The sequence below is a fragment of the Streptomyces sp. NPDC054794 genome, from assembly GCF_053611585.1.
In genome coordinates, this window is sequence record NZ_JBSHAQ010000017.1 from 54,403 (window position 1) to 110,805 (window position 56,403).

At 69.8% G+C, this 56,403-nt stretch carries 49 protein-coding genes and 8 pseudogenes (1 of these 57 only partly in view); 25 read left to right on the forward strand and 32 right to left on the reverse strand.

Annotated features, from left to right (window positions below):
- Positions 1–531, reverse strand: the start of a protein-coding gene (gene acsA / locus ACWGKT_RS19640; RefSeq protein WP_453274664.1) for an acetate--CoA ligase. The gene continues 1,293 nt to the left of window position 1, outside the view; only the first 531 of its 1,824 coding nucleotides appear in the window; it begins with the start codon at positions 529–531; its stop codon lies beyond the left edge, outside the window.
- Positions 532–812: 281 nt separating this feature from the next.
- Between acsA and ACWGKT_RS19645 the strand changes: the two genes are divergently transcribed.
- The 7 genes from ACWGKT_RS19645 (at position 813) to ACWGKT_RS19675 (ending at position 7,028) form a co-directional block, all read left to right on the forward strand.
- Complete coding sequence (locus ACWGKT_RS19645; protein WP_453274665.1) at positions 813–1,988, forward strand: 4Fe-4S dicluster domain-containing protein; 1,176 nt, start codon at positions 813–815, stop codon at positions 1,986–1,988.
- A 2-nt stretch (positions 1,989–1,990) separates the two neighbouring features.
- Positions 1,991–2,443, forward strand: a complete 453-nt coding sequence (locus ACWGKT_RS19650) for a Crp/Fnr family transcriptional regulator (protein ID WP_453274761.1) — start codon at positions 1,991–1,993, stop codon at positions 2,441–2,443.
- Positions 2,440–3,258, forward strand: a complete 819-nt coding sequence (locus tag ACWGKT_RS19655) for an FAD/NAD(P)-binding protein (protein WP_453274666.1) — start codon at positions 2,440–2,442, stop codon at positions 3,256–3,258. Before ACWGKT_RS19650 ends, ACWGKT_RS19655 begins: the two co-directional genes overlap by 4 nt.
- A gap of 1 nt (position 3,259) precedes the next feature.
- Positions 3,260–4,177: an NADH-quinone oxidoreductase subunit B family protein gene (locus ACWGKT_RS19660; protein ID WP_453274667.1), complete on the forward strand. Its 918-nt coding sequence runs from the start codon at positions 3,260–3,262 to the stop codon at positions 4,175–4,177.
- Positions 4,174–5,520, forward strand: coding sequence for a Ni/Fe hydrogenase subunit alpha (locus tag ACWGKT_RS19665; protein ID WP_453274668.1), 1,347 nt, complete (start codon positions 4,174–4,176; stop codon positions 5,518–5,520). The genes ACWGKT_RS19660 and ACWGKT_RS19665 overlap by 4 nt, the downstream gene beginning before the upstream one ends.
- Complete coding sequence (locus tag ACWGKT_RS19670; RefSeq protein ID WP_453274669.1) at positions 5,517–6,023, forward strand: hydrogenase maturation protease; 507 nt, start codon at positions 5,517–5,519, stop codon at positions 6,021–6,023. The genes ACWGKT_RS19665 and ACWGKT_RS19670 overlap by 4 nt, the downstream gene beginning before the upstream one ends.
- Before the next feature lie 141 nt (positions 6,024–6,164).
- Positions 6,165–7,028, forward strand: a complete 864-nt coding sequence (locus tag ACWGKT_RS19675; protein ID WP_453274762.1) for a universal stress protein — start codon at positions 6,165–6,167, stop codon at positions 7,026–7,028.
- Between the two features lie 85 nt (positions 7,029–7,113).
- Here the strand turns inward: ACWGKT_RS19675 and ACWGKT_RS19680 are convergent.
- The 8 genes and pseudogenes from ACWGKT_RS19680 to ACWGKT_RS19715 form a co-directional block, all read right to left on the reverse strand.
- A pseudogene (locus ACWGKT_RS19680) lies at positions 7,114–7,509 on the reverse strand (ATP-binding protein); the annotation flags it as partial.
- 104 nt (positions 7,510–7,613) lie between these two features.
- Positions 7,614–8,270 (reverse strand): potassium channel family protein, encoded by a 657-nt coding sequence (locus ACWGKT_RS19685; protein ID WP_453274670.1) that lies wholly within the window; start codon positions 8,268–8,270, stop codon positions 7,614–7,616.
- Positions 8,267–8,926: a potassium channel family protein gene (locus ACWGKT_RS19690; protein WP_453274671.1), complete on the reverse strand. Its 660-nt coding sequence runs from the start codon at positions 8,924–8,926 to the stop codon at positions 8,267–8,269. Before ACWGKT_RS19690 ends, ACWGKT_RS19685 begins: the two co-directional genes overlap by 4 nt.
- Positions 8,923–11,802 carry a cation-translocating P-type ATPase gene (locus ACWGKT_RS19695; RefSeq protein WP_453274672.1) on the reverse strand — a complete coding sequence of 960 codons (2,880 nt, stop codon included), beginning with the start codon at positions 11,800–11,802 and terminating at the stop codon, positions 8,923–8,925. The genes ACWGKT_RS19690 and ACWGKT_RS19695 overlap by 4 nt, the downstream gene beginning before the upstream one ends.
- Entirely contained in the window at positions 11,792–12,232 is a 441-nt protein-coding gene (locus ACWGKT_RS19700) for a CBS domain-containing protein (protein ID WP_453274673.1), read from the reverse strand. The genes ACWGKT_RS19695 and ACWGKT_RS19700 overlap by 11 nt, the downstream gene beginning before the upstream one ends.
- Positions 12,233–12,246: 14 nt before the next feature.
- On the reverse strand, positions 12,247–13,140 hold the full coding sequence (locus ACWGKT_RS19705) for an Acg family FMN-binding oxidoreductase (RefSeq protein ID WP_453274674.1): 894 nt from the start codon (positions 13,138–13,140) through the stop codon (positions 12,247–12,249).
- A 39-nt stretch (positions 13,141–13,179) separates the two neighbouring features.
- Entirely contained in the window at positions 13,180–14,055 is an 876-nt protein-coding gene (locus tag ACWGKT_RS19710; protein WP_453274675.1) for a universal stress protein, read from the reverse strand.
- Between the two features lie 265 nt (positions 14,056–14,320).
- On the reverse strand, positions 14,321–15,700 hold the full coding sequence (locus ACWGKT_RS19715; RefSeq protein ID WP_453274676.1) for a nicotinate phosphoribosyltransferase: 1,380 nt from the start codon (positions 15,698–15,700) through the stop codon (positions 14,321–14,323).
- Between the two features lie 187 nt (positions 15,701–15,887).
- Between ACWGKT_RS19715 and ACWGKT_RS19720 the strand changes: the two genes are divergently transcribed.
- Entirely contained in the window at positions 15,888–16,310 is a 423-nt protein-coding gene (locus ACWGKT_RS19720) for an Hsp20/alpha crystallin family protein (RefSeq protein WP_453274677.1), read from the forward strand.
- Between the two features lie 68 nt (positions 16,311–16,378).
- Here ACWGKT_RS19720 and ACWGKT_RS19725 read toward each other — a convergent pair whose 3' ends face one another.
- The 9 genes from ACWGKT_RS19725 to ACWGKT_RS19765 are packed head-to-tail and all read right to left on the reverse strand — an operon-like array spanning position 16,379 to position 24,082.
- The gene (locus ACWGKT_RS19725; RefSeq protein ID WP_453274678.1) at positions 16,379–16,999 is read right to left on the reverse strand and encodes a V-type ATP synthase subunit D; all 621 of its coding nucleotides are present in this window, start codon (positions 16,997–16,999) and stop codon (positions 16,379–16,381) included.
- Positions 16,996–18,390 (reverse strand): V-type ATP synthase subunit B, encoded by a 1,395-nt coding sequence (locus tag ACWGKT_RS19730; RefSeq protein WP_453274679.1) that lies wholly within the window; start codon positions 18,388–18,390, stop codon positions 16,996–16,998. The genes ACWGKT_RS19725 and ACWGKT_RS19730 overlap by 4 nt, the downstream gene beginning before the upstream one ends.
- Complete coding sequence (locus tag ACWGKT_RS19735) at positions 18,387–20,159, reverse strand: V-type ATP synthase subunit A (protein WP_453274680.1); 1,773 nt, start codon at positions 20,157–20,159, stop codon at positions 18,387–18,389. The genes ACWGKT_RS19730 and ACWGKT_RS19735 overlap by 4 nt, the downstream gene beginning before the upstream one ends.
- Positions 20,156–20,665 (reverse strand): hypothetical protein, encoded by a 510-nt coding sequence (locus ACWGKT_RS19740; protein ID WP_453274681.1) that lies wholly within the window; start codon positions 20,663–20,665, stop codon positions 20,156–20,158. Before ACWGKT_RS19740 ends, ACWGKT_RS19735 begins: the two co-directional genes overlap by 4 nt.
- Positions 20,665–20,889, reverse strand: coding sequence for a V-type ATP synthase subunit F (locus ACWGKT_RS19745; protein WP_453274763.1), 225 nt, complete (start codon positions 20,887–20,889; stop codon positions 20,665–20,667). The genes ACWGKT_RS19740 and ACWGKT_RS19745 overlap by 1 nt, the downstream gene beginning before the upstream one ends.
- A 2-nt stretch (positions 20,890–20,891) precedes the next feature.
- The gene (locus ACWGKT_RS19750) at positions 20,892–21,305 is read right to left on the reverse strand and encodes an ATP synthase subunit C (protein ID WP_453274682.1); all 414 of its coding nucleotides are present in this window, start codon (positions 21,303–21,305) and stop codon (positions 20,892–20,894) included.
- Positions 21,290–22,732, reverse strand: coding sequence for a V-type ATPase 116kDa subunit family protein (locus tag ACWGKT_RS19755; RefSeq protein ID WP_453274683.1), 1,443 nt, complete (start codon positions 22,730–22,732; stop codon positions 21,290–21,292). The genes ACWGKT_RS19750 and ACWGKT_RS19755 overlap by 16 nt, the downstream gene beginning before the upstream one ends.
- A complete protein-coding gene (locus ACWGKT_RS19760) occupies positions 22,719–23,648 on the reverse strand; it encodes a hypothetical protein (RefSeq protein WP_453274684.1) in 930 nt (309 codons plus the stop codon). Before ACWGKT_RS19760 ends, ACWGKT_RS19755 begins: the two co-directional genes overlap by 14 nt.
- Positions 23,645–24,082 carry a hypothetical protein gene (locus ACWGKT_RS19765; protein WP_453274685.1) on the reverse strand — a complete coding sequence of 146 codons (438 nt, stop codon included), beginning with the start codon at positions 24,080–24,082 and terminating at the stop codon, positions 23,645–23,647. The genes ACWGKT_RS19760 and ACWGKT_RS19765 overlap by 4 nt, the downstream gene beginning before the upstream one ends.
- 167 nt (positions 24,083–24,249) lie before the next feature.
- On the opposite strand from ACWGKT_RS19765, the gene ACWGKT_RS19770 reads away from it, so the two are divergent.
- Entirely contained in the window at positions 24,250–25,122 is an 873-nt protein-coding gene (locus ACWGKT_RS19770; protein ID WP_453274686.1) for a CBS domain-containing protein, read from the forward strand.
- A 586-nt stretch (positions 25,123–25,708) separates the two neighbouring features.
- Here ACWGKT_RS19770 and ACWGKT_RS19775 read toward each other — a convergent pair.
- Positions 25,709–26,365, reverse strand: coding sequence for a CBS domain-containing protein (locus tag ACWGKT_RS19775; RefSeq protein ID WP_453274687.1), 657 nt, complete (start codon positions 26,363–26,365; stop codon positions 25,709–25,711).
- Positions 26,366–26,799: 434 nt separating this feature from the next.
- Between ACWGKT_RS19775 and ACWGKT_RS19780 the strand changes: the two genes are divergently transcribed.
- Positions 26,800–27,705, forward strand: a complete 906-nt coding sequence (locus tag ACWGKT_RS19780; RefSeq protein WP_453274688.1) for a universal stress protein — start codon at positions 26,800–26,802, stop codon at positions 27,703–27,705.
- An 865-nt stretch (positions 27,706–28,570) separates the two neighbouring features.
- Here the strand turns inward: ACWGKT_RS19780 and ACWGKT_RS19785 are convergent.
- Positions 28,571–29,213 (reverse strand): annotated as a pseudogene (locus ACWGKT_RS19785) (CBS domain-containing protein).
- 25 nt (positions 29,214–29,238) lie between these two features.
- Positions 29,239–29,697, reverse strand: a complete 459-nt coding sequence (locus tag ACWGKT_RS19790; RefSeq protein WP_453274689.1) for a cyclic nucleotide-binding domain-containing protein — start codon at positions 29,695–29,697, stop codon at positions 29,239–29,241.
- Positions 29,698–31,002: 1,305 nt separating this feature from the next.
- Here ACWGKT_RS19790 and ACWGKT_RS19795 point away from each other — a divergent pair.
- A pseudogene (locus ACWGKT_RS19795) lies at positions 31,003–31,681 on the forward strand (hypothetical protein).
- Between the two features lie 33 nt (positions 31,682–31,714).
- Here the strand turns inward: ACWGKT_RS19795 and ACWGKT_RS19800 are convergent.
- Complete coding sequence (locus tag ACWGKT_RS19800) at positions 31,715–31,885, reverse strand: hypothetical protein (protein WP_453274690.1); 171 nt, start codon at positions 31,883–31,885, stop codon at positions 31,715–31,717.
- A 584-nt stretch (positions 31,886–32,469) separates the two neighbouring features.
- Positions 32,470–34,080, reverse strand: a complete 1,611-nt coding sequence (locus tag ACWGKT_RS19805) for an MFS transporter (RefSeq protein ID WP_453274691.1) — start codon at positions 34,078–34,080, stop codon at positions 32,470–32,472.
- 757 nt (positions 34,081–34,837) lie between these two features.
- Between ACWGKT_RS19805 and ACWGKT_RS19810 the strand changes: the two genes are divergently transcribed.
- On the forward strand, positions 34,838–36,184 hold the full coding sequence (locus ACWGKT_RS19810; protein WP_453274692.1) for a DUF1254 domain-containing protein: 1,347 nt from the start codon (positions 34,838–34,840) through the stop codon (positions 36,182–36,184).
- 117 nt (positions 36,185–36,301) lie between these two features.
- Positions 36,302–36,484 (forward strand): annotated as a pseudogene (locus ACWGKT_RS19815) (IS481 family transposase); the annotation flags it as partial.
- 39 nt (positions 36,485–36,523) lie between these two features.
- Here ACWGKT_RS19815 and ACWGKT_RS19820 read toward each other — a convergent pair.
- From ACWGKT_RS19820 to ACWGKT_RS19830, 3 genes and pseudogenes are all read right to left on the reverse strand, one after another.
- Positions 36,524–36,688: pseudogene (locus tag ACWGKT_RS19820) on the reverse strand (RtcB family protein); the annotation flags it as partial.
- The gene (locus ACWGKT_RS19825; RefSeq protein ID WP_453274693.1) at positions 36,613–37,014 is read right to left on the reverse strand and encodes an RtcB family protein; all 402 of its coding nucleotides are present in this window, start codon (positions 37,012–37,014) and stop codon (positions 36,613–36,615) included. The gene ACWGKT_RS19825 and the pseudogene ACWGKT_RS19820, both read right to left, overlap by 76 nt.
- 61 nt (positions 37,015–37,075) lie before the next feature.
- Positions 37,076–37,561, reverse strand: coding sequence for an archease (locus ACWGKT_RS19830; protein WP_453274694.1), 486 nt, complete (start codon positions 37,559–37,561; stop codon positions 37,076–37,078).
- Between the two features lie 315 nt (positions 37,562–37,876).
- Between ACWGKT_RS19830 and rtcA the strand changes: the two genes are divergently transcribed.
- A complete protein-coding gene (gene rtcA, locus ACWGKT_RS19835; RefSeq protein WP_453274695.1) occupies positions 37,877–38,935 on the forward strand; it encodes an RNA 3'-terminal phosphate cyclase in 1,059 nt (352 codons plus the stop codon).
- A 273-nt stretch (positions 38,936–39,208) separates the two neighbouring features.
- Positions 39,209–40,237, forward strand: coding sequence for a 6-phosphofructokinase (locus ACWGKT_RS19840; protein WP_453274696.1), 1,029 nt, complete (start codon positions 39,209–39,211; stop codon positions 40,235–40,237).
- A gap of 17 nt (positions 40,238–40,254) precedes the next feature.
- On the opposite strand, the gene ACWGKT_RS19845 is transcribed toward ACWGKT_RS19840, so the two are convergent.
- Positions 40,255–41,115, reverse strand: coding sequence for a universal stress protein (locus ACWGKT_RS19845; RefSeq protein WP_453274697.1), 861 nt, complete (start codon positions 41,113–41,115; stop codon positions 40,255–40,257).
- Between the two features lie 723 nt (positions 41,116–41,838).
- Here ACWGKT_RS19845 and ACWGKT_RS19850 point away from each other — a divergent pair.
- The gene (locus tag ACWGKT_RS19850; RefSeq protein ID WP_453274698.1) at positions 41,839–42,891 is read left to right on the forward strand and encodes a class I fructose-bisphosphate aldolase; all 1,053 of its coding nucleotides are present in this window, start codon (positions 41,839–41,841) and stop codon (positions 42,889–42,891) included.
- Between the two features lie 643 nt (positions 42,892–43,534).
- Here the strand turns inward: ACWGKT_RS19850 and ACWGKT_RS19855 are convergent.
- The 3 genes and pseudogenes from ACWGKT_RS19855 to ACWGKT_RS19865 all read right to left on the reverse strand — a co-directional run.
- Positions 43,535–43,699, reverse strand: a pseudogene (locus ACWGKT_RS19855) (IS256 family transposase); the annotation flags it as partial.
- Between the two features lie 18 nt (positions 43,700–43,717).
- A pseudogene (locus tag ACWGKT_RS19860) lies at positions 43,718–43,828 on the reverse strand (DUF1349 domain-containing protein); the annotation flags it as partial.
- 150 nt (positions 43,829–43,978) lie between these two features.
- Positions 43,979–45,046: a LacI family DNA-binding transcriptional regulator gene (locus tag ACWGKT_RS19865; RefSeq protein WP_453274699.1), complete on the reverse strand. Its 1,068-nt coding sequence runs from the start codon at positions 45,044–45,046 to the stop codon at positions 43,979–43,981.
- A 467-nt stretch (positions 45,047–45,513) separates the two neighbouring features.
- On the opposite strand from ACWGKT_RS19865, the gene ACWGKT_RS19870 reads away from it, so the two are divergent.
- The 5 genes and pseudogenes from ACWGKT_RS19870 to ACWGKT_RS19890 form a co-directional block, all read left to right on the forward strand.
- Positions 45,514–46,662 carry an ABC transporter substrate-binding protein gene (locus tag ACWGKT_RS19870; protein ID WP_453274700.1) on the forward strand — a complete coding sequence of 383 codons (1,149 nt, stop codon included), beginning with the start codon at positions 45,514–45,516 and terminating at the stop codon, positions 46,660–46,662.
- An 11-nt stretch (positions 46,663–46,673) separates the two neighbouring features.
- Positions 46,674–47,738 carry a carbohydrate ABC transporter permease gene (locus ACWGKT_RS19875; protein ID WP_453274701.1) on the forward strand — a complete coding sequence of 355 codons (1,065 nt, stop codon included), beginning with the start codon at positions 46,674–46,676 and terminating at the stop codon, positions 47,736–47,738.
- A complete protein-coding gene (locus ACWGKT_RS19880) occupies positions 47,735–48,568 on the forward strand; it encodes a carbohydrate ABC transporter permease (RefSeq protein WP_453274702.1) in 834 nt (277 codons plus the stop codon). Before ACWGKT_RS19875 ends, ACWGKT_RS19880 begins: the two co-directional genes overlap by 4 nt.
- Before the next feature lie 54 nt (positions 48,569–48,622).
- Entirely contained in the window at positions 48,623–50,296 is a 1,674-nt protein-coding gene (locus tag ACWGKT_RS19885) for a glycoside hydrolase family 13 protein (protein WP_453274703.1), read from the forward strand.
- 77 nt (positions 50,297–50,373) lie between these two features.
- Positions 50,374–50,535 (forward strand): annotated as a pseudogene (locus ACWGKT_RS19890) (type II toxin-antitoxin system VapB family antitoxin); the annotation flags it as partial.
- On the opposite strand, the gene ACWGKT_RS19895 reads toward ACWGKT_RS19890, so the two are convergent.
- Positions 50,478–50,960, reverse strand: a complete 483-nt coding sequence (locus ACWGKT_RS19895) for a GNAT family N-acetyltransferase (protein WP_453274704.1) — start codon at positions 50,958–50,960, stop codon at positions 50,478–50,480. The pseudogene ACWGKT_RS19890 and the gene ACWGKT_RS19895 overlap by 58 nt on opposite strands.
- 161 nt (positions 50,961–51,121) lie before the next feature.
- Positions 51,122–53,452 (reverse strand): heavy metal translocating P-type ATPase, encoded by a 2,331-nt coding sequence (locus ACWGKT_RS19900; RefSeq protein WP_453274705.1) that lies wholly within the window; start codon positions 53,450–53,452, stop codon positions 51,122–51,124.
- Between the two features lie 404 nt (positions 53,453–53,856).
- On the opposite strand from ACWGKT_RS19900, the gene ACWGKT_RS19905 reads away from it, so the two are divergent.
- The 4 genes from ACWGKT_RS19905 (at position 53,857) to ACWGKT_RS19920 (ending at position 56,322) form a co-directional block, all read left to right on the forward strand.
- Positions 53,857–54,144: an SHOCT domain-containing protein gene (locus ACWGKT_RS19905; RefSeq protein WP_453274706.1), complete on the forward strand. Its 288-nt coding sequence runs from the start codon at positions 53,857–53,859 to the stop codon at positions 54,142–54,144.
- Positions 54,145–54,161: 17 nt separating this feature from the next.
- Positions 54,162–54,656 (forward strand): CBS domain-containing protein, encoded by a 495-nt coding sequence (locus ACWGKT_RS19910; protein ID WP_453274707.1) that lies wholly within the window; start codon positions 54,162–54,164, stop codon positions 54,654–54,656.
- 274 nt (positions 54,657–54,930) lie between these two features.
- Positions 54,931–55,131 (forward strand): hypothetical protein, encoded by a 201-nt coding sequence (locus tag ACWGKT_RS19915; protein ID WP_453274708.1) that lies wholly within the window; start codon positions 54,931–54,933, stop codon positions 55,129–55,131.
- Between the two features lie 93 nt (positions 55,132–55,224).
- Entirely contained in the window at positions 55,225–56,322 is a 1,098-nt protein-coding gene (locus tag ACWGKT_RS19920) for a baeRF2 domain-containing protein (RefSeq protein ID WP_453274709.1), read from the forward strand.
- Positions 56,323–56,403 lie beyond the last annotated feature (81 nt).

Consider the following 56,403-nt stretch of genomic DNA (forward strand, 5'->3'; position numbering starts at 1 on the left):
GTGGCGCAGGGCGGCAAGTCTCTCGCGCTGCCCGGCGATCTTCCTGCGGTACAGCTCCGCCGTGGTGACCAGTACCTGCGCGTCGCTCAGCGTCAGTCGCTGGGCGACCGGGTCCGGTCCGAAAGCGGAGAACAGGGGGCACAGCACACTGGTGTTCTTGAGCGTGCCGAGGACCACGGTGTACAGCTCGGGGCAACGGCCCAGCAGCGTCACCACCCGGTCGCCGTGGCCGATGCCGAGGGCACGGAGCACGTTGGCGAACCGTGCCGTGGAACGGGCCAGCTCCCCGTACGTCACACAGGTCACGGAGTCGTCCCGCCCGACGCAGCGCAGCGCGACGGCTGTGGCGTGGTCCGAAGCCGCATGCCGGTCCACGGCCTCGTGTGCGATGTTCAGTCCCCGTCCATCGGGCAGTCCCTGCAGGGCGGCGCGAGCTTCCGGCCAGGTGAAGCTGGCCCGTACCTTCTCGTAGTCGCCCAGATTCGGCTCGACGCGTGGCGGTGCGGTTTTCCGGATCGTCTCCCATCGCATGGCAGCCACCTTCCTGCGGCCCCTCTTCGACCATCTGTCCGGGGCCGCCCCGCACGCACTGGGCCGAACGGCCCCTGCCTGTGGCTGTCAAGCCCTATGCGGCTTTGGACGGCCGAGGCGGGGGCGCCGGCCTTTCCGAGTGGGCGCAGACGGAAGGCCCAGGACCTGTGGCCCGCATGGCCCTACCCGTGTGGTGCCGGACGGGAAATCCTGCGTTCGTGGACTGCGTGAGGCAGCGGCGATGGTCGACCTGCCCGGCGCAGTGCTGAAGGAGAACGGCCATGACTGCATGCCCCGACCTGAACGACGCGTCGCCGCCCGCGTCCGGCGGGTCGGTGATGGACAAGGACGGCATGGTCGCGCTGGTCGAGGTGTTGGCCGGACGCGGTTTCACCGTGGTCGGCCCCACCGTGCGGGACGGTGCGATCGTGCTGGCGGAGCTGGCGTCGGCCGACGAACTGCCGTACGGGTGGGGTGTGGAACTCGAAGCCGGCCGGTACCGGCTGCGGGAGCGGGCCGACGGTGCCGCCTTCGCGAACGCGGCGGGCCCCCAGTCGTGGAAGCAGTTCCTGCACCCGGCGAAAGTGCGGCAGTGGCGCGCCGACCGGGTGGACGAGGAGACGGTGTTCACGGCCGAGGAGAACTCACCTCCGCGGTACGCCTTCCTCGGGGTGCGCCCCTGCGACGCGCGGGCCATTGCCATCCAGGATGGGGTGCTCACCGGTGGGACCCACCGCGACCCCGTGTACGAGGGGCGGCGGGCCGGAGCGCTGCTCATCGCGGTCGAGTGCACGGAGCCCGGCGGCACCTGCTTCTGCGTCTCGATGGGCACGGGACCCGCCGCTCCTCCCGGCTGTGACCTGGTGATCACCGAGGTGGTCGATGACGACGGTCACCGCTTCTGGATCCGCGGCGGAAGCCAGGAAGGCGACGCGATCCTGGCCGAACTGCCCGTGCGTCCGGCCGACCCCGCCACCTGTGCGGCGGCTCGCGCCGGCGTCGCCGCCGCCGGGGACCGGATGGGAAGGACCATGCCCGAGGCCGACCTGCGGGAGCTGATGGCCGGCACGCTCGACGCCCCCCGCTGGGACGACGTTGCCGGGCGCTGTCTGACGTGCGGCAATTGCACCATGGTGTGTCCCACCTGTTTCTGCACCACGACCGAGGACGTCACCGACCTCACCGGCGACCACGCGGAGCGGTGGCGGCTGTGGGACTCGTGCTTCGACCTGGACTTCTCCCAGCTGCACGGTGGCCCCGTTCGTACATCCCCGCGCAGTCGCTACCGGCAATGGATGACCCACAAGCTCGGCACCTGGTACGACCAGTTCGGCTCGTCCGGCTGTGTGGGCTGCGGCCGGTGCATCGTGTGGTGCCCGGTGGGCATCGACATCACCGAGGAGGCCGCCGCCCTGCACGACTGCACGCGGTCCGGAGCAGAGGGGGAGTCGGCGTGACCATGCCACCGTCGCCTTTGGACTTCCTCCCGCTCGTACAGCGCGAGCGGTTGCGGGCGGTCGGGTTCGACGTGTCGTTCCCGGCGGGCGCACGCCTGTTCGACGAGGGTGCGGAGGCCGATCGCTTCTGGCTGCTGCGCCGTGGCGAGGTCGCTCTCGACATCTGCGTTCCCGGCAGGCAGCCGGAGGCACTGATAGAAACTCTTGGTGCGGGTCAGCTGCTGGGCTGGTCGTGGATCTGTCCGCCGCACCGCTGGCACCTCGGTGCCCGGGCGGTGACCGCGGTGGAGGCCACGGAGTTTCCCGCCACCGCCGTCCTCGACCTCTGCGCGGCCGACCCGGAACTCGGATACGCCCTCATGCGCCGCTTCACCGGAGTGGTCGCCGAACGCCTCCAGGCCACGCGCATCAGGCTGCTCGACCTCTACGCTCCGCACGCCAGCGGCCCGCCATGAGCACCGTGACGCCACCGCTGCCGTACCGGGTTGCCGAGACCCGGGCGGAGACCGTCGACACCCGTTCGCTGGAACTGGTTCCTGCCGGCAGTGAACTTCCGCCCTTCTCGCCGGGCCAGTTCGCGATGCTCTACGCCTTCGGGATCGGTGAGGTGCCGATGTCGGTCAGTGCTCTGCGCGGCCCGCACGGAGGCCTCGTGCACACCGTACGTGCGGTGGGCCCGGTCTCCGCCGCCCTCTACGACCTGCGCCCGGGGGAGACGGTCGGGCTCCGAGGGCCGTTCGGCACCGGCTGGGACCTGGACGCGGCAGCCGACCAGGACGTGCTGGTGATCGCCGGCGGCATCGGGCTGGCGCCACTGCGGCCGGTGGTGCACGCGGTCCTCGACCGGCCGGACCTCTACGGTCGGCTGGGGATCCTGGTGGGTACCCGTACCCCTGGCGACCTGATCTACCAAGGGGACATCGAGCGCTGGCGCGACAGAGCCGAGGTGGGGGTGACCGTCGACCGCCCCTGCCAGGGCTGGGACGGCTCGGTGGGGGTTGTCACCGCCCTGCTCGACGGCTTCGCATTGCGGCCGGAGCGGACCCACGCGCTGGTGTGCGGGCCCGAGGTGATGCTGCGCCACACCGCACGCGCGCTGACGGGCCGAGGCCTTGCGGCGCACCGCGTTCAGGTGTCGCTGGAACGCAACATGCGCTGCGCCACCGGCCACTGCGGTCACTGTCAGCTCGGCCCGCTGCTGCTGTGCCGTGACGGGCCTGTCGTCGGCTACGACCGTGTGGAACGCCTGCTGGCCGTACGGGAGCTGTGAGATGGAAACCGACCGTGGACCGGGCGGCGGCTTGGGACGGTCCACCGACCGTGGAGGGGCGAACATCCAGCCCCTGCCCACGCTCGCCGTATGGAAGTTCGCCTCCTGCGACGGCTGCCAGCTGACCCTGCTCGACTGCGAGGACGAGCTGCTCGGCCTCACCGAGCGAGTGCGCGTCGAGCACTTCTTGGAGATGTCCGGCTCCGAAGGCCCCGGCGGGGGGCGCGCGGAGCTGGCCGGCCGGGGACCGTACGACCTCTCCCTGGTCGAGGGCTCGATCACCACGGCCGAGGACGCCGAGCGCATTCAGCACATCCGACGCATCTCCCGGCGCCTGGTGACCATCGGCGCCTGTGCCACCGCGGGCGGCATCCAGGCACTGCGCAACTTCGGGGACGCCGACGAGTTCCGCGCCGCGGTCTACGCCCGCCCGGACTACATCGCCACCCTGGAGACCTCGACCCCGATCTCGGCACACGTACCGGTCGACTTCGAACTCCGGGGCTGCCCCATCGACCGCCGTCAGCTCCTCGAAGTCATCACCGCCCACCTGGCCGGACGCAAACCCCAGATTCCCGGCCACAGCGTCTGCTTCGAGTGCAAGAGGCGCGGCACCACCTGTATCACGGTCGCCCACGGCACCCCGTGCCTGGGCCCCGTCACCCACGCCGGATGCGGTGCCATCTGCCCCGCCTACGGACGCGGCTGCTACGGCTGCTTCGGACCGACCACCCGGCCCAACCTGCGGTCCATGATCGCGCAGCTGCGGCGCGACGGCATGAGCGAGGCGGACATCCTGCGTGTCTTCCGCACCTTCAACGCCGCATCGCCGGAGTATGCCCCTGTAGCCGATCTCACGGCCGAGGAGCAGGACACGCCTCAGGCAGAACCAGAAACCAACCCGGAAAGGCCCGCATGAGCCATCGCGGAACCCGCGTCCTGCGGCTGGACGCACTGGCCCGGGTGGAAGGCGAAGCCGCTCTGTACCTGCATGTACAGCAGAAGGCTGTCACCGAGGCGCGGCTGCACATCTACGAACCACCCCGCTTCTTCGAAGCCTTCCTGATCGGCCGCGCCCACACCGAGCCGCCCGACATCACGGCCCGCATCTGCGGTATCTGCCCGGTCGCCTACCAGATGAGCGCCTGCCAGGCGATCGAGAACGCCTGTGGCGTCACCGTGGACGGGCCTCTCGCTCAGCTGCGCCGCCTGCTGTACTGCGGCGAATGGATCGAGAGCCATGCCCTGCACATTTACCTCCTGCACGCCCCGGACTTCCTGGGCCGGGCCGATGCCGTCGAACTCGCTCGCGACCAGCGGGCGGCCGTCGAGCGCGGCCTGCGGATCAAACAGACCGGCAACGCGATCCTCGAACAGCTGGGCGGACGCCCCATCCACCCGGTCAACGTCCGAGTCGGCGGCTTCTACCGCACGCCGGCGCCCGAAGAACTGCGTCCGCTGGCCGAACGGCTGCGACAGGCCCGCGACGACGCGCTGGAGACCGTCCGCTGGGTGGCGGCGTTCGACTTCCCCGACGCGGTAAGCGACCATGACCTGCTCGCGCTGTGCGAGCCGGGCCGCTACGCCATCGACTCCGGCACACCAACGGCCATCGCCCCCCGTGACCGAACGCCGACGCCCCGCGCGTTTCCCGTACCCGACCTCGAACAGCACGTTCACGAAGAGCAGGTACCGCACAGCACAGCTCTGGCCGCCACGCTCGACGGGCGCCGCTACCTGACCGGCCCACTGGCCCGCTACGCGATCAACGGCCGGTGGCTCCACCCGGTGGCGGCCGCTGCCGCCCGGGACGCTGGGCTCGGCGATCCCGTGGCCGGGGACGTCTGCGACAACCCCTACCGAAGCATCGTCGTACGCGCCGTGGAGGTGGTGCATGCCGTCGAGGAAGCCCTGAGGATCGTCCAGGAGTACGAACAACCGCCGCGTCCGGCCCTCGACGTCCTCCCCCGCCAGGCAGTGGGAGCCGGAGCGACCGAGGCACCCCGCGGACTGCTGTACCACCGCTACGCCCTCGCCGAGGACGGCACGCTCACCTCGGCCCGCATCATTCCGCCCACAGCCCAGAACCAGGCAGCCATCGAGGCAGACGTCCGCCGGGCCGTCCAGGCGCGCTTGGACCGGATCGGACCCCCAGCCGACGACGAGGAGCTCATCCGCCTGTGCGAGCAGGCCATCCGCAACCACGACCCCTGCATTTCCTGCGCCGCCCACTTCCTCGACCTGACCGTGGAACGCGCATGACCGGACGGGTCGTGGTGATCGGTGTCGGCAACCCCCTTCGCGGCGACGACGGGGTGGGTCCGGCGGTGGTGGAGGCCTTGCGCGGCCGTGTTCCCGACGACATCGTGCTGGCGGTCAGTGACGGCGAACCCGGGCGGATGCTCGAACTGTGGCGCGGCGCCGACACCGCGGTCGTGGTGGAAGCCCTGCGTCTGCATCCGGCCAGGCCGGGTGAACTGCACACCCTGACAGCCGCGGAGGCGGCCGGGCGGGCGCGAGGCACGGCAAGTACGCACGCCCTGGGCCTGGGGGAGTGTCTCGCCCTGGCGGAAGCCCTCGGTCTGCTGCCGCCGAAGGTCGTCGTGCACGCCGTGGAGGTGGCCGGCGTCGAACTCGGCGCGGGGTTGAGCGACCCGGTGCGGTCGGCCCTCCCTGAATTGATCGAGCGTGCCTGCGCCTCCGTACGGCGGGCCCGTGAAGGTAGTCACCGACCGTGGACATCCGGCGGTCCGCCGCTACCGTGACTCGCTGCGGCGGGGAGGGATGAAGTAAGGGCCCATGGCCCCCTGGAAGGGGCCGAAGGGCCTCTCGTGCCCCGGTGAGAGAGCGTGCGACGGTGAACTCGGTCCCACGCGCTGCAGGCCCCGTGAAAGGCGGTGGGGGCGATGACATTCCCTGTGGTCGTAGGCATCGACGGATCGGACCTGAGTCTGCTTGCCCTCGACTGGGCAGTGGACGAAGCAGTCCGCCATGGCGTTCCCCTCAGGCTCGTCTACGCCTCCCTCTGGGAGCGGTACGAGGGCGCGCTGCCGTCCATCGGACCGGGGCGCCCCTCCGAGCAGGTGCTGGCGCAACACATCGTGGCTTCCGCGGCGGAGCGCGCCGAGCGGCGCAACCCCGATGTGAAGGTCACCATCGACGTCGTCCCCGAGGAAGCCGCAGCAGCCCTCGTGCGCGAGGGAGATGGTGCGTCCGCACTGGTGACGGGGTCGCGCGGTCGCGGTCGGCTCAAAGGCACGCTGCTCGGATCGGTAGGTCTGGCCGTGGCGGGCCGGGCCCGTTGCCCGGTAGTCGTGGTCCGGGGCGACGCGGCGGGCATCGCCGGTACGCATGAGCGGATCGTGCTCGGTCTGGGGGCCAGCGGTATGTCCGCCGAGGCCGTTCGGTTCGCCTTCCGCGAGGCCGAGGTGCGCGGTTGCGTCCTGGATGTGGTCCGGGCCTGGCGCAGCGCTTCCCACCTGTGCCGTCCCGCCGAGGAAGTGGCGAACACTCCCGAGAAGGAGGCTTCCGCACTCCTTGGCGCGGTGCTCGAAGAAGCGATCGTCGAGCATCCGGGGGTAAGAGTGCACTGTACGACGCTCGAGGGGGCGGCCGGCAAGATCCTCGTGCACCGGTCGGCAGCTGCTGACCTCGTGGTCATAGGGGCCCGGCCCAGGACGAGCCCTGTGGGGTTCCAGCTCGGCTGCGTCAGCCACGCAGTTCTGCACCATGCCCGGTGCCCGGTCGCGGTTGTGCCGGAGAGGCCGTAACGGCCCGCCGGTCGAAACCCGGTGATCAGATGTCCGGGGCGTCAGCCACGGCGTCGCGCGGGGGCGCGGGCAGTTGCTGTTCGGTTCAGATGCTCTTGCCGCGGCTGGTGTGGCGGGTGCCCCAGCGGTCGGTGAGCTGGGCGATGAGCAGGAGTCCGCGGCCGCCTTCGTCAGTGGTCCGCGGGTGGCGCAGATGGGGGGCGGCGCTGCTGCCGTCGGTGACCTCGCAGATCAGTGCGCGGTCCCGAATGAGCCGTACCTGGATGGTGCCGGGGGCGTACCGAATGGCGTTGGTGACCAGCTCGCTGACAATCAACTCCGTGGTGAACGCGAGCTCGGACAGCCCCCAGCTGGTGAGCTGGTGGTCGGCCAGGATGCGGGCGGTGGCCACGATCGCGGGATCGCTGGGGAAGGTCCAAGAGGCGACCTGGTCGTCCTGCAGGACGCAGGTGCGGGCGAGGAGGAGCACGACGTCCTGCGCGCCTCGTCCGGACAGCACGTGTCGCAGCATGCGAGTTGCCCGGTCGTGATCGTGCGCTCCGAGCCGTCGTGACCTGAGTCGGGGCCCAGGGCGGCTCTGCCCGGTCACTGGAAGACCGCATGGATCTCCTGCTCGGTGGCCGCGTGCGAGACGAGCAGGAGTTCGTCCCCCGGTAGGAGCCGCACCTCAGGGCTCGGCACCGTGGGATGTCCGCCGCGGACGACCGTGGCGACGACGGTGCCGGCAGGCAACGTGATCTCACCCAGCAGGTGCCCCGAGGCCCGGGACTCCTCGGTGATCGCTGTCTCGATTACTGCGACGCCCGCCTTGCTCAGCCGTAGCAGCGCCACCGTGTCCGTGGCACCGGTGGCCTCCTCGATGAGTGAGATCAGCGGGGTGGCTGCGGGTACGGCCACGTCCACGCCCCACTGCGGGTCGAAGAGCCAGGCGTTCTCCTCGTCGTTGACACGCGCCGCGACGCGTCCCACGCCGAACTGGCGCTTGGCAAGCAGGCTGATGACGAGGTTGTCCTCGTCCTGGCCGGTGGCGGCGACGACGAGGTCGCAGCTCGGCGCACCCGCACCCGCCAGGAGTGCGGGCTCGCAGGCGTCCCCGGCCACCAGGCGCACGGACGGCATGCCTTCGAGTTCCGCGAAGCGGTTCTCGTCGTGCTCTATGAGGGTGACGTCGTTGCGTGCGGCGCAGAGCACCTGAGCGATCTGAGTGCCGAGGCGGCCCGCGCCCGCGATCAGGACCTTCACGTTCCCAGCTCCTTGTCGAGGAAGCCGCGCAGACGTCCCAGGGCGGTCGCCGCCACGGCGAAGGTGACCAGGTCGCCGGGCTCGACGAGGACACCGTGCGCCGGCAGCAGCGAGCGTCCGGCGCGGGTGATTTCCACGACGCGGATCTCTCCGTCGACGTCGAACGCGGTCAGCTGCCGTCCGGTGAGATAGGCCGGCAGCTGTGAGCGGACCAGGAGGGTCTCCCCGTTGCCGAAGGAGAGTTCCGGGGTGAGGTGGCGGTGCAGCAGCATCTGGTGGATGCGGCTGACGGCCCAGCGGACGCTGGAGATCGTCGGGATGCCCAGGTCTCGGTAGATGTCGGCGCGGCTCGGGTCGTGGATACGGGCGAGGACGACCGGAACCCGGTACGTCTCCTTGGCGGTACGGGCGCTCACGATGTTGCTGTTGTCCCCCGAGGTGACCGCGACGCACGCGTCCGCGTGTTCGATCCCGGCCGCTTCCAGCACGGAGCGGCTGAATCCGTTGCCCACGTGAAAGGTGCCCGGGAAGCCAGGTGGCAGCATTCTGCGCGCCCTGGGTTCCCGGTCGACGAGACGTATGTCGTGGCCGTCGGCCACAAGCTGCGCCGCGAGGGTGGAACCGACCCGTCCGCAGCCCACGATGACCACTCTCACGATGTCCCTCCCTCCGGGGACCTCCACCGGTGCCGCAGCACCCACTTACGGGCTTCCTCGGCGGCCAGCAGCACTGCCCCGAACCCGGTGAGAACCGCCCAGTCGGCGGGGGCCAACGGAGCGGTGTTGAAGATCGCCTGCAGTGACGGCGCGTAACTGATGGCGGCCATCAGCGCGATGCCGACGCAACCGGCGCCGATCAACCAGGGGTTGGACAGCAGACCTGCCCGGAACACGCTCCGCCGGTCGGTGCGCACCGCGAGGGCGTTGAAGAACTGACTGACGACGATGCCTGCCTGGACCATGGTGATCGCCTCCCGGTAGACCGGATCGTCCCTGGTGAAGTCCGTGTAAGGGATGCCGGAGCCGTGGATGTGCCAGAAGAACACGGCACAGACGCCAAGGGCCTGGATGCCGCCGAGGAAGAGGATCCGGCCCATCACGGCGGTGGAGAAGAGCCGTTCCCGGCGTGGTCGCGGCGGGCTGTCCATGACGTCGGCTTCCATCGGCTCGGCACCCAGCGCGAGCGCGGGCAGTACGTCGGAGCCCAGGTCGATGGCGAGAATCTGCACTGCCGTGATCGGCACCAGAGGGAACCCGGCGAAGGTCGCCGCCAGGATCGGCACCAGTTCCGCGATGTTGTGGCTGAACAGGTAGATCAGGAACTTGCGGATGTTTCGGTAGACGGAACGGCCCAGCCCCACCGCGGTGGTGATGGAGGCGAAGGAGTCGTCGAGCAGCACCATCACAGCCGCCTCACGAGCGACGTCCGTGCCCGAGGCGCCCATGGCGATGCCGATGTCCGCGTGTTTCAGGGCGGGCGCGTCGTTGGCGCCGTCCCCGGTGACGGCGACGACCTCACCGCGCCGCTGAAACACCGTGACCACCCGCATCTTGTGCTCGGGACTGACCCGGCACAGCAGCAGTTCGTCGGAGCCCGCCAGCAGCGCGTCCACGCCGTCGTCGTCCAGTGCGTCCAGTTGTGCGCCCGTCACCACGGACGGCGCCGGTCCCCGCACGATGCCGACGCGGCGGGCGACGGCTTCCGCGGTCAGCGGATGGTCGCCGGTGACCATGACGATGCGGATCCCGGCCCGTCGGCACGCGTCCACCGCGTCCCGCACCTCAGGGCGTGGCGGGTCGTACATGCCGGCGAGTCCCAGCAGGGTCAGCTCCGATTCGACGTCTTCGAGCGCCGGGTGCGGACCCGTCACCCTCCGCTTGGCGACTGCGAGCACGCGCAGGCCCTGCCCGGCCATACCGTCCGCCGCCGCGACCACCTCGGCGCGGGAGGCCTCCGTGAGCGGCGTCCGGGTGCCCGCCCGGTCGATGGAGTCGCAGCGGGCGAGCAGCTCCGTGGGCGCGCCCTTCACGCACGCGTGGTACGTGCCGTCCCCGTCGCGGTGGACGGTGCTCATCAGCTTGCGGACGGAGTCGAAGGGATACTCCGCCACCCGTGGCGTACGGGCCTCCTCCGCCGCCGGATCCAGGCCGGCCTTCATGGCGGCCACCAGAAGTGCGCCCTCAGTGGTGTCGCCGAGCACCCGCCAACCGTCATGTCCGGTGGGCGGCACCAGCCGGGCGTTGCTGCACAGAGCCGCCGTCCGCAGCAGCTCCCGCACGGATCCCGCCTCGGCGACCTCACCGACGGGCGCATATCCCACCCCCGCCACGGCGTGCGACACGCCGTTCGCCCACACGCGTACGACGGTCATCTCGGCCTGCGTGAGTGTCCCCGTCTTGTCGGTGCACACCACGCTGGTGGAGCCGAGCGCCTCCACCGCCAGCAACTGCTTGACCAGCGCGTGCCGACGGGCCATACGGCGCACACCGATCGCCAGCGACACCGAGAGCGTTGCCGGCAGACCCTCCGGAACGAGGGCGACCATCACCCCGAGCGAGAAGACGAACGTGTCGACGAACGGCTGCCCGGTGGGCACGCGCACCGCGAACAGGACGGCCCCGGTCGCCAGCGCGACGCCCGCTACACGGCGGGCCATGGCCGCGACCTGGCGCTGCAGGGGGGTCTTCTGCCTGGGTGCCGCAGCGGTGAGTCGGAAGATTCTGCCGAACTCGGTGGCCGTCCCGGTGGCGAACACAACCGCCCTGCCCGTGCCCGCGACCACGTCGGTGCCCATGAACACGGAGTTGCGCGCCTCCAGCGTCGGCCCTGTCGGGACCGGTTCGGCGATCCGCGCGACGGCATCGCTCTCGCCGGTGAGTGCCGCGTTGTTGACGGCGGCTTCGTGCGCCTCGACCAGCCGGCAGTCGGCGGACACCGCGTCCCCGGCCTCCACAAGCACGACATCGCCGGGAACCAGATCCCGAGCGGGCAGTTCCCGTGATTCCCCGTCCCGCAGCACCCGGCAGGTGTGCGGGACCATCGCCTGCAGCGACTCCGCCGTGCGCTCGGCGGAGTACTCCTGAGCGAAGCCGATGCCGGCGTTCAGGAGGACGACGCCGAGGATCGCCAGGGCGAGCTGAAGCGTTGCCGGATCCCGGGGCTGCTCCAAGGCGTACGCGAGGAAGGTGATCGCCGAGGAGACGAGCAGCACCACCGCGAAGAGGTCGGTGAACTGTGCGACCAGCTGTCTCCACACTGGCTCGCGGCCCACGCCGGGCAACTCGTTGGGGCCGTAACGGGACTGACGTGCGGCGGCCTCGGCCGACGTGAGACCGCGCGGGGAGCTGCCCAGGGCGGCGAAGACGTCCGAGAGGGGCAGGGAAGGGATGGACGGGCAGGGGGCGTCGGGCCGGTCCGGGGGCGGGCCGGGGGCTCGGGCCATGAGGCCCGTCGGTGTGCCGCCGTTGCACAACGCGGTCGTCCCGTGCGCGCGATGAGAGATCGCTCCCCGCTCGGCCGGTTCAGGGGTCATGCCGGGCTCCAACCGCCGAAGGCGGCCCGGGTGGCTCCTGGAGCACGCTCCAGGCAACCGGTCCGAGCAGGTCGGCAAGCTGCCGGAAGACGTCCAGGAGCAGGTCGTCGATAGTCAGCACTCCCACCACCCGACCCCCGTCGACGACCGGAAGGCGGCGCACACCCGTGCGGCGGAACACCCCGTAGGCCACCTGGAGGTCGTCGTCCGCGTCGACCGTGACGGCCTTGGCCGACATCACCGCGTCCACCGGCGCCTCCGGGCCCAGGCCACCGCCCAAGCCGCGTACGGCGACGTCGCGATCGGTGACGATGCCGCGCAGCACTCCGTCGTCGACGACGAGGACGGAGCCGACGGCGGACTCGGTCATCAGCCGGGTCACCTCCAGCAGGGAGACATCAGGTGCGACGGACACCGGCGGAGCGGTCATGACCGCGGAGACCTTCATGCGACGAGCCCTGCCTCACTCGATGTCGAGCAGGTCGGCCACCGGTCGCCGCGGGCTCGCGTGGCCTTCGGGGCCGTAGCCGAGCCGGAGCACCATCTGCACGTGGGCCATGGCCGAGATGAGGTCGCGAACTCCGGCCATTCCAGCGGCTGGGACGTCTTCGAGGCGACCAGCCCGTCCGTGGTGGCCTGGAGCAGGACCCGCTCCAGCGCCTGCCCTGCACGCAGCCAGTCCGCGGGCCCGTCGCGGGCCGTGCCCAGCAGGGTGAGGTGCGGGTTCTTCTCGAAGGACCAGCCGCGCCCCGGCATCGGACGGTCGGCCGTGAAGTCACGCACGGGGACCGTGGTGCCGCGTTGGCGGGGGCCGAACGCCTCGGCGGGGATGCCATGGGGCGCCCCCACGGTGCCCGACGGCTCCGTCCGCGTCCACTGCGCCGTTTCGCCGAGCAGGTCTGGGTCCGGCGCCTCCCTGCCCTCGGTATCGACCGGGATTTCCTCGTCGGGGAAGGGGAGACGGCTGGAGCGACGGGGGGAAATCGCCGGGTGCAGTCGGGCGAGCGCCTCGTCGGGCGGCTCGGAGCCGTACAGACCCGCCTCGGCGGTCAGCTCGGCGTCATCCGGGTCAGGCAACAGCCGGACGACCGGTGCCGGGGCCGTCGCAGCGGCGGCCACGGGACGGTTGAGTATGGCGGCGCCGCAGCCGAGGCGCGGGCCTCGCTCGTCCGGGTCGGTTGGCGGGATGGTTCGCTCCAGGTCGGCGTACAGGCGCAGGGCGGCGCTGTCGCGCGGAAAGCGGAACGTCCAAGGCTGTGCGTCGTGCAGCGAGGGTGTCGCCCCGGCATCCGCCACGAGTGCGGACACGGAGTTCACATCCAAGGGTTGTGCGGTCACGGTGGCTTCCCCTCTCCGCGGGGTGCGCGGACCTCGGCCTCACGCCGGTCTCGATGGGACGGCGATGACGGGGCAGCGAGCGTGGTGCAGCACGCCCTGGCTGACCGACCCCAGCAGCATGCCGGTGAAGCCTCCGTGGCCCCGGGTCCCCACCACGAGGCCCAGCGCGTGGGCGGAGGCGTCGGTGAGCACCTGCACGGGATGCCCGACGACCAGTTCATGGCGCAGGTCCACCTCCGGGTACCGGGCGTGGCGGCCGGCCACGGACTCGGAGAGAAGGCGGCGGGCTTCCTGCTGCGGGGCGTACTCGTCGAAGATCCTGAGCGGACCCTGCTCCCAGACGTACAGGGCCCGCAGCTCGGCTCCACGCAGGGCCGCCTCCTCGAATGCCAGGTCGACCGCGGCGGCCGAGTGTTCGCTGCCGTCGACGCCGACGACGTAGTACCCAGGCTCCTGAGTGATGTGCTCCGGCTCGGGCATGACGACCACGGGGCAGTGCGCGTGGGCCATGACCGGAATGGCGATCGAGGCGGAGCCGAACACCTCCTGGGCCCGGCTCAGATGTCGCGAGCCCAGCACGACGGCCCTGGCGTCGTGACTCTGCTCGCGCAGCACCCACACGGGGTCGCCCTGCGCGAGTACAGCGTCCACCTCGACCTGCGGGTGACGTGCCGTGACGAAGTCCACGGCTCCTTCGAGCACCTGCGTTCCGGCCTTGTGTAGTGCCTCGTTCCGTTCCTCCCAGGTGGGCATTTCTCGCACCCGATAGCCCCGCGGCACGCCCTCGGCGTGGACCGCCCGCAACGGCAGCCGACGGCGGGCGGCCTCGTCCACAGCCCAGGCCAGTGCCATCCGGCGGCTGGGGTCGGGATCGACTCCCACCACGATCGGCCGGCGATCACCGGGCCGTGACATGACGGCCTCCAGTCATGGCCACGACCCCGGCCGTAGTGCCGCCTACGACGATCCCGTCACCCGGACGGGCGCACATCGGCATGCCGGTCGCCTCTGGTCCGGCCTTGTCGCTCTTCCTGGTCGGTGCGGGTGCTGACATCTCGCTCGCCTCCTGCAGGCGGTGGCGCGGAGCGGCGCCGCTGATCTCATGGAAGACCTGGCGCGGTCGGGGTTCCAAGGGCCATTGGTCCTCGCCTTGTCCCTGTCGGCCCCACCGCCGCATCCTTCACGGTTCGCCGGCGGACGGCGCCGAGGAGCGGGAGGCAGCGGCGCGGCGGTGCGGGCGGAACCGTGCCTCGATGTCCGCGCGTACCGTTGCCGTCAGTTCCTCCAGAGCGCGGGACCGGACCGGTCGGACCGGTACGGGGTCCTCGATTCGCAGCGCCGGGCCGGGCAGGCCGGCGGTGTCCCCGCGGAACCGGTCGCGGGCGTCCTGCCAGCGGTCCGGTGGTCCCGTCCGACGGCCCTCGCGCATCACCGTGCGCAGCAGTGGCCGTGACGAGCCTGGCGGTTCCTCCCGCCACAGGGCGATGACGTCGGGATGTCCGGCTCGGCGGAAGACCTGCTTGCGGCCCGGGGCCGTGACCTTCGCCGACGACAGCTTCATCACTGGGTGGCCGTCGTACTCGACGAGTTTGTACGCGGCATCCAGGTACGGGGCGTCCGCAGCCACGCCGACGCGCGTTCCCACGGCGTACACGTCGATCGGGGCTCCGGCGCGCACCAGCCGGGCGACGCCGTACTCGTCGAGTCCGCCGCTGGCTACGATCCGTACGTCGGCCGGCCCTGCGGCGTCCAGAATGGCGCGTGCCCGGCGCGACAGCGCGTCGAGGTCTCCGCTGTCCAGCCGGATCGCGCAGCCGGGGCCCCGCCCCAGGTCTCTCAGCACCCGCGCCGCGATCCGCACGCCCTCCTCGGTGTCGTAGGTGTCGACGAGGAGGGTGACCGGGCCGGGATGACTGCGAGCGAAGGCCCGGAACGCCTCCTCCTCGCCGGGGAATGCCTCGATGTACGAATGGGCCATGGTGCCAGAGGCCGGGATGCCCAGGGCGGTGGAGGCGGCCACGTTGCTGGTGCCGGCGAAGCCGACCATGGCGCCCAGCCGGGCTGCCCGTCTGCCCGCCCACGGGCCGTGGGTGCGGCGCAGCGAGAAGTCCACCACGGGCCGCCCGGCGGCGGCCAGGACGCATCGGGCCGCCTTGGACGCCACCACAGTCTGGTGGCAGAGCTGGTTCAGCAGGTATGTCTCGACGAGCTGGGCCTGCGGCAGCGGGGCGGTCACCTCCAACAGTGGCTCGCCGGAGAACACCGCATGGCCCTCCGGGACGGCGCGCACCTCCCCTTCGAAGGCGAGGCCGAGGAGCGGTTCGAGGTCCCGTACCGGGCGGTGCAGCGCGGCCGCGAAGTCCTCGGCGTCCTCCCGCTCCACGCGGTAGTCGGCCAGGAAGTCCAGAGCGGGCTCCAGGCCCGCGGCGACCAGGAAGCCCCGGCCGGGCGGGAGGTCACGGACGAAGAGGCTGAAGGTGGCCGGGGCCCACATGCCCTCGCGCAGGTAGGACATGGCCATGGTCACTTCGTAGAGATCGGTGATGGTGACGTCGGACATGATGATCGCCGCCGAGCGTGGTTGTCCCTTCCCTACCAGTCTGATATCTCCCTTTCCTCCCGCGCACGCGCGGGAGGAAAGGGACTTCAGGGACCCCGGGATGGGCTGTTCGGCCTCAGCTGTGCGGGCCCGCGCGCGGTGTACTGGAAGCGTCGGCAGGCCAGGCAACAGCCGAGGAGGTACGGCGATGGCCACACTGGCGCGCAGGCAGAGGTTCGCGTTCCCCGAGATCCCGGACTGGTTCGAGACCCTTCCGGCCAGGTTCGCGATGCCCACGATGGGCGACCTGTACACGGTCCGCATCGAGGACTACACGGAGGAGGGCCGCTACCTGATGCGGGCGGAGCTTCCGGGCATGTCCCCCGAGGACATCGACGTCTTCATCAGTGACGGGGTGCTGACCGTGCAGGCCCAACGTACGGAGAAGGACGTCACGAAGACCCACAGTGAGATCCGGTACGGCGCGTTGAGCCGCAGCGTGACGCTGCCGCCCGGCGCCGACGAGGACGACGTCAAGGCCGACTACACCGACGGCATGCTCACCGTCAGCGTCGGTCTGGGCGCCGAGAAGGCGGAGGCCAAGCACGTCGAGATCAAGCACGGCAATTGACGACGGTTGACGGTATGTGGCGGGCTCCGGCGTGGGCCCGCCATCGTCGTGTGCTTCTCGCTGCGCCATCACCGGGCCCCGCGGGAGGCGGCCCAGCGGCGACGTACCGCTTCCTCGTGCTCGGCCTCCTCCAACGCCAGCTCCACCGCCGTCAGTTCGTGCTGCAGCCGGGGGATCCAGTGTCGGCGCAGGGTGCGAACCCGCTGCCGGGTCCGCTCGGCTTCGGCGGCGAGCAGTTCGGCGGCTGTCTGATGAGCGGCGTACTCCGCGGCGGCGCGAACCGCGGCGCGGTAGGCCGTCTCGGCGTGCGCGAGCGCGGTGTTGGGCGGTGTCGGCTCCGCCGGGGAACGGACGGGGGCAGTCCAGGCCACGGCCGCGGGATGGCGTACACCCATCAGTGCGGCCCACTCGACGTCGACGCGCGCTCGGTCCCCGGGCACCGCCTGGGCCAACGCCTGTTCGCCGCCGAGCAACACCCCGCGCACCAGCCAGGTTCCGGCGTCGGCCAGCTTTGCCCGCCATGCCGAGCCCGCTTCCTCGGCCGCACGTCGTTGCGCGCGCTCCCGGTCCAGCAGCAGCCGGAGTTTGCGTTCCAGCAGGTCTGCTCCGCGCACCGCGGTCGCGAGGTTGCGACGAAGCCGCAACCGCCCGGCCCGTCCCGCAGGCACGGGGCGTCCGTGCGGGCTCACGTCGGCTCCCCGTGCTGTGGCGGGGCGTGGGTGTCGAGCAAGTCAACCGGAATCATGCCGAGTTGGCTGCGCGGCAGGGTGAACAAGACGTCCCAGGCCCGGCCCAGGGACTCTTCCAATGACCGGTCCTCGTCCGTGCCTTGAGCGAGGAACCGGTTCCGGAAGGAGGCCTCCAGGTCGAGGTGGCGCAGGTCGGTCGGGCTGAGTGCCGACCGCCCGATCAGGTCGGCGAGTTCCCGTACCTGCCGGGACCGGGCCAGCGCCGCGATCAACTGCGCCGCGACGGCCGGATGGTCCTCCCGGGTCCGGCCCGGTCCGGCTCCTTTGCGCATCAGACGCGACAGCGAGGCCAACGGGTCCACGGGCGGATACGTGCCGGCCGCGTGCACCTCGGCGGACAGCACGATCTGTCCCTCCGTGATGTACCCGGTGAGGTCCGGAACCGGGTGGGTGATGTCGCCCGCCGGCATGGTGAGCACCGGCAGCACGGTCACCGACCCCGGGCGACCCCTGATCCTGCCGCAGCGTTCGTAAAGGGACGCGAGGTCGCTGTAGAGGTAGCCCGGGTATGCCCGGCGGGCCGGGATCTCGCCCCGCGCGGCCGACACTTCGCGCAGCGCCTCCGCATAGGCCGTCATGTCCGTCATCACCGCCAGGACGTGACGGCCCTCGGTGAACGCCAGGTGTTCGGCGACGGTGAGCGCGAGACGGGGGGTGAGCAATCGTTCGATCACCGGGTCGTCGGCCGTGTTGATGAGAAGGGCCAGCTCCCGTGCGGCAGAGCGGGCGGCCAGCCCGTCACGGACGAAAGCCGCGTCGGCGTGTGTGAGTCCCATGCCGGCGAACACGACGGCGAACGCCTCGCCGCCGCACGTCGCCTGGGCCGCGATCTGCACCGCCAGTTCCAGATGCGGCAGCCCGGCCGCCGAGAACACCGGCAGTTTCTGGCCCCGCACCAGCGTGGTGAGTACGTCCACGGCACTCACGCCGGTGAGTACCGGCTCGTTCGGCGGTTCGCGGCGCACCGGGTTGATCGGCGCGCCGCCGACCGCCGCGTAGGACCCGCCCAGCACCGGCGGCCCTCCGTCCGTCGGTTCGCCTCGCCCGTTGCACACCCGCCCCAGCCACCCCGTGCCGACCGGGATCCGCAGCGGCGTGCCCGAGAAGGCGACGCGGGTGCCGCTCCGGTCCATGCCCGCCGTGTCCTCCAGGACCTGCACCACCGCGAGATCCCGGTCCACCTCCAGAACCAGCCCGTGCCGCCGTTCACCGGAGTCGAGGACGATCGCGGCGAACTCGTCCCAGCCGACCCCGCTCACCCCTTCGACGACCACGAGAGGGCCGCGCAGTTCCCGTACGGCCGTGTACTCGATGTCGGCGAGGCCGCTCATGCGGCCTCCTTGAGCCGCGCCAGCACAGTGTCCCGGGCCGCCGTCACGGGAGCGGTCTCCGCTGGGCCCGCCGCTTCGCGCGCCCGCACCAGCGGGGTGTAGTCGACCGCTTCGACGGCGTCTGCCTGAGCGCCGGTGTCCACCAGTTCCAGACAGCGGTCGATCACCGTCAGCACGCCCTCCACGAGGGCCGCGGTCTTCTCGGGGGCGCTGTAGGCATCGGCCGGCGACAGAGCGCTCTGCTGGATCAGGGCCTCGCGCAGCAGTCTTCCCGCCAGTACGCTGATCCGCTCCCGGGACGGCAGAGCCGTGATACCGACCAGCTCGACGAGGTCGGCAAGCCTGTCCGCCTCGGCGAGCAGCAGGGCCACCCGCCCCCGTTGCCCGGCCCACTCGGGGTCACCGGCCCGGGCGTGCGCTGCGGCCAGCGCGCCGGCGTCCCGCGAGAAGGAGTCCGCCCAGGAGACGGCCGGATAGTGTCGTGCGTAGGCGAGATCGCGGTCCAGGCTCCACAGACACCGTACGAAGCGTTCGGTGTGGGCGGTGACCGGCTCCGTGCGGTCGCCGCCCGGCGGGGACACGGCGCCGATCACCGTGACGGAGCCGGTGGTGCCGCCGAGGGTGCGCACCGCGGCGGCCCGCTCGTAGAACGCGGCCAGTTGGGAGGCGAGCCCTGCCGGATAGCCCTCCTCGGCGGGGAGTTCGCCCATGCGCGAGGCGAACTCGCGCAGCGCTTCGGCCCAGCGGGAGGTCGAGTCGGCGATCAGGACGACGTCCAGGCCCATGTCGCGGAAGTACTCGGCGACCGTGGCACCCGTGTGCACGCTCGCCTCGCGGGCCATCATCGGCATGTTGGAGGTGTTCGCGATCGTCACGGTCCGATCCGCCAGGCGGCCCCCGCTACGCGGATCGGTCAGTTCGGCCAGTTCTTCGATGACGTCCGCCATTTCGTTGCCGCGCTCGCCGCAGCCGACGTAGACGATCACGTCGGCGTCGCACCACTTGGCGATCTGTTGCAACAGCATGGTCTTGCCGGTGCCGAAGCCGCCCGGCACGGCGACCGTGCTGCCGCGAGCCACCGGAAAGAGCAGGTCGACGGCCCGCTGCCCGGTGTTCAGCGGCAGGTCGGCCGGCAACCGCTCCGCGACCGGCCGCGGCCTGCGCACGGGCCAGGACTGCGCCATCCGCACCTCCTGCCCGCCCACCACGGCGAGCACGACATCGGCGCAGTACTCGCCCGCCGGGGCGACCCGGGTCACTTCGCCCGAGCGGTCCGGAGGCGCCAGGAGCCGCAGCGGCACGCTCGCGCCGATCTCCCCGAGGACGTCCCCGGCCGCGACTCGCGCTCCCGCGGCCACCCGTGGCGTGAACGACCAACTGCGCTGCTCCGGTGTTTCGCTCGGCCCGCTCGTCATGAGAGGGTCGCCGGCGCCGGCCAGGGGGCGAAGCAGGCCGTCGTACACGCCGCCGAGCAGATCCGGTGCCAGGCGCACCGACAGCGGGTGGCCTTGGAGCTCCGCAGAATGCCCAGGGGCCAGCCCACCCGTGTACTCGTACGCCTGGACGGTGGCCGTGTCGCCGTGGATGGCGACCACCTCGCCCGGCAGCCGGGCGGCGCCGAGCACGACCAGGTCGCGCATGGCGACCGAAGCGGGGCAGGCGATCTCCACCAGGGGGCCCGCGACCCGGAGGATCCGTGGGCGCGGCGTGTCGTCCCTCTGCCGGGGCGACGGGGCGGTACGGGTCCGCGGGTTGCCGGGTGGGATCACGACGGCCTCCACAGCGTTTCGGCCTGCACACCCAGCCGTTCCAGGGCGCGGTCGGCAAGAGTGTCCGCCGACAGGTCGACCCGTCGGCCGGTCACCTCGGCCGTCACTCCACCCTCTGCGGCAGCCGTGACCCGCGCCTGCGTTCCCAGCAGCGTTCGCGCCGCGGCGGCTATTCGGGCCTGCGGTGCGGCACCCTCCGCCAGCGCTTGGCGCACCCCTGCGCGCACCGCGGCCCTGAGCTCGGCGTAGACCTCGGCGCGAGCCACGAGTTCCTTCACCCAGGCGTCCTGTACCGCTCGCACCCGTTCCCGGGCCGCATCGGCCGCGCCATCCGCCTCGCCGAGTTCCCGGGCCCGCGCGAGCAGGTCATCAGCCGTACTGCGTGCTGCGCACAGCGTTTCCTCCGCGTCGGCCCGCGCTCGTTCCCGGACCGCGTCGGCCGAGGCCCGCGCCGCGCGCAGCAACTCGGCGCGCACGGGGTCCAGGGCGTCCACGAACGCGGTCATCAAGGCATCACCACGGTCAGCGGTCGGGAAGGGGCGGGCGCGATCGCTTCGGCCCCCAGCGCTTCGGCGGCCTCGGTCGTGAGGATCACGAGGTCGACCGTGCCCGGGAGCTTCTGCCACGTACGGAGGATGGTGTCCGGATCTTCAGCGACCAGCACGTCGACCCCTGCCAGGGCCAGACCGCACACGCTGGTCCGGGCGCCGATGGCGGCCACGGTACCCATCGTCATGCCTTCCCGATCAGCAGGATCGCGACCACCAGTCCGTACACGGCGATGCCCTCGGCCAGACCGACGATCACCATCGCCCGGCCGAACATCTCCGGTCGCTCGCTCAGCGCTGCCAGGGCCGCGGCGCCCGTGTAGGCGACCGCGATCGCCGCCCCGATCGAGGCTCCCGCCACCGCGATGGCGGCTCCGATCAGGGCAGATCCGTTGACTCCGCCGGACGCGGCGGCCTGTGCCGACGCGTGCGCGGGGCCCGCGAGCGCCGTGCCGAGGACCGCACATGCGCCGCCCAACAGGGCCAGGTCGGTGGCCAGCAGCCAGCGGAAGGCGTGTCTGGCCCGGCGCCGCCGCAGCAGCCGAACGGCGCCGAGCACCGCGGCCAGGACCGGCAGGACGATCAGCCAGGTGAGCATGGGATCACCTTCGTAGCGCTGTCGGCAGGTTCCGCCGGGGGAACGTGCCACGGACGGAACGGGCGGCCCTCCGCCTCGAAGAGCCGGGAGAAGAGTTCGTAGAACTCCAGCCGCAGGGCCTGCACACCGGCCACCAGGGCTTCCAGGCCGAACGAGAGGGCCGTGCCCACGGCGAACAGCAGCACCGCCCCCGCGACCCCGCCGACACCGTGCCGGGCCAGGCCCGTGGTGCCGCGCCACACCAGGTCGGCGAGCGCGGCGTGAGTCAGGCCGAAGGCCGCGAGCCGGGCGAACGACAGGGTGTTGGTGCCTGTACGCACCACAACGTCGAAGAGCCGTACAGCCGTCTCGGCACATCCGGCGCAGCCGCCCGCTGTGGCCCGGAACAGGCCGAGGGCCACCAGCGCCAGCCCGACGACGGCGAGCGTGGCCCCGATGACGGCCACGGGCGGTCGATGCAGGAACAGGCCCGCCGCGGCCAGCGCGAGCCCCAAGTAGAACAGCAGCCCGGCACAGCCGGACCCCGCGTACAACGCTGTGCCCCAGCCGCTTTCACGCATGCGATTGACCGCACCGGCGGCATGCGCGACGGCAAGCAGCCCCGCCCCGAAGACCACGGCGGCCCCCAGCAGGCGAGCAGGGCTCTCCAACGGGCTCAGCCACAGCACCGGCAGCAGCCCCGTCGGACCGAAGAACTCTCCGTAAGCGGCGCCCGCGAGCATGGCGGCGACTCCGGCGCCCGCCAGGAACGGCCAGAGACGGCTCAGCCGGGCGAGCCGACGGGGCCGCCCGACGCGGAGCGCGAGCGCGCCGAACAACAGCAGCGCCCCGTGCCCCACGTCACCGAACATGATCCCGAACATCACGACGTAGGACAGGCCCGCCGGCCACGACGGATCCAGGTCCGCGTAGGCCGGTGTCCCGTAAGTCGTCACCAGTGGCGTGAAGGAGACGGGTCGGCCCGGTCGAAGCAGCGTCGGCGGATCGGTGCCACGAGGGGACGGCAACGGCACCAGTGCGCCGCCTGCGGCGGCCAGTCGGCCCGCTACCCGGGGCACCTCGGCGGCAGGGCACCATCCGGCCAGCGCGGCCACCTCCCCGCGTCGTACGGCGCCTTCCGCGCGCTCCTCCAACTGGGCTTCGCCCGCCAGCAATTCGATGCTGCGCCGCGCTTCGAGACGGTCGAGATCCGGTAGGTCGGCGGCCAGGACGGCCGAAGCGGCACCCTCGGGCTCGACCGTCGTAGCACGTCCCCGCAGCCGCCGCAGCCGCACCGCCGCCGCTCCCAAGGCCGCCTCCTCGGCGCGGTCCAGCTCCACGCATCCCGCCTCGGCGATCCGCACCAGCGCGTCCCGCAGGGCCGCCTGCGGCACGATCACCGCCACCCGGCGCATCCGGACCGGCGTCATCGCCTCAGGCCAGGGCATCGAACACCTCGCCGAGCCGACCGCCGCGCGCCGCCGACTCCAGCGCTGCCCGCACCCGCCACGCGTCCACGGACAGCACCGCGACGGCGCCCACGACCACGCGCGGGCCGTACCGGCTGTCCCGCAGCAGCATCGCGCCGTCGTTCTGCACCCTTCGCCACCAGCCTGCCTCGGCCCGCCACAGCCCACCGGGCTCCGCCACGTCCGCCACGACCCAGCGGGCCGCCGAGGGGAGGCACTCACGGAACTCCCGGTACGAGGTGGCGGACGGCGCCCGCGCCCCGAGGAGCCGGGCCGCGTCACGCCGCACGGGCTTCGACAAAGAGCGCTGGTGCACGAACAGCTCACGGGCGATCAGCAGGGCGGCACGCCCCTCGGCCCAGCGGCGCGCGGGCGGCACGGCGACGGCCGTGCGCCGAGCGGCAGCCATCCGCATGCCGGTGATCAGAGCCCAGGGCGTGTCGTCGCCAGGATCGCCCCATGGCGAGGCGGCGAGCGCCGACCGTAGTTCCGCGGGTGTCCCGGCAGGCTCCAGACTCCGCCAGGCTGTCTCGAGCGCCCCGAGCCGGTACGGTTCCGGGGCCTCCGTGCGGCGACCTTCCTGTGTGCGCAGCCGGGATGTCACGTTGGCGATCTCGAACCCGGCGGCGAGTGGTACGAGCAGGCGGGCACCGCCCCGGGGCAGCCAGCCGGCCAGCACCCGCAGGTGCCACAGCAGCGCGGCGGTCACCGCCCGCTGCGCTTCGGGCAGGCCGCCAACTGTCCGCACGTAGCGGGAGTACGGGGTCGCCGCCAGACGCTGCAGGGCGTCGTCGATCGTGGGACAGGCCGCGATCTCGCGGGCCCCCTGGGCACCGGGGTACCGGTTGACAAGGGCCTTGGCCCGCACCGACCCGGCCACCCACCCGGCGTTCATGATGCTTCGCCCGCCCCGACTGCCAGGCGCAGCGCGTCGGCCACCGCACGCTCCACCAGATCCGGCATACGTTCACCGGCCCGATCCCGGACCGCCGAGGCGGCGCGGTCTCCGGCGGCGCGAATGGCGTCGGCCTCCTGCCGTGCCTTCCGGAGGATCGGTTCCGCGGCCTGTCGGCGCGTCTCGGGAGCACGCTCCCGGGCGGCTGCCACGAGGCGTTCTGCCTCACGTGCGGCGTGATGCCGGACGGCCTCGGCCGCCTTGTCCGCGGCGGCCCGGATGTCTGCCGCCTTCTGCTGCACGTCCGTGAGCTGTGCGAGGGTGGGTTCCAGTTCCGCGGCCCGTTCAGCCGTACGGTCGGCGGGCACGCCGGTGGCGGACGCTCCCGGCGTCCCTACCGGACGGAACCGCTCCAGGAAGTCCCGCAGGCTCATCGGCGGCCTCCTGCCGGTCGGCTGCCCTTTCAGTCTCGTCGTTCCTCTTCCGCCTCGCACCGGATAGGGCCGTCACGCCGTTCCACCAGGGCCGTTCGGCTCTTGGCGAGAGCGGCCAGAGCGCAAGACTGGGACGGTAGGCAACTCGACGGAGTCCGGAGGCCGCCGTGAACAAGCACGAGAACCTCTCCGCGGAGTCCGAGGCCCGGCAGGGCCTGCCCTCCCGACCCTGGAGCCCCAGCGAGACGGCCCGGCAGGACATGCTGGTTCGCTACCTGGGAGCCGCGGCAACGGCTGCGGCCGAACGCGCACGCGTCGCAGAGCAGGCCGCTGTACGCGACAGGGCCCGCCCGGCGCAGACGGCCGCCTCGTCCCAGCAACAACCTTCGCCGCCAGAAGCCCGCGTCCCGCTGGTGCGGGACGTGATGGACGTACCCGCCGCCTCCCTGCGCGACGGCCTGCCGTACCGCGACATCGCCCGTCTGCTGGCGCGCGAGCAAGTCGGCGCCGTACCGGTCGTGGACGCCGAGGACCACGTGGTCGGTGTCGTCTCGGAGTCCGATCTGCTGGCCAAAGTGGCCTTCGAGGCTTCCGGTCACCGGCCAGGACGCGTGGGAAGGCTGCGCGAGCGACGGATGCACAGCAAGGCCCGCGGCGAGACGGCCGCTGACCTGATGACAAGCCCCGCGATCACGGTGCTCCCGGGCGCGACCGTCGCCGAGGCCGCCTGGCTGGCCACACTGTCCCGGCTCAAGCGACTCCCGGTCACGGATGCCGCGGGCCACCTCGTCGGGGTCGTGCGCCGCAACGCGCTGCTCCAGGCCCTCATCAGGGACGACGCAGGGATACGGGCGGAGGTCGAGGCAAGGATCGAGGCCTGCTGCCCGCCGGCGGAGCGCGCCCTGGTGGAGGTGGCCGTTCATGACGGCATCGTGGAGCTCACGGGACGGATGCCGTCGGCCACCTCGGCCCGGCTGGTGGCAGAGGTGGAAGACATCACCGATGTCGTCGAGGTGAAAAACCTCCTTACCGCCGCCTGATCCAGGGTTCCCTGTGATCCAGGGTTCCTTGATCGCGATCAACGCGTGGAGTGGTCCTCAGCCTCCTGCGGACCGATGTGGGAGGCGAGGACCGCCGCCGCCTGCGTCCGGCGCTGCACACTCGGCGTGGCCAGAAGGCGACAGGTTTGGCTCGGGCGGCAGGCACGGTGTCTCGGCCGGGTCTGCGCAGCGACCGCATGAGCCGGGGCCGTCGCCGCGGGGTCGAGCACCGATAGCCCCGAGGCGACAGTGCGGACCGCCGACACCAGATCGGAGGCCTTGATCTGCTTCAGGCGTATCCGCGCGTACATCGAGCACTGCGACGTGCGGGTCCAGGACCGGTCCGCGGACGAGGACGAGGGCGTGTTCGCCGGTGCCGGCGTTGATGTCCGGTTCGCGGTTCGGCGGCGCGCGGGTCGGTCCGGCCATGACGTACGACCTCGTGGTCGTCCAGCACGCCCCGGCACCCGGAAGAATGACAGACCGCGAGCTGTCCATGAAGCCGATCGTCACCCGTGGGTGCCACACCGGGGTCGGCCAGTCCCACTCACCCGGTGACGGGCTCTCTGCGGACGGCGGCCGCCGTCTACCGCACAGCTGCTTCCCGGGTGAGATCGAAGTCCACGTCCACCACGCCCTCGACGGCCCGCACCAGACGCGCGGCCACGGGGACCAGGGCGGTGTCGCGGACCTTGCCTGTCAGCGTGGCGACCCCGTTGTGCACGTCCACCTGGATGGCCGAGGACGTCAGCGGGAAGAGCAGCGACACGATGTCACGCCGGATCTCGTCGGCGATGTCCTGGTCGTCACGCAGGAAGACCTTGAGCAGGTCCGCACGGCTGATCATGCCCTGCAGCAGACCGGAATCGTCGACCACGGGCAGCCGCTTGACCTTCTCGTGAGCCATGATTCGCGCGGCTTCGGACAGGGTGGCGTTCGTGCGGATGGTGATGGCGGGCGAGGACATCAGGTCCCCTGCGGTGACCGCACCGGCCTTCACCATGTCCGCGGGCCGACGCAGCAACGCGTAGCCCTCCTCGGGGCTGTCCCGGAGTTCCTCCGTGGGCAGCAGGTCGGCCTCGGAGACCACGCCGACGACCCGCCCCTCGCCCGCGAGTACGGGCAGGGCGCTGACCCCCCAGTCATGCATCATCTCCACGATCACCTTGAACGATGCCCACCGGCCGACGGAGGCGACCGTTTGGGTCATGACGTCGCTGACGATGTGCGGAGTGCCGTACATGCTGACCCCCTAAGGTTCCAGGTGGTCGGTTCTGTCGCTTCCAGCGTGTGCCCGTACGGGCGGGGTGGGGAAGGGGCCCTTCGGCCCCGGACGGGCCGTTCGGCTTCCTGTCGGCTTGGCGCGAGCGGGTACTGGACATCCGGCCTGCGGCGGCCACGAGCACCGTGCAAAATGTCCTGGGGGAGCACGCCTGCCAGGCAGCCTGTTGTCAGGAGTGGCTCATGGCCCCGGAAGGACGTCGGCGGACGCTCGGGACGGAACGAGGTACGGGGCTGTTGTCGCGCCCGCGATCAGGGTGGCTCGACGGGCTCCGACGTCGGGCGACGTTCCCTCCAGCGGGTCGGTTGACCCCGCTCGGGGACGCGTGCCCCTTGACCTGAAAGACGGCCGCCTCACCACGCTGGAATCGAACCCTCACGCGGGAGGTGCAGAGCATGTCTCCGACCGTCACTGTAGGTGTCGACGGATCGCCCGAGAGCCGGGCTGCCGCCGAGTGGGCGGCGTGTGAAGCCCTTCTGCGCGGCGTGTCGCTGAAGATCGTCCATGTCTGGGTGCCGGTGCCCGAGGACACGGTTCAGGCCCTGTTGATCCGCCCCGAGACCCAGGAGCACTGGATCGAGCGGATTCTGGGCGAGTCCGCCGAGGCCTTGCGCTTGCGCCACCCCGGTCTTGAGGTCATCAGCGAGCAGTTGACGGGGAACGTCGTGGACATCCTGTGCGCGGCGGCGCGCACTGCCGAGCTGTTGGTGCTGGGCTCGCGGGGCTTCGGCGGGATCCGCGGGTTCGTGGTCGGTTCGGTGAGCCTGTCCGTCGTCGCCCGTGCCGAACGACCCGTGGCTCTCGTGCGGGCGGAGGAGCAGGCCGCGGACGAGCACACGATGGATCAGGCAGGCGCACCCTCCGCCATGGCACCCTTCCGACCCGTGGTGCTCGGCCTCGACACCGACGCTCCGGACGAAACGCTGCTGGAGTTCGCCTTCGAGGCAGCCGCCCGCCGGGAATCGTCCCTGCGCGTCGTGCACGGCTGGCCCGAGCCGCTCACCTCCTTCCACCGCTTCTCCGGCGGCGCCGAACTCCACGACTCGCTCAAGCGTCAGCAGGCCGCCGCCCTGACCGAGGTCCTGTCCTCCTGGAGGCACAAGTTCCCGGACGTCGAGGTGATCGAGGCGAGCCTGAGCGGCAGCGCCGCCCAGGCCCTCGTCAACGCCTCGCGTGACGCGTCGCTGGCGGTCGTCGGCCGACGCATCCGCACCAGCGCGCTCGGCGCTCACATCGGCCACGTCACCCACGCCGCCCTGCACCACATCACCGCGCCCGTCGCCGTCGTGCCGCACGGCTGACCCGGCACTTCGCGGAGAAAAGCCCATACGGGCAGCGCCCGAACGGGCCTTTGCCGAGTCGGCCCCACCCGTCACCGCCCAGCCGGCCGACGATTCCTGGAAAGGGACAGCCTGAAGCGTCAATCGTTCGGTGAGCCAGGCCGCTGAGCAGTGCCACAGCCAGCCCTCACGTCGTTCGTACAGTGACGCGCTCCAATGGATGCCATGAACCACGCCTGCTCCATCGCGCGTGGGCCGACGGTAGAGGGGATGGGAGCTGGGGAGAGTGGTGGGTTGAGCTTGTGGTGAGGACCGGATGCACTCGGTGAAACGCAGGACCGCACCGCGATTCTTCGTGCTCTTCATCCAGGCTGGCAGCCGAGCAATGCGCGTCATCTTTCGCACTTGCGCGTGCCAAGGCGCTCGTTCGCGCGACGGCGCCTGTACGAACTGTCTGATCAGCTTCAGGCGTTTTGGGGCATAGGACCACAGCCAGCCGTGTCGCGTCTCCGCCTTCAGCCACATCGGGAGGCCGAAGTATGGATGGGCAGTTTCCCCTGAGCCATGGAAGAGGCGAAGGCCTCCAGCGGCTCGGGTCGGACCGCACGTCCGACAGATGAGACGGTGCCGAGTGAAAACCGAAACAGCCTCGTCTCCGGTAGCAGATGCCGCAGGGGCATCACCGGTGAATGAGTGTCGAGCCAGTGATCTGGGACGAAGACGTCGTGCCAGACGCGTGCTGGACGTCAGCCGACGGAGCGGTGCGCACCGACCGGCCGAAGGTGCTCCCGGGCGCCCCGATGGGCACTCGGAACACGGTCTGGAGGGACTCCTCCTGGTTCAGCCGGCGGCGTATGAGCGAATAGGACCGGGAATCACGGCGAGGTCACTGTCCATCGGCCGCGGTTAGCCGGCAGTCCACGCCCACCACGCCCTCGACGCCCCGCACGAGGCGGACGGCGAGAGGAATCCGGGTGGCGTCCGGGACTCGTCCGGTCAGGGTTGCGACGCCCGCGGTGACCATGACGTGCGCGGGCTCGACGGGATCGGGGAAGAGGGGATCGACCACGTCGCGCCGGCAAGGTCGTTGTCCGGGCGCAGGAAGACCTTGAGCAGGTCGCCGCGGCTGACGACACCTTCCAGCAGGCCCTCGGCGCTTGCGACGGGTAGTCGCTTGACGTTGCGCAGGGCCATGATGCGGGCCGCCTCGGCGAGCGTCGCGTCGGGGCGGACAGTGACGGCCGGCCTACTCATCAGCTCCTGCGCGGTCACGGCCCCGGCCTTGGCCAGGTCCGACAGCCGGCGCTGTTGGGTGAAGCGGTTCGGATCACTGTTCCGGAACTCCTCCTTGGGCAGCAGGTCGGCCTCGGACACACTCCGATCACTCGGCTGTCGCCCTTCAGCACGGGAAGGGCACTGACCTTTCGCTGATCCATGCGCTCGACGATTTCCTTGAACAGAGCCATGCGGTCGACCGCGACGACGGCACGGGTCATCACATCACTCACTCGATGCGGGCTGCTGTGCATGTTGTCTTCCTCGGAGGCCCGGTGGTCATGTCAGGCCACCGCTGCCGTAGGGGGCGTACAGGTCGAGCAGCCGGACCCGGGAAGCGTGCAGCCGCTGAGCGACCACTCGCCCGACCCAGACCGCGATCGCCCGGCCGAACGCGGGGTCTTCGGCGCACTTCGCCCGGACGGCTTCCGCGTCGAACTCCCAGGCCCGCACCGGGCTCATCGCCTCGGCGCCCAGGTGCCAGATGTGCGGCGGGAAGTGCCAGGACCAGCCGACCAGTTCGTCGTGCCCGAGCGACTCGATGACGGCGGGACGGCGACCGGGCACATGCAGGTCGAGCGCGACGGTCCCGGTCCGGACGATCCAGAAGCGGTCGGCGCGCCGACCCTCCTCGAACAGGCGGGTCCCGGCGTCGAAGGAGACCTCGTGGGCGAGGCGCATCAGCTGTTCGCGGTGCTCGGCGGGCAGGGCCGTGGTCATGGTGGTGGCGGAGGTCATCGCACCGGCTCCCTTCATGCTTCTGCTTCCAGCGTGGGCGCGTCCGCGCCCCGCCGCCACGGCTCGCTCGGATCCGATCAGGACCCCTTCGGCCCATGGGACCCGGTATCCGCCGACCCGCACGCTGGAAACACCCTCCGTGGAGGGAGAGGCACCACGAGCCCCGCCCGGCACCGTCCTCGCGGAGCATGACCTTGATCCAAGGCGGCTGATCAGGCTGTGGAACCGCAGGGAGCCGACCATGACCCTGGAGGCGGCGCGCCCGACACGAGTCACACGGGCCGATTCACCGCCTCGATCGAGCCAGACACCCCCGGCGACTGGTCCGGCTGGCGGACTCGTGGCGGTCAGGGTTTCTGCTCCTCGTGTACAGCACTGGATTGGGGCCGGACGGCCCACGCGGCCAGCATGGCCGGAGGGGAAGGGCCGTGCACTTCTACCGGCCCTCTGCGAACCGCCCGTTTTCAGTGGCCACCCGGGCGACAGGGGGAGATAGGGGGCGATCAGGTATTACGCCGGGGTGAATGGCCCCGCACTCCGGGCCTACTGTGGGGCCAATGGCGTGCGCAAGGTACGCGCCTTCCAACAGCAGCGCTCCGTTGATCTTGGCATTCCCGCAACGAGAAACGGTGCTCGTGCCGCTCGGCAAGACGGCCGGCTGTACCTGGCAGGGGTGATCGGTGCGGCGACGTGACGATCGGCTGCCCCTGACGAGTTCTCTACCTCGTCATTCGGACACGGCAGCTGTAGTTCTTGATCAGACGGGCATCGTTGCTGTTCAGGAGGTTGCGTCAGCGGTGGACTACAACTGTTGGGACAGAGCTTGGGGGCTGCCTCGTCAGGGTTGACCCGCCCCGCTCGCACCGCGTCTTCACTCGAGGGCACACAACTCTGGCCAGGCGCAGCAGTGTGGCTGCATCATGCCTCTATGGCCGCTGGTAGACGTCTCCGATTGTTCGCATTCAAAGCCCTGTTGATGTGGGTGGCCTGCCTGGCGGGGGTCGCCTTGGCCGACGGAATCTACTGGGTCCAGCATCATCACCATCTCCCCGAGGCGTCGAGCATCCGCATCGCGATCGTCGGGACGGCGTTTGTGGCAATCGTGACCACCGTGGGCGCCGCGCATCGCACGAACCGCAGGAACCGCACTTAAAAAGGCACAACCGCTGGCCAGTTCTTCGCCCGGTGACACACCCCGGCGCAGCCACGGCAGCCCTAGTTCTTGATCGTTGGCTCGTCTGTGCTGGTCAGACGGTTATTGGGTTGCCTGCGGGTAGAGGTGCGCCACCGTGATCATGAACGTTTGTGACGACGTTTCAAGAAGCGGTGGCCGCGGAGGTCACGCTGGCCCAAGCCCTCTGGGACCGAGTGTTCAGGGCGGCGATGAACGTGATCGCGGGCTGTTTCACGTGACGTGAGACGCGTGCGACGGCCACCGAAATGATCGCCGGGCTGCTGGCGGAGGTAGACACACGGAACTGCTGGACGCTGGCCCGGGCACAGGGGCACCCGGGTCCGCACCGGCTGCAGCACCTGTTGTCCCGCGCCGGCACCGGTACACCGGCGAGCTGTCTTCTTCCGCTGCTGGACTCCCGAAGATGTCACCCTCGCCCAGCTGGTGGAGGTGATCTGCTGCAGGTGGCGGATCGAGGAGACCTTCCAGCTCGGCAAGACCTTCACCGGCCTGGACGAAGGACAGGTGACCTGTTGGAACTCCTGGATGCGCTGGTCGCTGTTCTCCCTCATCGCATCCGCCGTTCTCACCCTGACCGCCGCTGCCACCACCACGGCCCGCCCTGCTGAACCGGCCCGTCTCGTCCCGCTGACCTGCCCCGAACTCGTGCGGCTCCTACGGGCGTTCGTCCTCACACCACCTGTCCGAGACGCGGAACACGTCCTGCACTGGATGGCCTGGCGCCGCCACCATCAGGCCATCGCACAATCCTGCCACCAGCGCCGACACGCTCTCCAGGACCAGCCATGACCAGAACTACAGCTGCCGTGTCGGAGAATGTGGCTACAACGCGCACCACTGGCCCAGATCGCTGGGCGCCCCTGTCTGGATGAAGGTGCACACGCAGTTCCACGCGCGGTCGACGTTCAGGACGAAGTCGCCTGTGAACTCGGCTGGGTCGTCCCTGATCGGGACGTCGACCACGGTGTCAGAGGGGGTGGTGCCGTCTCCCACGAGAAGGGAGACGACCTCAGCGTCCCTGAACAGATGGACGACTGCGTGTTCACCGCGGAATCCGACGGTCAGCAGAGGATAGTCACTCTCCGGCAACCGAACCTGGAGGTACCCCTGACCGCGGGAACGCAGTTGGCTGAAGCAGGCCGATAGGTCTCCGGCCTCCGAACACCTCTCAACTACGGAAAAATATCCTGATTCCGGCGTTGTCGCCGCCCACATCACGCTCACCGGATCCCCCAAAAGTCATCGTTCCCGCCCCTCAAACGCCGACCACGATACGGCCCTCAGGATCGGGATGCATGATCGTGTTGCGAGCTCTCTCCAGGGCTGAGAAGGCAGTCAGCCATCCGCGGTCGCCGGTTTCCTCGGCCGGCTGGGGGTGGTGCCTTTCCGGGCGAGTCGCCTGGTCATGAGGGTGACGGCTGCCCAGGTGATCAGTCTCGTCCTCGATGGCCGCCAGGATCCGGTGCACCGTCCAGGACACGGCCAAGGCGCACCGCACGTCGTCTGAGGGGCGCGTCGCACCGTTTTGCCGCGCAGGCGAGACGGCACAGCGGACAACAGCGATGTCCCGGACATGGCTACGTCGAGCGGGGCTGGGCTGTCGGGATCCTTGAGGTGAAGAACAGTGCCACGGCAGAAGCGAATGCGAGGATCGCGAGCGCAGCGCGCAGGCCGTCCAGCCTGGCGTCGGCGTTCGCCTCCAGGGTGATCTGGGCAATTTCCTCATTCGTGCCTGCTTTGTCGAGAGCGGTCTTGAGCTGGGCGTCCGACATGAAAGTCACACCACTCTGCAGTTGGATGGTCGCCTGGTTCTTCACCTTGGCCGGGACAGCCGGATTCTGCTCGACGTCGGCCACGAACGAAGATGTGAGCACGGCGATCAGAATCGATCCCGCCAGTGCCGTGCCGATGGAGGAGCCAAGGTTGGTGACGGCGTTCTGCACGCCGCCGACTTCCGCGCTCTGTTCGTCCGGCACTGCGGAGACGGTGACAGCCCCGAGCTGGGACGCCTGCGCGCCCATACCGACCCCGATGAGCAGGAGGGGGAGAGTGACAATTTCCGCCCCGGCGCCCTCGTCGAGGGCGGCCATCAGGACCACCGCGCCGAACAACATCGCGATGATCCCAAGCCGAACCACCCGCCTCGGTGAGACGTCCGGGAGGAGACGTGGGATGAGGGTCGCGGCTGCCACCAAAGTCAGTGAAAGCGGCAGCAGTCGCGCGCCGGTCGCCAGTGCGGACAGACCCAGAGCGACCGACAGATAGAGCGGTACGACGAAGAACACACCCATCAGGACGAGGTACTGGAAGAAGAACATGGTGAGACCGCCTGTGAGCTGCTTGTTGTGCAGCAGAGCCGGGTCGATGAGAGGCTCCCTGTGCTGCTCCACGAGGCGGGTCTCCCAGCCGGCGAAGAGCCAGACCAGAAACAGTCCCGTCAGCATCAGCCACACAACCAGCGAGACTCCGAGCCACGACGGTGCGTCGGGCTTCGGCCGGAACCAGCCCCACTCGTCCGAGCGGAGCACGCCGTAGACGAAGGTCCCGAGTCCGAGCGCGGACAGCGCGGTGCCGATCAGATCGATGTGCGGGCGTTTGCCGCTCGATACGTCAGCGATACGGCGAGCGAGCAACAGGATGCCGATTACCACCGGGACCTCACCGGCGAACACCCATCGCCAGGAAAAGTAGGTCGCGGCGAAGCCCCCGATGAGCGGTCCGAGCGCGATCGCCACGGCACCCGCGGCCGCAACAAGCCCGTAGGCGGCGGGACGTCGTTCCGCGGCGAAGTTACCGGCCACAAGCGCCACAATCGCGGGCAGGATGAGCACCGCCCCGATGCCCTCGAGGAATGACCAACCGAACACCAGAACGGGCAGATTCGGTGTGAGCGCCGTGGTGAGGGAGCCGCATCCGTAGATACAGCAGCCAATCATGAACGCGCGCTTGCGACCGATCAGCGCCCCGACCTTGCTGCCGGGAATCATGAACATCGCCATCACGAGCGTGTAGGCCGTGATAGTGCCCTGGATCCCGGTCACCGTCGTGCCCACGTCGTCGGCTACGGTTGCAATCGACACGTTCATGACGGAGCTGTCGAGCGCCATCAGGAACTGACCGGCCGCAAGTGTCCACAGGACGAGCGTCGCCCTTGCCGAACTCTCGGCAGTGCCAGTCCCGGGTGTCATGCGCGAAGCATGTCAGCTGCCCTGGAGACCGATCCTCGACCACGCCAGGAGATCAACCGCTTGGCGGGCATGAAGCAGGCGAAACCGTTCCGGGCGAAAGCCGCCCGCCCTGGCCCTCAGACCCACTGCACCTCGGAGACGATCTGCGAGGCTTTCGGCCAGGTCCCGGCAGCCGCGTCCGGGAGGAAGTCGACGGCGCGGACGGGCGAGGACGTGAAGCACCGACAGCGCTCGTGTGACGAGGACCTCCGGCGAGCCCTGCGGAGTTATGCGGGCCAGTGGACCCTGTTCATCAGCTTCGTGACTCTGCTCGCAGACAGGATCCACACGATGCCCCGGACTGCTTGCGGTGCGGGCGACCGCGGTTGCCGGGCCCTGGCTGTGGTGATCTACTCGGTAGTAAGTCCGGAGTCGTGAAGCACCCTGTCTGATGCCCGACGAAGCACGGCGAACGATGCGAACGTCGGCCCGCAGGCAGGAGGTCTGGACCGTGTGGCCCACGGAGTCGGCTGTCCGGCCAGCGACGGTGAGACGTCGCGGTGTCCAACGACGGGAGGTGAGCGCGGAAATGACCTCTGGAGCCACGATCAACCGTCCCGCGCAGCGACTGCGCGACCAGCTCACAGGAGTGGCATCGAACATCGGCCAGGCGGCGACGGCGACGGGCAGGGCTACGGCGGACGCCGTGCGCCACCCACGAGCTGCGGTCGGACGCGCCCGCGAGGCATCGCAGGCGCTGACGCTGATGTGGGAGTCGGTGAAGCCGGTGCTGACCGGCCACGTCAGCGACTGGCGCCGAGAATACGCTTACACACTAGGGGAACAGGCCTTTGTCTATGGGTTCCCGTACATCTACAACGCCCGGCTCCGCCACCGGTGGGTGAACCAGAAGCCCGACACCGATGCGACACCGTACGCCGCCGTCAACCACTTCTGGCACGCCCGCAAGCTCTTCGACGCCTCCGACCGGGAGGGCCTTTCCCCCAACAACGACACCGTGTACTCGTTCGCCTGGGTCGACCTGAGCGAGGAACCCGTCATCCTCTCGCACCCGGACATGGGCGACCGCTACTTCACCTTCGAGCTGGTCGGCGTCACCTCCGACAACTACGACTACGTGGGACAGCGCGCCACCGGCTCGCACGCCGGTGATTTCGCGCTCGTCGGACCAGGATGGACAGGGGACCTCCCCGACGGGGTGCACCGCACAGCGACCGCCCCCAGTCCCTGGATCGTGATCATTGGCCGGACCCTCGTCGAAGGCGAGCACGACCTTGCGCACGTTCATGCACTTCAGCGCCGGTACCGGTTGACGCCGCTCCACCTTTTCGGCAAGGAGGGAGCGCACGTCCCGCAACGCCGCGACGTACTGGAACCGATCGACGCGGCAGAAGATCCTCTCGGGCCGTGGAAGACCCTGAACGCGATGCTGGCCGAGAATCCGCCACCCCGGCACCACGAGGTGCTGCTCAAGCAGTTCGCCGAGATCGGTATCGGGCCCGGACTCGATGTCGAGGCCCAGCCCGAAGCCGTCAAGCAGAGCCTGATCCGGGCGGCGACGACCGGTGTACCGATGCTCGAACAGCAACTGCTCAGTGGCGAATGGGCCCATGTCATCAACGGCTGGCGCTACCCGCCACCACAGATGGGACGGTTCGGGGACGACTTCCTGAGGCGAGCCGCGGAGCAGTCCCTTGTCGGCGTCGCCGTCAACGATCCCGAGGAAGCAGTCTACTTGGCCGCCTTCCACGACGCGGACGGCAGCAAGCTGTCCACGGGCCGCTACGAACTGCGCTTCGAATCAGGGGGCATGCCCCCCGTTGATGCCTTCTGGTCGCTGACCACCTACGGGGAGGACAGGAACTTGGTGCCCAACCCGATCGGCCGTTACTCCATAGGCGACCGCACCCCGGGACTGCTCACCGACGAAGACGGAAGCTTGACCATCCACCTACAGCCGGAGTCCCCAGGTCCCGCCCGTGAGCCCAATTGGCTTCCCACACCCGGACAGGGCATTTGGTACATCGGCTTGCGCATGTATCTGCCCCAACCCGACGTCATCGATGCACGTTGGGAGTGCCCGCCGATCAACCGCGTCGGCTGACGGCACGCGGATGGTGACAGCACTGTGGTCTTCCGTGGGTGAGGGCCTACTGGATTCGGTGGGGACTGCGACGTCTACCGCCGACCGCAGGAGGCCCTCATGTGGCGGTGAACTGACCGCTACCGCCTGCTCGGATGGGCCAGCATGTACAACCGCTCCAGCCACCCCCACCACTCACCACGCAAGACCCCGGCCTCTTTCGAGCAGCAGGTGGTGCGCCTGCGGCAACAGCACCGGATCGGGCCGCTCCGGCTGACGGTGCGAACCGGCATGGCCGCCTCTGGAGACGGGGCGCACCGCTACTCCCGCACCGGCCATCTCCTGGCGCAGTTGCCGGGTGGGCATTTCGCGGTGGGCGCGAAGGCGGCTCCAGACACGGCCCGCGCCGTGGCAGCAGGAGTCGAAGGTCTGGTTGCCGGTGATGCCGGTCACGACGTACGAGGCGGTTCCCATCGTGCCGGGCACGAATACCGGCTGGCCGAACGGGCGCAGGGCGTCCGGCAGCGCGGTCCACCTGCGCGGTGAGCAGGCGCACCCCGCACGAAATGTCGAGGCCCCCCTCTGGGCGAGATGACTCCGCCGTGGTCGACGTCGGTCGCGGCCACGCCGCCGATCGGGAAGCCATAGCCCCAGTGGATGTCGGGCATGGCATACGAGGCGCGCACGATGCCCGGAAGGGTGGCCACATTGGCCACCTGCTGAAGCGCCTGATCGCCGGCCTCGTTCGGGAGCAGCTCGCGTGGGGCGAGGACGACTCCGGGCACGCGCATGGCGCCGGCCTGTTCGATGCGGAACCGCCAGGGTCCGTCCGCCACCAGATTGATGTCCATCTCGGTGCCGCCTTCTCGACGAGGCATCCCAGCGCCGGATGCCTGGAACCTGGAAGGTGCGTCACACATCCGGCGTCACCCGGCAGACCCACCCGTGCGAGCCCTGGGCCAGGTCCAGTCCGTGCAGCGCGACGGCCTTGGGTACGGCACCGGTCGGCGTTGCCGTCGAGCCATCGGCCATCGGCCATCGGCCATCGGCCATCGTGAATCGCACGCGCACCCCGCCCGGCTCCGGCGTCACCGCGACGTCCGTGGGCAGCTCGCCCACAGCGTCCATGCGGTAGATGACTTCCTCGAGCACGGCGACCAGGAGCCGGCCGTCGTCCTTGGCGGACACCATGCACTCTCGGTCAACGCCGCAGGCGCCTGCAGGCAGGTCGGCAAAGCTTTCGACCACTCCCCGCACCGCTTCCGCGATGCACTCCTCGCGTGTCGGCGCCCACGCTTCGACCCGCAGATCACCAGTGTGCGGAAGGCTGCGACGACCGCGCGACGACCAGAGGATGGTTGGTGTGTCGGCCGCATTCGCCGGCGTCCTCGTTGCCATGCTGGTGGCCAGGTGGATGCGCGGATGCTGCCCAGCCGAGGGGCCATCTGGATGCTGTGAGGTGGCCGGCCGCTGTCGAGCGATGCACGTCCTTCGCCGCAGGGTCGTCTCAGGGATGACTGATCCATGGACGGTGGCCCGCACGCAGGCGCCGAGTTGAGAAGGGAACAGACGCATGAGTACGTCCGTGCGCGGGCGCGATTGGCGCTGGGCTGGATGTCACACCTGCCAGATGGCCCTGGACCTAGCGGCGGACCAGGCGGCCCTTCGTCGTCCGCCGCTGTATGGCATGTGAAAGGAGTGGAGTACGCCCTGATGAAATCTCCTCTGGAGATCGACGGAGCTGCCTACTCCGGATCCGGCATGATCGTTCGGGGAGCCGTGGCATACGCAGCGGTGACGGGGACCGCGGTTCGTCTGCGGCATGTTCGGGCCCGCCGACCACGTCCGGGGCTGCGGCCTCAGCACCTTCGCGCGGTCGAGGCCGTACGCGCGCTGGTCGGCGGGACCGTCGAGGGGGCATCGCTGGGCTCGCAGGACTTGACCTTCTGCCCCGGTCGGTGCCAGCCACGAGGCCAGTACACGTTCGACGTGGGGACATCGGGGTCGGCCACGGCGCTGTCCCTTGCCCTGCTGCCCGTCCTCGCCACCTCTCACGAGCAGCCAGTCCGTGTCCAGCTCATCGGTGGACTGTTCCAGGACCGGGCCCCCTCCGTCTTCCATCTGCAGCACGTACTCGCTCCGCTGCTCGACCGCATGGGAATTGCGGTCACTGTCACGCTGGTCAGGCCCGGTTACGTGCCCAGCGGCGGCGGTGTGCTGCAACTCGAGGTTTGGCGCGAAGGCCCTCTCGCACCTCTGGAGGCGGAGCGGCCCGGGCCGGTGCGCGCGGTGTGGGGCATCGCACTCGCCTCCCATCTGCAGGAACGTCGGGTGAGCCGACGTATGGCCGACAGCGCCCGAAAGGTCTTCGCCCGGGCCGGATACGAAGCCCGCATCGATGAGCGTGACGACACCAGCGCCCTCCAGCCGGGTGCCGGTCTCGCGCTGTTTGCGGACCTGACTGGCGGGTGGCGGCTGGGGGCGGACGGCGCCGGAGCCCGCGGACGTCCGGCCGAGACGATCGGGCAGGCCACCGCGGAGCGCCTGCTGGACGACCTACGTACTGGTGCCGCACTCGACCGTTTCGCCTCCGACCAGGTCATCATGTTCACCGCGCTGGCTCCAGGCCGCAGCCGTGTGCGGCTGGCCGAAGTGACCGACCACGTTCGTACCGGAGTCTGGCTGACAAACCTATTCGGCGTGGCACAGGCCACCCTGGACGGACGTCTTCTCGTCGTCGAGGGCGGCGGAACTGCTGGCGAGCGGTCCTGATTCAGGTGCCACCAGGTGGGGCGGTGTGCAACTGATCTGTCCAGGCACCCTGGCCGACCTTCAGGCTGCCGACAAGGCTCCGCATCCCTGGGAGCCGACGAGACGAGTCGCACCGTGCGCTCCGTCCCGGGTGGGTTCAAGCTGGAGACAGATCTCCATACGGGCACTGGTTCCACTCACGCCCGGGTCGGCGGCACCCGTGGTCGGAAACCGTGACACGTCACCGTCTGTGACATATTTCATCACGATGCGTGAAGGTAAGGGAGAGCAATCATGCGGGTGGGAGTGCTGACCGGGGGCGGCGACTGCCCCGGTCTCAATGCGGTGATCCGCAGTGTGGTACGCAAAGGCGTACAGGAGTACGCCTGGAAGTTCGTCGGGGTTGTCGACGGGTGGGGTGGTGCGGTCAAGGACGTGACCATGCCCTTGGACGTCCAGGCCGTGCGCGGCATCCTTCCACTTGGTGGCACGATTCTCGGCTCCTCTCGCACCAACCCTCTGCGGCTTGAAGAGGGCATCGACCGCATCAAGAACACTCTCGGCGCGCACAGGATCGATGCTCTCGTGGTCATCGGCGGCGAGGACACGCTCAGCGTCGCAACCGCACTGTCCGATGCCGGGGTCAACCTGGTCGGCGTGCCCAAGACCATCGACAACGACGTGAGCGGCACTGATTACACCTTCGGCTTCGATACTGCCGTCAGCATCGCGACGGAGGCCATCGACCGCCTGCACACCACCGCGGAGTCCCATAAGCGCACACTTGTTGTCGAAGTGATGGGACGCCACTCCGGGTGGATCGCTCTGCATGCAGGCGTCGCCGGGGGCGCGAACGCCATCCTCATCCCGGAAGTGGAGTTCGATCTCGATCAGGTGTGCGCCTGGGTTGAGAAGCGCTTTGAGATCAACTACGCGCCCATTGTCGTCGTGGCGGAGGGAGCTGTTCCCAAGGCGGGGCAGATGGTGGTCAAGGACGAGTCGCGCGATGAGTTCGGGCACGTGCGTCTGTCCGGGATCGGTGACTGGCTGGCCCGGCAGGTCGAGCACCGCACCGAGAAGGAGGCCCGCACGACGGTTCTTGGTCACGTGCAGCGTGGTGGCACGCCGAGCGCGTATGACCGGTGGCTCGCCACGCGCTTCGGTCTGCACGCCGTGGACGCGGTCAAGGACGGCGACTTCGGCACGATGATGGCTCTGCGCGGCACGTGCATCACACGTATCCCGCTCGCTGACGCGACGAAGGCGACCAAGCGCGTTCCCCAAGAGCTGTACTCGGAGTTCGACGTCTTCTTCGGCACCTGACGCTGCCACGTGGTGCGTCACACATGCGGAACGACGGCCACTGGGCAGCGAGAGTGATGCAGGACGGCGTGGGCCACGGGGCCCAGCCGCCGCTCAGCCGCCCGCGGGCTCGAGCGCCGGCCCAGGACGAGCAGATCGGCCCGTTGGGAGGCGTGCACCAGGGCGTAGGCCGGATGGAGGAGAACGACATCGGGCAGCACCGGGACTCCCGCATACTTGTCCTGCCAGCCTTGCAGCACGTCGGACAGGCGTTGGACTTCCTCGTCCTCCCACGCCGCCCGGTCTTCTTCCGGCACTCCGTGCGCACTCCACGGAGCGATGCCGGAGAGGGACCACGCGTACAGAGCACGCAACCGAGCGCCGCGGAGCTGAGCGGCGCCGAACGCGAAGTCCAGAGGCGGCCCGACCGCGTGCCGCACGTCGGTGCCCACGCACACCTCGGCATTGTGTGCTGCCGCGGCCGGGTTCCCGGGCACGATCGTGACGGCGCAGGAGGCGGTGCTCGCCGTCGCGAGCGCCGTCGAGCCCACGGCGAGGCCGTCGAACCCGCCTTCCCCCCGAGCCCCGACGACAAGGAGTTCGGCCGTCTCGGAGACCGAGAGCAACGCGGCCGCGGCCGCATCGGCAATCTGTACGCCGCTCATCGCCACGCGGGGATACCGACTGGCAAGGTCGATCTTCGCGTGCTGGAGCAGTTCCTCGCCGGTCTGCTGCCATGTCAAGGCAACGGGCCCATCGGTGGAGTCACGGGCGGGGGCAGGCGCGGCGTGCACGAGACGCAGCTGAAGGCCTCGAAGAGCCGCCTCCCTGGCGGCCCACTCGGCCGCGACGAGACTTTCTCGGGATCCGTCGATCCCGACTACGACAGAGCGGGTCATCATGTACTCCTTCCCGGCGCTGCCTCGTGACCATTGTGAATGTGGAACCGCGGTAATACCCCCCGAGACGGTGAGCGGCGTCGACTCACAGCGAAGACGCAGGGTTGAGGGGCACGCACTGCGGTCCAACGACGGCGTACCGGACGCTGCCTTCGATCCGGTACACGTTGCCAAACGGCCCTGCCGGATTTTTCCCCCGCGCCTCGCCGGTTCTGGTTGGCGACGGTGGGGCCGCGCTGCTGCCCGTTCTGACTTTCCTGACCCCACCGGTCCCCGGCTCGGCCCGTCCGGGGTGCCGGCGGTCGACTTGCTCGCTGCTGTGGGTATGGGTACCGCCCTCGTGGGCGGGCTGGTTCGGCGCTGGCCGCAGCCCTCGCGGCGGCGCTGCTCGCCGACTACTACTTCACTGCGCTCCTTCACTCGCTGCGCTTCGAGCATGGCGTGGACGTCCTCGCTCTGGCGGGCTGCGTCATCCCCGCCGTCTTGGCAGGCGCGGTCGCCGACGCGGCGCCCGGCGCACTCGGCAAGCCCCAGACGAGACGTTCGCCGCACGTGGGCCGTTCGGCCTCGACGAAGGACCCGACCGGTCTGCAGGGTGGCAGCCCCACGCGGATGATGGACAGGGAGCCCGCGACGCGGCCGCACGGACTGTGGCACGTCCTGCTGCCCGCATGTGTGCGGCCGCCTCCAGCGGCATTCCACAGGACAGGAGAGGCGGAGACCATGACCGACATCCAAGAGCTGCTGGGCGACGAGGCCAAGGACCTGCTGACGCACTCCGCCCAGGGGATCCCGGGGGAGGACCTAGTACTACCTGGCCCCGACTTCGTCGACCGTGTCGTGGCCGGCACCGACCGCTCGCCCCGGGTGCTGCGCAACCTGCAGTCACTCTTCGACCACGGCCGGCTGGCCGGCACCGGATACGTCTCGATCCTGCCGGTCGACCAGGGAATCGAGCACTCCGCGGCGTCGGCGTTCGCCCCGAACCCCCGCTACCTCGACCCCGCGAACATCGTCGAACTCGCCATCGACGGCGGCTGCAACGCGGTGGCCAGCACACTCGGTGTACTCGGCGCCGTGTCGCGGCGCTACGCGCACCGAATCCCCTTCATCGTCAAGCTCAACCACAACGAGCTGCTGACCTACCCGAACCACTACGACCAGATCCTGTTCGGCGATGTCGAGCAGTGCTTCGGCCTCGGCGCGGTAGGCGTCGGCGCCACGGTCTACTTCGGCTCGGAACAGTCGGACCGCCAGCTGCGGGAGGCCAGCGAGGTCTTCGCCCGAGCCCATGAACTGGGCATGGTCACGGTGCTGTGGTGCTATCTGCGCAACTCGGCGTTCAAGAAGAACGGGGTGGACTACGCGGTGTCCGCCGACCTCACCGGCCAGGCCAATCATCTCGGCGTGACGATCGAGGCCGACATCGTCAAACAGAAACAGGCGGAGAACAACGGTGGCTACCGCGCGCTGGGCTTCGGCAAGACCCACCCGCTGCTGTACGACAGGCTCACCACCGACCACCCGATTGACCTCACGCGCTGGCAGGTCGCCAACTGCTACATGGGCCGCGTCGGCCTGATCAACAGCGGCGGCGCCTCGGCCGGCCAGGGGGACCTGGCCCAGGCGGTACGCACCGCGGTGATCAACAAGCGGGCCGGCGGCACCGGCCTCATCACCGGCCGCAAAGCCTTCCAGCGCCCCACCGCCGAGGGCATCGAGCTCCTGCACGCCGTCCAGGACGTCTACCTCGACGAGAGTGTGACCGTCGCCTGACGGGGGGCGTGGCCGGACGCCCGGCGCCGGTGCCCAGGACGCAATGTCCTGTGCGCCGGGCGCGACCCGCCGATGTCGGTCACGGGCGTCTCGGTGTGCCTCAGCCCGGCGTCGCCCCACCGATGCGGACGGGGCATCCGGCGGGCCGTTCGGCCCAGGCAATTGCCCACGCTCACGGCCGAGCCGCTGCTGCCTGCGGCGGAGAGGCGACAGGTTGTACAGGCCCTCGGGGAACAGGCGGTAACACTGAACGAGATGGCCCCTGACGAGCACTACGGCTGACGGCCTGACCAGGGCAAACGGATGCTCCGGTGGTTGCAGTCCTGATTGCGTTCACCCTCGTCGGGCAACGTCCACCGCCGTGTCGGCGAACCATTCCGTCGTAGGGCAGAACGCCCGCGAGCTACACCGAACACCCGGACGAATGTTGTGCGGAGAGCGGCTGCCACATCAACCCGCGTCGGCGGGGTTACGGTCGGGCGGATTCGCGGCGGCATCTGCTCAGTGCCTTCGTAGACGCCGCGTATGCACCGGACAGCCTCACTCGCTCTCGGCGTGTTGACGGCTCAGAGCAGTGCAGTGCCCTTCGGTCATGTCCGCCGGAGTGGTGTAACGACGGCCACTCGGTGATCTCGTTTTGAGGCTATGCAGTGAGTTTGGTGGGCAGGCCGGTCTCGTCGGTTTCTGACTCGATCGGATGGAGGCGGACCTTGGCCAGGAGATCGCGGCCCATGTAGCGGCGGGCCTCGGTCCACACGTCGTTCTGCTCGGCCGGCACCGCGCAGACCAGGCGGATCAGGGCACACCTCGGGTGGCCGACCGCACCCAGCTGGGGCACGCCGTCGGACGCCTCGACACCCGCCTTGATCCACGTCTCGGCGTCGACGCGCACCATCAGGCCCGCCTGGGCGTAGAGCGTCTCGAAGTCCGCGAGGAAGGCGACTTCGGTTGCGCCGTCCTACGGGAAGGCGTGGATCAGGGCGTGTCCGTCGGTCACTGTGCGCTGGGGGTCGTTCAGCCAGGTGCTCTCGCGCCAAAGAACCGTGCCGTGCTGATCCAAGTGTCCTCCTTGGCCTGTGACTCGCTCTCAGACATGCCGACCGTCGGAAGCACCCTCGCGCCCGTTCCGAGGGGTGGGGGGCGGGGCTGTGGTGGCCCGGGGAATCAAGTGTGTGGGGAGGACGAGGTGTTGCTTGTGGTCCGCGTCGGATTCATGGATGAGCTTCAGGGCCAGTTCGCCGGCCAGGCGGCCCATGTCCGAGGGTGACTGGGCGACCGTGGACAGGTCTGTCCACTGGGCTATCTGATGGTCGTCGAAACCTATGACGGAGATCCGCTCGGGCACCTGGATCTGGGCCTTGCGCAGGAAGTAGATGACGGCGATGGCCAGCTCGTCCATCTCGGCGAAGATCGCAGTGGGCGGCTCCCTCAGGCTCAGCAGCTTCCCGACCCCCTCCGTGATGTCCCGCTTGTCCTCGAACGACATGGTGACCACCAGGTCGTCGTCCAGCGGGATGCCCGCCTCGGTGAGCGCCTGCTGGTAGCCGAGCAGTCGTTCGCGCGAGCTGAAGCAGAAGCCGCTGGCGCCCAGGGTCGGTGCGAAGGCGATCCTGCGGTGCCCGAGATTGAGCAGGTGCCGGGTGGCCTTGCAGGCTCCGGCCACGTCGTCGACGTACACGCTCGGGCGGCCTGCGGCGTGCTGGCTGACGTAGATGACCGGCATGCCGAGGTGGTCCAGCCGCAAGGTCTCCTCTTCGGTGAGGTCGAACCCGAACACCGCCAGCGCGTCGGCGTTCCGCCGTGCCGGGAGGCGCTCGAAGAACGCGGTGCGCTCGGCCATGTCGGGTATCACGTAGACGGACAGCTCCATGCCGGCCGCGCGCAGCAGCGGGCCCAGGCTGGACAGTGCCGACCCCATGAACCATGAGTTGAGGGTGGGCACGAGTGCAGCTACGACCCCGGTCTTGCCCGTGACCAGGCTCGCGGCCTGTCGCGAGACCGCGAAGTTCAGCTCACGAGCGGCCTCTTCGACCCGAGCGCGGACCTCCGGCGAGACGGTGGGCAGGCCGCGCAGGGTGCGCGAGACAGTTGATGGGGAAACCCCTGCCCGTTCGGCGACGTCGGCCATCGTGGGGAGCCGTTGAGCGGATGACATGAGCGGAAGTTAGCACAGATCCGCTCGTCTGCTCACTACCCTGTGACAGCGCTGTCTCAAGGCTCGATTCATTCCTCTTTGTATGTATTTACCCTCAAAATATAGTGTGCGGTTCATCTAAATCTGCCTTTGCTACCGGCAAGTTACGCATTGACTTCGCACAGGTGCGCTCCTAGCGTGCAAGCGTTGTCTCGACGGGATCGGCCCCGTTTCCGGGTAGCCGTCCGCTGGCTCATTGAGCAGCACTTTTCATTCCCGCAACGTCGTGACAGCACTGTCAGCCGCTGCTTCGGTTTCGCACGACCAGGAGAAAGACAGTGAAGACCAGGACCACAAGAGCCCTTCAGTGTTCGGCAACGCTTGCCACCGCCGGACTTCTCCTCAGTGCCTGCGGCTCGTCCGGGGGCAGTGACTCCGGGGAGCAGGCCGGGAACACGTCGTTCCAGGGCCGTGGCCCCATCACGTACGTGGCCGGCAAGGACACCTCCGGCGTGGTCCCGAAGGTCATCGCCCGCTGGAACAAGCTGCACCCGAAGGAGAAGGTCACCTTCATCCAGCTGCCGACGGACGCGGACTCGCAGCGCCAGCAGATGATCCAGAACGCGGAGACGAAGTCCGACGCCTACACGGTGCTCTCCCTCGACGTCGTGTGGACGTCGGAGTTCGCCGCTCACCAGTGGATCGACCGCCTGCCCGAGAGGCAGTTCCCGCTGCAGGACATGCTCAAGCCGGTGGTGGAGACGGCGAAGTACCGCGGCAACCTGTACGCGGCTCCGGCGAGTTCGGACGGCGGAGTCCTTTACTACCGCACCGACCTCCTGAAGAAGGCCGGAGTCACCAAGCCTCCGACCACGTGGCCGGAGATGACGGCCGACTGCGCCAAGGTGAAGAAGCTGCCCGAGGCCAAGGACATGTCCTGCTACGCCGGCCAGTTCCAGAAGTACGAGGGCCTCACGGTGAACTTCGCCGAGGCCGTGAACTCCGCGGGCGGTGTCGTCACCGACGCGAACGGCAAGCCCGACGTCGACACCTCAGAGGCGAAAAGGGGCCTGGACTTCCTCGCCGGCTCCGTCAAGGACGGCACGATCCCCAAGGAGGCCATCACCTACCAGGAGGAGGACGGCCGGCAGGCGTTCCAGTCCGGGAAGCTGATATTCCTGCGCAACTGGCCGTACGTGTACTCGCTGGCCCAAAAGGCCAAGGTTGCGGGCAAGTTCGCCGTCGCACCTCTGCCCGGCCTGAACGGACCCGGTTCCTCCAGCCTGGGCGGCCACAACCTGGCCCTGTCGTCCTTCGCCAAGAACAAGGCCACGGCCCTGGACTTCATGAAGTTCTTCAGCAGTGAGGACAGCGCGAGCACGTTCCTCAAGGACGCCTCCCTCGCCCCACCGTACGCGGACCTGTACGGCGACCCGTCGCTCGTCAAGCAGTACCCGTACCTGCCCGTCCTGAAGGAGTCCATCCTGCGGGCCGTGCCGCGTCCGCGGGTCGTGCAGTACGGCGATGTGACATCGGCGATCCAGCAGGAGGCCTACGCCGCTCTGACCGGCAGCAAGAGCAGCGCGCAGGCGCTGAAGGACCTGCAGAACGACCTGCAGAAGTCCACGGCGCAGTGAGGAGCGGGGCCATGGCCGACACCAAGACCCCGCCCGACACTGCGGCGGACGAGCCCGGCAGCCCGGTCGGCAGTCCTTCAAGGCAGTCCTCCAGGCCGACGAAACGTCGCCGCACGCGAACCAGGGCGACCGAGGGCTCGGGGCGGATGGCGGCGCTGCTGGTGTCGCCGACGCTCCTGGTGCTGTCGATCGTCGTGCTCTATCCGACGGTGATGGCGCTGAAGGAGTCGCTGTACGGGACCAAGGGGCTGGACCCGAAGACCGGCTTCATCCGTACCAGCGAGCCGTTCGTCGGGCTGAAGAACTACACCGAGGTCTTCGGCGCAGCCGGGGACCGGTTCTGGAACGCCTTCTGGAACACCACCTTCTTCAGCGTCGTCACGGTGGGGCTGGAGACGGTGATCGGTGTGGCCATGGCCCTGATCATGCACAAGGCGTTCCGGGGGCGGGCCCTGGTACGGGCCGGCATCCTCGTGCCCTGGGCGGTCCCCACGGCCATCTCCGCCCTGCTGTGGCGCTGGATCTTCAACAGCAACGGCATCGCCAACGCCGTCATCGGCCACCAGATCCTGTGGACCACCGAAGGCTTCCATGCCAAGGTCGCGGTGATCATCGCCGAAGTGTGGAAGACCGCCCCCTTCATCGGCCTGCTGGTCCTGGCCGGCCTCCAGGTGATTCCCAAGGAGGTCTACGAGGCGGCCCGGATCGACGGGGCGAGCGCCCTGCGCCAGTTCTGGCACATCACCCTGCCCCTGGTGAAGCCCGCGCTGCTGGTGGCGGTGTTGTTCCGGTGCCTGGACGCGCTGCGGATGTTCGACCTGCCGTACATCCTCATCGGCGCGCAGAAGAACTCGGTGGAAACCCTGTCCATGCTCGCGCAGAACGAGGCCTCCAACGTCCGCTTCGGACCGGCCTCCGCCTACGCGGTGCTCCTCTTCCTCTACGTCTTTCTCATCGCGCTCGCCTTCGTCCGGCTGCTCGGCGCCGACCTCGTCGGCGGCGGCGCACGCGGCAGGGAAGACAGCAACAGGCGCCGGCGTATCACGGCGCCGCGCCGTGCGGAGGTGACGGTATGACCATCACCACGAAATGGAGAAGTCGGCTGTTGTACGGGGGCGTTGCCACGGTAGTGGCCTACTGCCTGGCCCCGTTCTACTGGATGCTGGTCTCCAGCCTGCGGCGCACCTCGGACATCTTCGACACCTCGCTGCTTCCCTCCCGGCTGTCGCTCGAGAACTATCGGGCGGTGTTCAACCCGTCCCAGGGGTTCACACGCGCGCTGCTCAACAGCCTGATCGTCGCCGGCATCACCACCGTACTGGCGTTGCTGCTGGCCACTTTCACCGCCTATGCGATGGCTCGGCTGGAGTTCCGTTTCAAGCGTCTGATCCTCACGCTGATCATCGCCACCTCGATGTTCCCGGTGGTGTCGATCGTGGTCCCCCTGCTGAAGCTGTTCACGGACATCGGCTGGATCAACACCTATCAGGCCATGATCGTGCCGAGCATGTCGTTCGCGCTCCCGCTGGCGGTGTGGAACCTGACCACGTTCTTCCGGCAGATGCCGGACGAGCTGGAGCACGCCGCAATGATCGACGGCTGCACCCGGGGCCAGGCCTTCCGCAAGATCATCATTCCGCTTGCCGCACCGGGCATCTTCACCACGGCGATCATCACCTTCATCGCCGCCTGGAACGAGTTCCTCATCGCCTTGTCGATGACGAACAAGCCGGTCATGCAGACGGCACCGGTCGCCATCTCCAAGTTCTCCGGCGCCACCCAGTTCGAGACCCCGTTCGGCAGCCAGATGGCAGCAGGAGTCCTGGTCACCGTCCCTCTGGTGGTCATGGTGCTGCTCTTCCAGCGCCGCATCGTCGCCGGACTCACCGCCGGCGCAGCGAAGTAGACATCGGGCGGCACGCCGTCCTTCCCCCATCTTCCAAGGGAGTAACGCAGCAGTATGTCCGGTACCGCACCGTGGTGGCGCAGCGCCGTCATCTACCAGGTCTACATCCGCAGTTTCGCCGACGGAAACGGTGATGGCGTCGGTGACATCGCCGGCATCCGCTCCCGCCTGCCCTATCTCAAGTCGCTCGGCGTCGACGCCATCTGGATCAACCCGTGGTACAAGTCGCCTATGGCGGACCACGGTTACGACGTGGCCGACTACCGCGAGATCGACCCGCTGTTCGGCTCGCTGGCCGAGGCCGAGCAACTCATCGAGGAGGCGCACCGGCACGGAATCCGCGTCATCCCCGACATCGTGCCCAACCACACCTCAGACCGGCACTCCTGGTTCCAGGCGGCTCTGGCCGCCGGACCGGGCAGTCCCGAGCGAGAGCGCTACGTATTCCGGCCAGGCCGCGGGCCCGACGGCGCCGAACCACCCAACGACTGGGTTTCGTGCTTCGGTGGCCCGGCCTGGACCCGACTGCCCGACGGGGACTGGTACCTGCACCTGTTCGCCCCCGAGCAGCCGGACCTCAACTGGGAACACCCCGAGGTGCGGTCCGAGTTCGAGTCGGTACTGCGGTTCTGGTTCAGTCGGGGCGTGGACGGCTTCCGTATCGACGTCGCCCACGGACTCGCCAAGGATCCCGAACTGCCCGACCTGCCGCCCCGCCAGGAGCCGGCCCGGCTGGGTCCGCTCGTCTCCCGCGACCCCGCTCAGGAGCAGCCCCGGCAGCACGTCGATCACCCCCACTGGGACCGCGACGAGGTGCACGACATTTACCGCGCCTGGCGCAAGGTGGCCGACGAGTTCCCCGGCGACCGGTCCTTCGTCGCCGAGGCCTGGGCCGACACCCCCGAGCGGCTCGCCACCTACGTCCGCCATGACGGCCTGCACACCGCCTTCAACTTCGACTTCCTGATGTCGAGTTGGAACGCGAAGGACCTGCGTGCCGTCATCGACGACTCCCTTGCCATGCTCGGCGCGGTGGGCGCACCGGCCACCTGGGTGCTCTCCAACCACGACGTGATGCGCCACCCCAGCCGCTACGGCCGCAAAACGGTCAAGCGGTGGATGGCCAACGAGCCCTACCGGCCGGAAGGCCCCCTGGACCTGGAACTGGGCACCCTGCGCGCCCGCGCCGCCGCCCTGTTGATGCTCGCCCTGCCCGGCGGCGCGTACATCTATCAGGGCGAGGAGCTCGGCCTGCCCGAGGTCGAGGACCTGCCCGAGGCGGTGCTGCAGGACCCCATCTGGGAACGGTCCGGACGCTCCGACCGCGGGCGCGACGGCTGTCGGGTACCGATCCCTTGGACCGGCCATAGCGCCCCGTTCGGCTTCAGCCCCGAGGACGCTTCGGCCGCCCCGTGGCTGCCGCAGCCGGCGGGCTGGGGGGAGCGGAGCGTGGCGGCACAGACCGGGGACGAGACGTCCATGCTGGAGCTGTACCGCACAGCCCTGCGCCTGCGCCGCGCACACCCCGCTCTCGGCGACGGCAGCTTGACGTGGCTGGATGCCCCCACTGGAGTCCTCACCTTCCGACGCGAACCGGGTTTCGTCGCCGCGGTCAACCTGGCATCCACGCCCTACCGGCTCCCCGACCACACCACGGTCCTGCTCGCCAGCGGCACCGTGGAGGGCGGCCTGCTCGCCCCGGACGAGGCAGTCTGGCTCGGCGTGTAGCAGTTCACCTGTCCGACAGGGCCTGTCGGGAACCTTGGGCCACTGGAGTGCGATGGGAAGCGCGATGAGGGGGCACTGTGGCCAAGGTCAATATCAGTCTCGACGCCGAACTCGTGGCGGAAGTGATGGTCCTGGCTGGGATCGGCTCGCCCCAGGACGCGGTCGAGGCGGTCGTGCGGGACTACGTCGCCCGTGGGACGACAAGCCCGGTGTCCACGCACGCGTCGGAGGCCAGTACGCCCGCCCCGCCCGCGTTGCTGACGATGGCGACCCTCCTACCGTGGGGCAACGGCTGCGCGTACAAGAGGGCGGCGGTATCCAGGAACGCGGTGACGCCCGCCGTGAGCAGGAGGGTGGCCACACCACGGTGGTGCCGGCCGTCGGCCACGGCCACCGAGATGTCTGCCGCGCAGCCGTCCGGCAGGGCCTCGTACTCGGCCAGACCCACGAGCTGCCCGTCGCACTCGGCGGCCGGCGCGCGGTATCCGGGGCGTTCGCCTCTGGCCACCCGCTCGGCGGCCAACCGGGCGGAGGCGGGGTTCGCGGGGAAGAACCGCAACCGCCGGTTCTGCGGTGACATTTCCTCGTACAGCCGCTGCACTCTCACGATCCTCCGGACCCGCCGGCGGTATACGAACGGTGCTTCCGTCGGCCAGCAGGGCATGCACCGGGACTTCCTGGATGCCGGTCATCACGAGCTCTCCCTCCGGACGATCCCGACTTCAGCGTCCGGCGGCGGGTTCCAGCTGCACAATGGCTGACCGGGCACCGGGAGGGCTGAGCGCCCCCTGGTTGGAATGCGCGGGCAGAAGGACGCGCAGGATCTCACGGGGCCAACGAGAAGTAGCTCTCCTCCTCCTGCGTGAAGTGCAGGCGGAGGACGGAGTGCAGTCCGTACAGGCAGGAGCGCAGGTCGTCCAGCTGGTCGGGGGAGAGGCCCTCCTCGGCGCGGGCGAGCCGCAGGTGGGTGGCAATGCGGCGGGAGAGGCGTTCGATCTCGGTGTGGGCACGGCTCATGGTGGCCGTGGCCTCCGGGCCGCCGAGAGCGGGGGCGAGGGCGGGGTAGAGCTCGTGCTCCTCGGCATACTCGTGGGGCAGCAGCCGTTCGGTAAGCAGCCGGTGCGCCTGCTCGACGGCCGCCAGAGCCTGAGGGCCGGGACTATCGGTGAGGTGATCGGCCGCACCGCGCACGGCTTCGAGCACGTCCTGGAGGTCGTCGTGCTCCGACGCGAAGCGGTGGATGAGTGCCTCGGCAGCGGGGGTCAGCGCCGGCCGCGCGGCCTGATCCACACGCAGCGCACGCAGGGCATTGAGGATGACCGCCACGTCGATGACCTCCTGGAGCAGGGCGCCCAGGGCGGGCGGCAACAGGCCGAAGGCAGCCGCGGCCATCGCGGCCAGGGACATCGCCATCCCGCCCAGGGCACTCTGGACGGCGATCCGCCGGGCCCGCACGGCGATGAAGACGGCGTCGGCGAGCCGGTCCATGCGATCGGTGGTCAGCACGATGTCGGCGGCTTCCGAGGAGGCGGTGGAACCGCGCGCACCCATCGCCACACCGATGTCCGCGGCGGCCAGCGCGGGGGCGTCGTTCACGCCGTCGCCGACCATGACGGTGACCGCGTGTTCGCGTTCGGTCCGTACGACGGCGACCTTGCCGGATGGGTCGAGCCCGGCGCGGACGTCGTCGAGACCGAGGACGGCGCCCACCTCACGGGCCGGCTCCGTGCGGTCGCCGGTCAGCATCAGCAGCCGGTCGATGCCCGCGGCCCGCAGGTGGCGCAGCGTGCGCGGGGCGTCGTGGCGCAGGGGATCCCGGAGGAGCACGGCGCCTTCTGGACATCCGTCGACGGTCAGCCAGGCCACGGCCGCGCCGTCGAGAAGCACCCGGTTGTCCACCGCCCTCGCCCAGGGCGGCCGGGCGCCGGACGCGTCGAAGCGGCCGACGGACAGCCGGTGCCCGTCCACGGTGCCCGAGGCACCCCGGCCGGGCTCCTCGGTGACATCGGACGGGACCGACAGGACCAGGTTCCGTTTGCGCGCGGTGTCGACGATCGCCTCGGCCAGGACATGGGGCGAGTACTGGTCCAGTGACGCGGCAAGCCTCAGCACCTCTGCCGGCTGCCACCCCGGTGCGGCGACCACGTCGAGGACCCGCGGGCGGCCGCAAGTGAGGGTGCCGGTCTTGTCGAGTAGCAGGGTGCGGGCGCGGCCCAGGCTCTCCAGGGCGCCACCGTCGCGCATGACGACCCCCAGGCGTGAGGCGCGGGAGATCCCGGAGACGATGGCCACCGGCGCGGCCAGCAGCAGCGGACAAGGGGTGGCGACCACGAGAACCGCGACCGCGCGTACCGCTGAGCCACTGAGCAGCCAGGCCAGTCCGGCAACCGCCAGGGTGAGCGGAACGAACCAGGCCGCATAGCGGTCGGCCAGCCGTACCACGGGTGCGGACTCGGCCCCGGTCTGCCTCGCCAGTCGCACGATTCCGGCGTACGTGCTGTCCTGCTCGGTCGCCGTGGCCCGCAGTTCGAAGGCGCCGCCGGCGTTGACCACCCCGCTGCGGACGGTGTCGCCCGCCGCCCGTTCGACGGTCAGGGACTCCCCGCTGAGTACGGACTCGTCGAGGTTGGCCGGGGCGCCTTCCACCCGCCCGTCGACCGGGACGACCTCGCCCGGACCCACGACGAGCAGGTCACCGACGGCGACGTCGGCCAGCGGAACCGTGGTGACTCCAGCCGCTGTCCGGCGGCGCGCCGAGCGGGGTGCGTGCTCCAGCAGCGCACGCAGATCGTGCGAGGCTCGCCGCTGGGCTGCCGCCTCCAGTGATCGACCGGTGGCCAGCATCAGCGCGATGAGCACACCGGCCAGGTATTCACGGACGGCAAGGCTGCCACCGAGAGCGAGAACCGCGATCAGGTCGACGCCCGTGTGGCCGTGGCGGAGTGCGGTGACCACACGGCCCACCGCCGGTGGGACCGCGGACAGGGTGCCCAGACCCCACAGCAGATCGGCGAGCCCGTCGTCACCGGCGAGCCAGGCGGCACCCCCTGTGGTCAACGCCGCCGCTGTGACGGCCAGGAGGGCAGGTTCCAGCCGTGGCGAGGCGACCGCCCTGGTCAGAGGGTGCAGCCGTGTGGTGAAGGCGGAGCGGTTCATGGCCACCTCGGAGCATCCGGCATCGTTGCATCCGGTCCGGTCTTCGTTCATCACATCCCGGCGGGCCGGGCCCGCGGCAGGGGACGAACGGCTCTGCTGCCAGGGCCGTACAGACACTGTTCGTGGCTCCGCTCGCGGAGGCGATGATCGGATGTCCGAACGGTGATCGCCCTCCGTAACAAGCCTCGCTCGGCTGGCCGGATCCATCGGTGCGTCTCATGTGCTCTCTCAGAGCAATAGATCCCATTCTTCCCTCTGTGGGCGATAAGGGCGTATTGGCCTCTGGTGTTGGCCCCACTGGCTCATGACGTGCTCTCCGGCCCGGGCGACCGTGGAAACAGACAACTTCGAAAGCCGTAGGCACCGGGCCCTGGCTCGGCGCCCTGAGGAGAGGAGTCATCGTGATGTTCCGGTACGACCACGATGTCGGCGGGTGGGGTTGGTTCGCCATGTCCGCCGGCATGATCCTCTTCTGGGCCCTGATCATCATCTTGGGCGCCCTCCTCTACCGCGCCCTGGCGAGGCCGGGGGAGAGCAGCAACTCTGCGAGTGCCCGGCCTGCTGGTCCGTCCCCAGAGCAGGTCCTTGCCGAACGCTTCGCCCGAGGCGAGATAGACGAGGACGAGTACCACCGCCGCCTGACCGTGCTGGGGGGCGCCACCGGTGATGTTTCTCGGCCCGGTTGGCACTGATGGGAGAGGAGGCAGCCGTGGACGAGAGACTTTCCGTGGGGGCGCTGATGGACGAGGCGCCGTACTCGATCAGCGTCGACGAGACCCTGCTGATGGCCTGGGAAGTAGTCGAGCGGTCCGGGCAACGTCACCTACCGGTGGTTCGCCAGGACGGCTGCTGCGCCGGTGTACTGGACCGCGCCGAACTCGCAGTCGCCTGCGCGGCCGCCGCCACGACGCTGTCCCCTCGCACCGTGCACGACCTCGTCCACGCCCGCCGGACCGTCCAGGTTCACCCCGAGGACTCGGTTCTGCGCGCGGCAACCGTGATGACGGAGGAGCAACTCGACGCCCTGCCGGTCACCGATCCGCACGGACGACTGGTGGGCCTGCTCACGGCCCGGGACTACGTGGTCGCAGTCGCAGGCCTGCGCAGGCGCACCAAGTCTGCCAGCCAGCACCCCGCACGGGCCACGCTGCCCGGGCTGCCGCCTCGCCGCGCAGAGCGGGAACGCGGCATCGTCATTCCGTAGTGGACCGCGCCCAGGGCCGCTCGGCCCCGTGCGAGGGGTGGATGGCTCGATGAAGAGGAGTATGTAACGAGGAGGCGAGGCCGCGTGAGTCGGTGTTCCGCTGCCGCGAGCGCGTCCTGACGTCATGGTCCGGGCGTCCTGGACAATCCCCGGGGTCTTCACCGGCCGGGACGGAGCACGTACCGACGAGGCGGGGTTGTCACCGGAGACCTGACCGTCCACACCACATGGGACGGTGCCCTGCCGGTCGATCTCGACCTATCCGCCGACGGCGATGCTCGTGTCGCTTGCCGAGAAGACCGGCGTGGACCTCAGCCAACTTCGGTCGAAGGCCCTGACCGGCTGGGTTCCCTGGCTCTTCGACACGCTCCCCGTGGGTGTCCAGGACGCGCAGTTGGTCTTCGACGCCTATGTGAGGGACAACTCCGTTCCCACCATGCTCACGATGGGCCGGCTGCTGCCGGCCGGCGCCTGACCGTCCCGCGCCTCACCGCTTTGCGCTCGTCGAGCCCATCGCCCCCCGGGGCGCGCATCATCAAAGGAGGGAGACCATCGACGAGGAGTGGCGATGAGGTTGTCGTTCCTTGAACCCCTCTACGCGGAGCCGGGCCCGTTCGCCTCCGTGTACCTGGACACCTCCCGGAACGTCGAGCATCCCGAGCGGGCGATCGCGTTGCGCTGGCTGCGGCTGCGCGAGAGTCTGTCCCGTCAGGGTTCGGACCGGGCGCTGCTGAACGTACTGGAGGAGGTGGTCGGCGCCGACACAGAGGTGCCGGGGGTGCACGGTCAGGCCATCTTCGCCGCCCACGGCACGCTCGTCCTGGACGGGGAGCTGCCCAGGCCGCCCGAGCACGACTCCGCGCGCTACAGCACCCTGCCGGACGCGATGCCCCTGGTCACCCAGCACGTTCCGGAGATCCCCTACATGGCCGTAGTCGTCCACTACGGCGGCCTTCCGACCGCCGAGACCCACGGCTGGGTAACTCTGGAGGCGGAGACCGGCACCTGGCCAGCGTCCACCGTCACCCCGGGTGAGCGGCTGCACCGCAGGGTGGCGGTGGCGACCTGGCACCGCACCTGCCTCCGGCTCGGTCACCGGCTGGACGAACGGGCGCGGAGCGCCCATGCCGACGCCGTCGTCGTGGGCGGGGACGAGTGGGCGTGCAACGTACTGATCCGCCGCCTGCCGCACACCCTGCGGGACAAGGTCGTACGCGTGGGCGGCCGGACCCCCACCGACACCGGACGCGCGCTGTTGGAGCCGCAGCTCGACGGCGTCTTCCGCGGCTGCATGGCCGCGCACGATCGGGAACTCGTGGACATCTTCATCGGCCGGCGTGCCCTGGACGGCCCCATCACGGAGGGGCTGGCCGCCACCGTCGCCGCCCTCCAGCGCAGCCAGGTCGCGGCACTGTTGCTGAACCGGCCGCCAGAGTCTTCGCTGCGGCTCTGGGCGGGCCCCCAGCCCACTCAGCTCGCCCTGACCGAGGCGGAGCTGATGTCCTTCGGCGTGCGGGCCCCGCGCGAGGAACGCGCCGACGAGGCCCTCGTCCGGGCCCTCGTCGGCACCGGTGCCGAGCTGGTCGTCGTACCGGAGAGCGAGCTGAGGCTGGCCGAGGGCGTGGGCGCCCTGCTGCGGTACACCTACCCGGGGACCCCGCCCTGACGCCGACGCGCTGCGCCTCCCGGATCACGGGTCGCCCCTTGCGCCCGACCGCCCCGGACCGCGCCGCGCGCGGACATGCCG

Coding starts and splice junctions, on each gene's coding strand:
- ACWGKT_RS19670 (WP_453274669.1), top strand. CDS start 5,517: ATGACCGGACGGGTCGTGGTGATCGGTGTCGGCAACCCCCTTCGCGGC.
- ACWGKT_RS19790 (WP_453274689.1), bottom strand. CDS start 29,697: ATGACCTCCGCCACCACCATGACCACGGCCCTGCCCGCCGAGCACCGC.
- ACWGKT_RS19900 (WP_453274705.1), bottom strand. CDS start 53,452: ATGAACCGCTCCGCCTTCACCACACGGCTGCACCCTCTGACCAGGGCG.
- ACWGKT_RS19850 (WP_453274698.1), top strand. CDS start 41,839: ATGACCGACATCCAAGAGCTGCTGGGCGACGAGGCCAAGGACCTGCTG.
- ACWGKT_RS19755 (WP_453274683.1), bottom strand. CDS start 22,732: ATGCCCTGGCCTGAGGCGATGACGCCGGTCCGGATGCGCCGGGTGGCG.
- ACWGKT_RS19775 (WP_453274687.1), bottom strand. CDS start 26,365: ATGTACGGCACTCCGCACATCGTCAGCGACGTCATGACCCAAACGGTC.
- ACWGKT_RS19655 (WP_453274666.1), top strand. CDS start 2,440: ATGAGCACCGTGACGCCACCGCTGCCGTACCGGGTTGCCGAGACCCGG.
- ACWGKT_RS19710 (WP_453274675.1), bottom strand. CDS start 14,055: ATGTCACGGCCCGGTGATCGCCGGCCGATCGTGGTGGGAGTCGATCCC.
- ACWGKT_RS19840 (WP_453274696.1), top strand. CDS start 39,209: ATGCGGGTGGGAGTGCTGACCGGGGGCGGCGACTGCCCCGGTCTCAAT.
- ACWGKT_RS19845 (WP_453274697.1), bottom strand. CDS start 41,115: ATGACCCGCTCTGTCGTAGTCGGGATCGACGGATCCCGAGAAAGTCTC.
- ACWGKT_RS19760 (WP_453274684.1), bottom strand. CDS start 23,648: ATGAACGCCGGGTGGGTGGCCGGGTCGGTGCGGGCCAAGGCCCTTGTC.
- ACWGKT_RS19830 (WP_453274694.1), bottom strand. CDS start 37,561: ATGGCAACGAGGACGCCGGCGAATGCGGCCGACACACCAACCATCCTC.
- ACWGKT_RS19675 (WP_453274762.1), top strand. CDS start 6,165: ATGACATTCCCTGTGGTCGTAGGCATCGACGGATCGGACCTGAGTCTG.
- ACWGKT_RS19700 (WP_453274673.1), bottom strand. CDS start 12,232: ATGACCGCTCCGCCGGTGTCCGTCGCACCTGATGTCTCCCTGCTGGAG.
- ACWGKT_RS19745 (WP_453274763.1), bottom strand. CDS start 20,889: ATGGGTACCGTGGCCGCCATCGGCGCCCGGACCAGCGTGTGCGGTCTG.
- ACWGKT_RS19660 (WP_453274667.1), top strand. CDS start 3,260: ATGGAAACCGACCGTGGACCGGGCGGCGGCTTGGGACGGTCCACCGAC.
- ACWGKT_RS19780 (WP_453274688.1), top strand. CDS start 26,800: ATGTCTCCGACCGTCACTGTAGGTGTCGACGGATCGCCCGAGAGCCGG.
- ACWGKT_RS19740 (WP_453274681.1), bottom strand. CDS start 20,665: ATGACCGCGTTCGTGGACGCCCTGGACCCCGTGCGCGCCGAGTTGCTG.
- ACWGKT_RS19915 (WP_453274708.1), top strand. CDS start 54,931: ATGCTCGTGTCGCTTGCCGAGAAGACCGGCGTGGACCTCAGCCAACTT.
- ACWGKT_RS19730 (WP_453274679.1), bottom strand. CDS start 18,390: ATGAGCGGCCTCGCCGACATCGAGTACACGGCCGTACGGGAACTGCGC.
- ACWGKT_RS19875 (WP_453274701.1), top strand. CDS start 46,674: ATGGCCGACACCAAGACCCCGCCCGACACTGCGGCGGACGAGCCCGGC.
- ACWGKT_RS19695 (WP_453274672.1), bottom strand. CDS start 11,802: ATGACCCCTGAACCGGCCGAGCGGGGAGCGATCTCTCATCGCGCGCAC.
- ACWGKT_RS19805 (WP_453274691.1), bottom strand. CDS start 34,080: ATGACACCCGGGACTGGCACTGCCGAGAGTTCGGCAAGGGCGACGCTC.
- ACWGKT_RS19645 (WP_453274665.1), top strand. CDS start 813: ATGACTGCATGCCCCGACCTGAACGACGCGTCGCCGCCCGCGTCCGGC.
- ACWGKT_RS19665 (WP_453274668.1), top strand. CDS start 4,174: ATGAGCCATCGCGGAACCCGCGTCCTGCGGCTGGACGCACTGGCCCGG.
- rtcA (WP_453274695.1), top strand. CDS start 37,877: ATGAAATCTCCTCTGGAGATCGACGGAGCTGCCTACTCCGGATCCGGC.
- ACWGKT_RS19895 (WP_453274704.1), bottom strand. CDS start 50,960: ATGCCCTGCTGGCCGACGGAAGCACCGTTCGTATACCGCCGGCGGGTC.
- ACWGKT_RS19765 (WP_453274685.1), bottom strand. CDS start 24,082: ATGAGCCTGCGGGACTTCCTGGAGCGGTTCCGTCCGGTAGGGACGCCG.
- ACWGKT_RS19920 (WP_453274709.1), top strand. CDS start 55,225: ATGAGGTTGTCGTTCCTTGAACCCCTCTACGCGGAGCCGGGCCCGTTC.
- ACWGKT_RS19715 (WP_453274676.1), bottom strand. CDS start 15,700: ATGTCCGACGTCACCATCACCGATCTCTACGAAGTGACCATGGCCATG.
- ACWGKT_RS19865 (WP_453274699.1), bottom strand. CDS start 45,046: ATGTCATCCGCTCAACGGCTCCCCACGATGGCCGACGTCGCCGAACGG.
- ACWGKT_RS19880 (WP_453274702.1), top strand. CDS start 47,735: ATGACCATCACCACGAAATGGAGAAGTCGGCTGTTGTACGGGGGCGTT.
- ACWGKT_RS19650 (WP_453274761.1), top strand. CDS start 1,991: ATGCCACCGTCGCCTTTGGACTTCCTCCCGCTCGTACAGCGCGAGCGG.
- ACWGKT_RS19885 (WP_453274703.1), top strand. CDS start 48,623: ATGTCCGGTACCGCACCGTGGTGGCGCAGCGCCGTCATCTACCAGGTC.
- ACWGKT_RS19720 (WP_453274677.1), top strand. CDS start 15,888: ATGGCCACACTGGCGCGCAGGCAGAGGTTCGCGTTCCCCGAGATCCCG.
- ACWGKT_RS19905 (WP_453274706.1), top strand. CDS start 53,857: ATGTTCCGGTACGACCACGATGTCGGCGGGTGGGGTTGGTTCGCCATG.
- ACWGKT_RS19825 (WP_453274693.1), bottom strand. CDS start 37,014: ATGGACATCAATCTGGTGGCGGACGGACCCTGGCGGTTCCGCATCGAA.
- ACWGKT_RS19750 (WP_453274682.1), bottom strand. CDS start 21,305: ATGCTCACCTGGCTGATCGTCCTGCCGGTCCTGGCCGCGGTGCTCGGC.